The sequence below is a fragment of the Streptomyces coerulescens genome (assembly GCF_042657965.1).
Lineage (GTDB): Bacteria > Actinomycetota > Actinomycetes > Streptomycetales > Streptomycetaceae > Streptomyces > Streptomyces coerulescens.
In genome coordinates this window covers 571,932-629,602 of sequence record NZ_JBHSKM010000019.1, presented here as the reverse complement: position 1 = coordinate 629,602, position 57,671 = coordinate 571,932, and the positions used below count along the sequence as shown (strand labels likewise).

43 protein-coding genes and 1 pseudogene (1 of these 44 only partly in view) are annotated in these 57,671 nt (G+C 70.2%); 21 read left to right on the top strand and 23 right to left on the bottom strand.

The genetic code is table 11. The features are described from left to right. Positions 1-19: 19 nt before the first annotated feature. The 10 genes from ACFPQ9_RS25805 to ACFPQ9_RS25760 form a co-directional block, all read right to left on the bottom strand. Positions 20-1,789, bottom strand: coding sequence for an IucA/IucC family protein (locus ACFPQ9_RS25805; RefSeq protein ID WP_380857752.1), 1,770 nt, complete (start codon positions 1,787-1,789; stop codon positions 20-22). Next, positions 1,786-2,325: a GNAT family N-acetyltransferase gene (locus ACFPQ9_RS25800; protein WP_380857749.1), complete on the bottom strand. Its 540-nt coding sequence runs from the start codon at positions 2,323-2,325 to the stop codon at positions 1,786-1,788. The genes ACFPQ9_RS25805 and ACFPQ9_RS25800 overlap by 4 nt, the downstream gene beginning before the upstream one ends. Then, on the bottom strand, positions 2,322-3,599 hold the full coding sequence (locus ACFPQ9_RS25795) for a lysine N(6)-hydroxylase/L-ornithine N(5)-oxygenase family protein (RefSeq protein WP_380857746.1): 1,278 nt from the start codon (positions 3,597-3,599) through the stop codon (positions 2,322-2,324). The genes ACFPQ9_RS25800 and ACFPQ9_RS25795 overlap by 4 nt, the downstream gene beginning before the upstream one ends. Further along, positions 3,583-5,025 carry a lysine decarboxylase DesA gene (gene desA, locus ACFPQ9_RS25790; RefSeq protein WP_380857743.1) on the bottom strand — a complete coding sequence of 481 codons (1,443 nt, stop codon included), beginning with the start codon at positions 5,023-5,025 and terminating at the stop codon, positions 3,583-3,585. Before desA ends, ACFPQ9_RS25795 begins: the two co-directional genes overlap by 17 nt. 130 nt (positions 5,026-5,155) lie before the next feature. Then, the gene (locus tag ACFPQ9_RS25785) at positions 5,156-5,968 is read right to left on the bottom strand and encodes a siderophore-interacting protein (protein ID WP_380857740.1); all 813 of its coding nucleotides are present in this window, start codon (positions 5,966-5,968) and stop codon (positions 5,156-5,158) included. A gap of 124 nt (positions 5,969-6,092) precedes the next feature. Then, positions 6,093-7,139, bottom strand: coding sequence for an ABC transporter substrate-binding protein (locus ACFPQ9_RS25780; protein WP_380857737.1), 1,047 nt, complete (start codon positions 7,137-7,139; stop codon positions 6,093-6,095). Between the two features lie 200 nt (positions 7,140-7,339). Then, positions 7,340-8,500 carry an acyl-CoA dehydrogenase family protein gene (locus ACFPQ9_RS25775; RefSeq protein WP_380857734.1) on the bottom strand — a complete coding sequence of 387 codons (1,161 nt, stop codon included), beginning with the start codon at positions 8,498-8,500 and terminating at the stop codon, positions 7,340-7,342. A gap of 6 nt (positions 8,501-8,506) precedes the next feature. Then, positions 8,507-9,442, bottom strand: coding sequence for a hydroxymethylglutaryl-CoA lyase (locus ACFPQ9_RS25770; RefSeq protein ID WP_380857731.1), 936 nt, complete (start codon positions 9,440-9,442; stop codon positions 8,507-8,509). Next, on the bottom strand, positions 9,442-11,352 hold the full coding sequence (locus ACFPQ9_RS25765; RefSeq protein WP_380857728.1) for an ATP-binding protein: 1,911 nt from the start codon (positions 11,350-11,352) through the stop codon (positions 9,442-9,444). Before ACFPQ9_RS25765 ends, ACFPQ9_RS25770 begins: the two co-directional genes overlap by 1 nt. An 8-nt stretch (positions 11,353-11,360) precedes the next feature. Next, positions 11,361-12,977: a carboxyl transferase domain-containing protein gene (locus ACFPQ9_RS25760; protein WP_380857725.1), complete on the bottom strand. Its 1,617-nt coding sequence runs from the start codon at positions 12,975-12,977 to the stop codon at positions 11,361-11,363. Positions 12,978-13,085: 108 nt separating this feature from the next. Between ACFPQ9_RS25760 and ACFPQ9_RS25755 the strand changes: the two genes are divergently transcribed. The 3 genes from ACFPQ9_RS25755 to ACFPQ9_RS25745 all read left to right on the top strand — a co-directional run bounded on the left by ACFPQ9_RS25755 (position 13,086) and on the right by ACFPQ9_RS25745 (position 15,918). Further along, positions 13,086-13,673 (top strand): SACE_7040 family transcriptional regulator, encoded by a 588-nt coding sequence (locus ACFPQ9_RS25755; RefSeq protein WP_380857722.1) that lies wholly within the window; start codon positions 13,086-13,088, stop codon positions 13,671-13,673. 185 nt (positions 13,674-13,858) lie between these two features. Then, positions 13,859-15,016, top strand: coding sequence for an acyl-CoA dehydrogenase family protein (locus ACFPQ9_RS25750; RefSeq protein ID WP_380857719.1), 1,158 nt, complete (start codon positions 13,859-13,861; stop codon positions 15,014-15,016). Between the two features lie 35 nt (positions 15,017-15,051). Continuing rightward, a complete protein-coding gene (locus tag ACFPQ9_RS25745; protein ID WP_380857716.1) occupies positions 15,052-15,918 on the top strand; it encodes an acyl-CoA thioesterase in 867 nt (288 codons plus the stop codon). An 11-nt stretch (positions 15,919-15,929) separates the two neighbouring features. Here the strand turns inward: ACFPQ9_RS25745 and ACFPQ9_RS25740 are convergent, their stop codons facing one another. From ACFPQ9_RS25740 to ACFPQ9_RS25730, 3 genes are all read right to left on the bottom strand, one after another. Further along, complete coding sequence (locus ACFPQ9_RS25740; protein ID WP_380857713.1) at positions 15,930-17,051, bottom strand: acyltransferase family protein; 1,122 nt, start codon at positions 17,049-17,051, stop codon at positions 15,930-15,932. A 211-nt stretch (positions 17,052-17,262) separates the two neighbouring features. Further along, on the bottom strand, positions 17,263-18,054 hold the full coding sequence (locus ACFPQ9_RS25735) for a phosphatase (RefSeq protein ID WP_380857710.1): 792 nt from the start codon (positions 18,052-18,054) through the stop codon (positions 17,263-17,265). 194 nt (positions 18,055-18,248) lie between these two features. Further along, entirely contained in the window at positions 18,249-20,099 is a 1,851-nt protein-coding gene (locus ACFPQ9_RS25730; protein ID WP_380857707.1) for a PucR family transcriptional regulator ligand-binding domain-containing protein, read from the bottom strand. Positions 20,100-20,289: 190 nt separating this feature from the next. Here ACFPQ9_RS25730 and ACFPQ9_RS25725 point away from each other — a divergent pair, with 190 nt between their 5' ends. The 3 genes from ACFPQ9_RS25725 to ACFPQ9_RS25715 all read left to right on the top strand — a co-directional run bounded on the left by ACFPQ9_RS25725 (position 20,290) and on the right by ACFPQ9_RS25715 (position 24,469). After that, on the top strand, positions 20,290-21,750 hold the full coding sequence (locus ACFPQ9_RS25725) for a sodium:solute symporter family protein (RefSeq protein WP_380857704.1): 1,461 nt from the start codon (positions 20,290-20,292) through the stop codon (positions 21,748-21,750). A 65-nt stretch (positions 21,751-21,815) separates the two neighbouring features. Continuing rightward, positions 21,816-22,784, top strand: a complete 969-nt coding sequence (speB, locus tag ACFPQ9_RS25720) for an agmatinase (protein WP_380857701.1) — start codon at positions 21,816-21,818, stop codon at positions 22,782-22,784. After that, a complete protein-coding gene (locus ACFPQ9_RS25715; protein ID WP_380857698.1) occupies positions 22,781-24,469 on the top strand; it encodes a thiamine pyrophosphate-binding protein in 1,689 nt (562 codons plus the stop codon). The genes speB and ACFPQ9_RS25715 overlap by 4 nt, the downstream gene beginning before the upstream one ends. Here ACFPQ9_RS25715 and ACFPQ9_RS25710 read toward each other — a convergent pair. Then, on the bottom strand, positions 24,454-24,714 hold the full coding sequence (locus tag ACFPQ9_RS25710; RefSeq protein ID WP_380857695.1) for a hypothetical protein: 261 nt from the start codon (positions 24,712-24,714) through the stop codon (positions 24,454-24,456). The genes ACFPQ9_RS25715 and ACFPQ9_RS25710 overlap by 16 nt on opposite strands. Before the next feature lie 61 nt (positions 24,715-24,775). Next, positions 24,776-25,585, bottom strand: coding sequence for an endonuclease I family protein (locus ACFPQ9_RS25705; RefSeq protein ID WP_380857692.1), 810 nt, complete (start codon positions 25,583-25,585; stop codon positions 24,776-24,778). A 440-nt stretch (positions 25,586-26,025) separates the two neighbouring features. Here ACFPQ9_RS25705 and ACFPQ9_RS25700 point away from each other — a divergent pair, with 440 nt between their 5' ends. Then, a complete protein-coding gene (locus ACFPQ9_RS25700; RefSeq protein ID WP_380857689.1) occupies positions 26,026-30,678 on the top strand; it encodes a DUF6531 domain-containing protein in 4,653 nt (1,550 codons plus the stop codon). A gap of 36 nt (positions 30,679-30,714) precedes the next feature. Beyond that, positions 30,715-31,230 (top strand): S1 RNA-binding domain-containing protein, encoded by a 516-nt coding sequence (locus tag ACFPQ9_RS25695; protein ID WP_380857687.1) that lies wholly within the window; start codon positions 30,715-30,717, stop codon positions 31,228-31,230. A gap of 126 nt (positions 31,231-31,356) precedes the next feature. Here the strand turns inward: ACFPQ9_RS25695 and ACFPQ9_RS25690 are convergent, their stop codons facing one another. After that, complete coding sequence (locus ACFPQ9_RS25690) at positions 31,357-31,650, bottom strand: helix-turn-helix domain-containing protein (protein WP_380857685.1); 294 nt, start codon at positions 31,648-31,650, stop codon at positions 31,357-31,359. Between the two features lie 119 nt (positions 31,651-31,769). On the opposite strand from ACFPQ9_RS25690, the gene ACFPQ9_RS25685 reads away from it, so the two are divergent. The 5 genes from ACFPQ9_RS25685 (at position 31,770) to ACFPQ9_RS25665 (ending at position 39,864) form a co-directional block, all read left to right on the top strand. After that, the gene (locus tag ACFPQ9_RS25685; protein WP_380857683.1) at positions 31,770-32,645 is read left to right on the top strand and encodes a serine hydrolase; all 876 of its coding nucleotides are present in this window, start codon (positions 31,770-31,772) and stop codon (positions 32,643-32,645) included. A gap of 76 nt (positions 32,646-32,721) precedes the next feature. Then, positions 32,722-33,783: an esterase-like activity of phytase family protein gene (locus tag ACFPQ9_RS25680; RefSeq protein ID WP_380857680.1), complete on the top strand. Its 1,062-nt coding sequence runs from the start codon at positions 32,722-32,724 to the stop codon at positions 33,781-33,783. Between the two features lie 122 nt (positions 33,784-33,905). Beyond that, entirely contained in the window at positions 33,906-37,619 is a 3,714-nt protein-coding gene (locus tag ACFPQ9_RS25675; RefSeq protein WP_380857677.1) for an ABC transporter ATP-binding protein, read from the top strand. 330 nt (positions 37,620-37,949) lie between these two features. Next, on the top strand, positions 37,950-38,339 hold the full coding sequence (locus tag ACFPQ9_RS25670; RefSeq protein ID WP_380858680.1) for a hypothetical protein: 390 nt from the start codon (positions 37,950-37,952) through the stop codon (positions 38,337-38,339). 118 nt (positions 38,340-38,457) lie between these two features. Then, a complete protein-coding gene (locus tag ACFPQ9_RS25665) occupies positions 38,458-39,864 on the top strand; it encodes an aminopeptidase (RefSeq protein WP_380858677.1) in 1,407 nt (468 codons plus the stop codon). 4 nt (positions 39,865-39,868) lie between these two features. Here ACFPQ9_RS25665 and ACFPQ9_RS25660 read toward each other — a convergent pair whose 3' ends face one another. Both ACFPQ9_RS25660 and ACFPQ9_RS25655 read right to left on the bottom strand, forming a co-directional pair. Continuing rightward, a complete protein-coding gene (locus ACFPQ9_RS25660) occupies positions 39,869-40,525 on the bottom strand; it encodes a hypothetical protein (RefSeq protein ID WP_380857674.1) in 657 nt (218 codons plus the stop codon). 141 nt (positions 40,526-40,666) lie between these two features. After that, positions 40,667-42,526: a glycoside hydrolase family 3 protein gene (locus ACFPQ9_RS25655; protein ID WP_380857671.1), complete on the bottom strand. Its 1,860-nt coding sequence runs from the start codon at positions 42,524-42,526 to the stop codon at positions 40,667-40,669. A gap of 448 nt (positions 42,527-42,974) precedes the next feature. Here ACFPQ9_RS25655 and aroA point away from each other — a divergent pair, with 448 nt between their 5' ends. After that, a complete protein-coding gene (gene aroA / locus ACFPQ9_RS25650; protein WP_380857668.1) occupies positions 42,975-44,219 on the top strand; it encodes a 3-phosphoshikimate 1-carboxyvinyltransferase in 1,245 nt (414 codons plus the stop codon). Here aroA and ACFPQ9_RS25645 read toward each other — a convergent pair. Further along, the gene (locus ACFPQ9_RS25645) at positions 44,216-44,878 is read right to left on the bottom strand and encodes an anti-sigma factor family protein (protein WP_380858674.1); all 663 of its coding nucleotides are present in this window, start codon (positions 44,876-44,878) and stop codon (positions 44,216-44,218) included. The two genes, aroA and ACFPQ9_RS25645, sit on opposite strands and share 4 nt — an antisense overlap. Before the next feature lie 5 nt (positions 44,879-44,883). Beyond that, on the bottom strand, positions 44,884-45,450 hold the full coding sequence (locus ACFPQ9_RS25640) for an RNA polymerase sigma factor (RefSeq protein ID WP_380857665.1): 567 nt from the start codon (positions 45,448-45,450) through the stop codon (positions 44,884-44,886). A 133-nt stretch (positions 45,451-45,583) separates the two neighbouring features. On the opposite strand from ACFPQ9_RS25640, the gene ACFPQ9_RS25635 reads away from it, so the two are divergent. Next, complete coding sequence (locus ACFPQ9_RS25635) at positions 45,584-46,048, top strand: copper-binding protein (protein ID WP_380857662.1); 465 nt, start codon at positions 45,584-45,586, stop codon at positions 46,046-46,048. 476 nt (positions 46,049-46,524) lie between these two features. On the opposite strand, the gene ACFPQ9_RS25630 is transcribed toward ACFPQ9_RS25635, so the two are convergent. Continuing rightward, positions 46,525-47,325 carry a sugar phosphate isomerase/epimerase family protein gene (locus ACFPQ9_RS25630; protein ID WP_380857659.1) on the bottom strand — a complete coding sequence of 267 codons (801 nt, stop codon included), beginning with the start codon at positions 47,323-47,325 and terminating at the stop codon, positions 46,525-46,527. A gap of 55 nt (positions 47,326-47,380) precedes the next feature. Next, entirely contained in the window at positions 47,381-48,313 is a 933-nt protein-coding gene (locus ACFPQ9_RS25625) for a bifunctional helix-turn-helix transcriptional regulator/GNAT family N-acetyltransferase (protein ID WP_380857656.1), read from the bottom strand. Positions 48,314-48,540: 227 nt separating this feature from the next. Here ACFPQ9_RS25625 and ACFPQ9_RS25620 point away from each other — a divergent pair, with 227 nt between their 5' ends. Next, positions 48,541-49,347: a DUF4389 domain-containing protein gene (locus ACFPQ9_RS25620; protein ID WP_380857653.1), complete on the top strand. Its 807-nt coding sequence runs from the start codon at positions 48,541-48,543 to the stop codon at positions 49,345-49,347. An 80-nt stretch (positions 49,348-49,427) separates the two neighbouring features. Here the strand turns inward: ACFPQ9_RS25620 and ACFPQ9_RS25615 are convergent, their stop codons facing one another. Next, complete coding sequence (locus ACFPQ9_RS25615; protein ID WP_380857650.1) at positions 49,428-50,474, bottom strand: LacI family DNA-binding transcriptional regulator; 1,047 nt, start codon at positions 50,472-50,474, stop codon at positions 49,428-49,430. A gap of 285 nt (positions 50,475-50,759) precedes the next feature. Here ACFPQ9_RS25615 and ACFPQ9_RS25610 point away from each other — a divergent pair, with 285 nt between their 5' ends. From ACFPQ9_RS25610 to ACFPQ9_RS25590, 5 genes and pseudogenes are all read left to right on the top strand, one after another. Beyond that, a complete protein-coding gene (locus ACFPQ9_RS25610; protein WP_380857647.1) occupies positions 50,760-51,911 on the top strand; it encodes a Gfo/Idh/MocA family protein in 1,152 nt (383 codons plus the stop codon). Beyond that, a complete protein-coding gene (locus ACFPQ9_RS25605; protein WP_380857644.1) occupies positions 51,908-53,059 on the top strand; it encodes a dihydrodipicolinate synthase family protein in 1,152 nt (383 codons plus the stop codon). The genes ACFPQ9_RS25610 and ACFPQ9_RS25605 overlap by 4 nt, the downstream gene beginning before the upstream one ends. A gap of 35 nt (positions 53,060-53,094) precedes the next feature. Beyond that, a complete protein-coding gene (locus ACFPQ9_RS25600; RefSeq protein WP_380858671.1) occupies positions 53,095-53,892 on the top strand; it encodes a sugar phosphate isomerase/epimerase family protein in 798 nt (265 codons plus the stop codon). A 190-nt stretch (positions 53,893-54,082) separates the two neighbouring features. Next, positions 54,083-55,861: pseudogene (locus ACFPQ9_RS25595) on the top strand (DNRLRE domain-containing protein); the annotation flags it as partial. A 27-nt stretch (positions 55,862-55,888) separates the two neighbouring features. After that, positions 55,889-57,671, top strand: partial view of an amidase domain-containing protein gene (locus tag ACFPQ9_RS25590; RefSeq protein WP_380858668.1) — the 5' portion only. It continues 365 nt past the right edge of the window; the window shows 1,783 of its 2,148 coding nt (coding positions 1-1,783); its start codon is at positions 55,889-55,891; the stop codon falls past the right edge of the window.

The window sequence follows — 57,671 nt, the reverse complement described above, 5'->3', positions numbered from 1 at the left end:
TGTCCGTGTGGGGCCGTGATTACAGGCCCGCTATCGGGTTCTTCAGGTTGCCCACCAGCTGGAGGGCCCCCGCCGGGTCCGTCAGGTCCACCATCTGCTTGTTGTCGCGCAGCTGGAGGCGGTTGAGGCAGGACAGGGCGAACTCGGGGGCGAACATGTCGTACTGCTTGAACTTGTCGGCGAGTTCGGGCACCGAGTGCTGGTAGTCCCGGGTGACCTCGGCGACCGTGCGCCAGAAGTCGTCCTCCTCCAGGATTCCCTCGGTCGCGAGGTTCGCGGCGAGGAAGCGGAAGAAGCAGTCGAAGACGTCCGTGAAGACGGACAGGAGCTTCTTGTCCTCCGGCACGTCCACGCGCAGCCGCTCGACCGTCGGCGGCAGTACCGCGTCCGGGTCCATGACGGCGATCTCCTCGGCGATGTCCTTGTAGATCGCGCGCTGCACGACGCCGTCCCTCAGGACGAGGATGACGTTCTCGCCGTGCGGCATGTACACCAGGTCGTAGGCGTAGAAGCTGTGCAGGAGCGGGGTGAAGTACGCCTTCAGGTAGCGGCGCAGCCACTCCGTCGGGGTGAGGCCCGACTGGGCGATCAGGGCGCCCGCGAAGGACGCGCCCTCGTGGTCGACGTGGACGAGGGAGGCCATGGTGGCCAGTGACTCGCCGTCCTTCAGCTGGGTCACCGGGCTCTCGCGCCACAGCGCCGCCAGCATCTTGCGGTACGGCGAGTAGCGGTCCGTCGCCGCCTCGTACTCCAGGTGCCGGTAGCCGACGGCGGCACGCTCGCGGATGATCGACAGGCCCGTGGCCTGCAACACCGGGTCGTTGTCGATGAGCCCGGCCAGCCAGTCGTTGATGGCCGGCGTCGCCTCCATGTAGGCGGCCGACAGACCGCGCATGAAGCCCATGTTGATGACGGACAGGGCCGTCTTCACGTAGTACTTCTCGGGGCTGGTGGTGTTGAAGAAGGTCCGGATGGATTGCTGGGCCAGGTACTCGTCGTCGCCCTCGCCCAGGCAGACCAGGTGCCGGCGGGCGACCTCGGCGGCGAAGGTGACCGTGAGCTTGTTCCACCACTGCCAGGGGTGGACGGGGATGAGGAGGTAGTCGGCGGGGTCCAGTTCCTGCTCGCGCAGGACGGCGTGGAAGCGCTCGACGGTCTCCGTGCCCAGCTCGTCGCGGACGAAGGTCTCGTACTCGATGCCGACCCCGGCTGTGAAGGCGGCGCGGGAGCGGTGGGCCGCCAGCCAGACCAGGCGGACCGGGCTCGCGGTCTCGGGGGCGTACGAGAGGTACTCGTGGATGCCGAAGCCGAGCCGTCCGTTGTTGGCGACGAAGCAGGGGTGGCCCTCGGTCATGCCGGTCTCGATGGCCTGGAAGCCGGACCCGACGAGCTCGGCGACCGGGACCTGCGGCTTGGTCAGCTTGTAGCAGGTGCCGGAGAGGGTGGAGGAGATCTCCTCCAGGTAGACCGGCAGGACCTCGTCGCTCAGGCCCAGGGACTTCTGCAGCTCGATGAAGAAGTCCAGTGCGGTGAGCGGGAGTTCGGCCCCGTCGCGGTGCCGGGTGATCGAGTCGGCGTCGACCTGCCAGTGGTCGAGCGCGCGGAGCACCGCGGTGAAGGTGTAGCGGGTCAGGCCGTCGTCGCTGCGGACGACGTACTGATCGCCCTCCTGCTCAGGGGTGATCAGCCGCTCGTGTGCGAACTCGGCGAGTGCCTTGCGGATCAGGAGGCGGTTGGCCCGCGCCCAGCGGTGGGGGGACAGATGCGCCACGGCGTCGGACAGGGTCATACGGCTGCTCCTCGGGCCGCCAGGTACTGATCGCGCGTGCAGAAGCTCAGCAGCGCGCGCTTCTCCGGCTTGTCGATCTCACGGACGGGCACGAAGCCGACGGCCTCGTTCAGCGCGTGCACGGCCTTGTTGCCGACGTCGGGCTCGACCACGACCCGGCGGGTGCGCGGGTCGGCGAACAGCTCGTCCATCACGGCGGTGATGACCGCCTTGGTGAAGCCGTGGATCGGCCGGTCGGTCGGCGCGACCAGGAAGTGCATGCCGACGTCGCCGGGCTCGGGCTCGTACAGGCCGACCAGCTCGACGTAGCGGGGGTCGTAGCTCTCCATCAGGAAGGCCGGTTCGCCGTCGTGCAGGCCCAGGTAGGCGTGGTGGTACTGATGGGCCGCGATGCGCATGTACTCGCGCTCGACGTCCTGGAGTTTCGCGTCCTGCATCATCCAGAAGGCCGCCTTGGGGTCGGTGACCCAGCGGTGCAGCAGCTCGGCGTCCTTCAGCGGGTCGAGCGCGTGGATGGTGAACGTACCGATGCTCATACGGAGAACTCCTGGAACGCGATCGTCTTCTCGACCGGGTAGTACTCGGTGCCGAGCAGCTCGCGGATGATGTACGCGTTCCGGTACGGGCCCATGCCCAGGTCGGGGCTGGTGATGCTGTGCGTGTGGACGCCGGAGTTCTGGAGGAAGACACCGCGGCCGGTGACGTCGATCGCGTAGTTGCGGGCGACGTCGAAGTTGCCGTGCGAGTCGTGGACCAGGCGGTCGCGCACGGGCTTGAGGAACTCGGGCTCGGCGTACTTGTAGCCGGTGGCCAGGACCAGGCCCTGGGAGTCGAGCTCGAAGTCCTTCCCCTGCTCCTCCTGGCGGAAGGACAGCGTGTACGTGCCGTTCTCGTACCGCGCGCTGTCGAGGGAGGAGTTGGTGAGCAGTCGCGTCGGGACCGGGCCGCCGAGGTTCTTCTGGTAGAGCAGGTCGAAGATCTCGTTGATCAGGTCGCCGTCGATGCCCTTGAACAGGCCCTTCTGCTCGGCGGTGAGCCGGTAGCGGGTGGCCTCCGGCAGCTCGCGGAAGTAGTCGATGTACTCCGGGGAGGTCATCTCCAGCGTGAGCTTGGTGTACTCCAGCGGGAAGAAGCGCGGGGAGCGGGTGACCCAGTTCAGCCGGTAGCCGTGGACGTCGATCTCACTGAGCAGGTCGTAGTAGATCTCGGCCGCGGACTGCCCGGAGCCGACGAGCGTGATCGACTCCTTCTTCTGGAGCTCCGACTTGTTCTGGAGATAGCGGGAGTTGTGCAGGAAGTCGCCGCCCAGGCCCTGGCAGGCCTCGGGTATGTAGGGCGGGGTGCCCGTGCCGAGGACGAGGTGGCGGGCGCGGTAGAGGTCACCGGTGGCGGTGCGTACGACGTAGACATCGTCCTCGTACGTCACCTCCGTCACCGTCGTGTCGAACCGGATGCTGCTCAGTTTGTCCGCGGCCCAGCGGCAGTAGTCGTCGTACTCGACCCGCAGCGGGTAGAAGTTCTCGCGGATGTAGAACGAGTACAGCCGGCCCTTCTCCTTCAGATAGTTCAGGAAGGAGTACGGCGAGGTCGGGTCGGCCAGGGTGACCAGGTCCGACATGAACGGGGTCTGCAGGTGGGCGCCGTCCAGGAACATGCCCGCGTGCCACTCGAAGTCGGGCTTCGACTCCAGGAAGACACCGTCGAGCTCGTCGATCGGCTCGGTCAGACAGGCGAGGCCGAGGTTGAACGGGCCGAGCCCGATCCCCACGAAGTCATGGGTTGTGGTCGGGTTTTCAGGACGCGCGGTCAAGGGACTCTCCCAGGTACTGCTCGGCGTGGCCGGCGATCAGGTCGAGGACGGCGGCGATGTCCTCGGCCGTCGTCTCGGGGTTGAGCAGGGTGAACTTCAGGTAGTGGCGGCCCTGGACCTTCGTGCCCGCCACGACCGCGTCGCCGGAGGCGAACAGGGCCTTGCGGGCGTACAGGTTGGCGCGGTCTATCTCGGCCGGGTCGGTGACGGCGGCGGGGATGTAGCGGAAGACGAGGGTGGAGAGGGTCGGCTCCACGACGACGTCGAAGCGCGGGTCGGCGGCGAGGAGCTGCCAGCCCTCCACGGCCAGGTCGCAGACCTCGTCGAAGAGCTGCCCGATGCCGTCGGCGCCCATCGTGCGCAGGGTCATCCACAGCTTGAGCGCGTCGAACCGGCGGGTGGTCTGGAGGGACTTGTCGACCTGGTTGGGGATGCGCTCCTGCACCATGCGGCGCGGGTTGAGGTACTCCGCGTGGTAGGTGGCGTGGCGCAGGGTCGAGGCGTCCCGGACCAGCACGGCCGACGAACTCACCGGCTGGAAGAAGGACTTGTGGTAGTCGACGGTGACCGAGTCGGCGCGCTCGATGCCGTCGATGCGGCCCCGGTACTTCACGGAGGCGAGCAGACCGCAGCCGTAGGCGGCGTCGACGTGCATCCAGGTGCCGAACTGCTCGCACAGCTCGGCGATCTCGGGCAGTGGGTCGATGGAGCCGAAGTCGGTGGTCCCGGCGGTGGCGACGACGGCCATGGGCACGAGGCCGTCCTTCCGGCAGCGCTCCAGCTCATGGGCGAGCGCGACGGTCTGCATCCGCTTGTCGTGGTCGACGGGGACGGAGACGACCGAATCGGCGCTCAGGCCGAGGAGCTTGGCCGACTTCTTCACACTGAAGTGGCTGACCTCGGAGGCGAAGATCCGCAGTTCGGCGAGGTTGTCGCTCTTGGCCTCCTCGCGGGCCAGCAGCAGCGCCTGCAGGTTGGACTGTGTGCCGCCGGAGGTGAAGACACCGTCGGCGTTCGCACCGAGCCCGATCCGCGCGGTCGTCCAGTCGATCAGTTTGCGCTCGATGAGGGTGCCGCCGGCCGACTGGTCCCAGGTGTCCAGGGAGGAGTTGACGGCGGAGAGGATCGCCTCGCCGAGCACGGCCGGGATGACGACCGGGCAGTTGAGGTGGGCGAGATAGCGGGGGTGGTGGAAGTAGATCGCGTCGCGGAGGTACACGTCCTCCAGCTCGTCGAGCACCGCGGCGGTGTCGAGCAGCGGCTGGTCGAGGTCGATCGCGTCGATGGCGGGGGCGAGGGCGTCGACGGTGACACCGGTGAACGGACGGTCGGTGGCGGCGAGTTTGGCTGCCACCCGCTCTATACCTTCGGTCACGGAGCTGCGGTACCGCTCCGCGGTCGTGTCATTGAGCAGGTGCGAGCGCATGGGGAGGTCCTTCGGTGGGACGGGCCGTGAGTGCGGAGGTGGGGGGTTCAACTTAGGTTAGCCTAACCTAAGTAGCGAAGCGTGAGGGCAGGCTCGACCGTGACTGTGATCACGTCGATTCCGGAAGTGCCTACTCGGCGGCGCGCAGCTGGTCCTCGGTCATCCCCTGGCGCCAGTAGCCGACGAACGTCACCCGGCGCCGGTCGATCCCGCGCTCACCGACGAAGTGCCGGCGCAGCGCCTTCACCCGGCCGGACTCACCCGCGATCCAGACGTACGGCCGCTCCGCGGGCGGGAGTTGCTCGGCGCGGACGGCGTCGAGCCCGTCCTCCCGCACCAGCCAGGTGATCCCGGCGTCGGCCTCCGTCGCCAGATCCTGGATGTCCGCGGCGTCGCGCACCTCCAGCCACACGCGCGCAACTGTGCCGGCCGGCAGGGTTTCGAGGATGGCGGAGACGGCGGGTACGGCGGTCTCGTCACCCCAGATGACGACGAGATCGGTGTCCTCCGGCGGCCGGAACCGGATCGCCCGGTTGTCGGCGAGGGCGGGCCCGAGCAACAGCACCCGGTCACCGGCGCCGGCCCGGGAGGCCCACTCGGACGCGGGCCCGGCCGGGCTGTGCAGCACGAAGTCGATGTCGATCTCGTCCGGCTGGCGGCGCAGGGCACGCAGCGTGTACGACCGCATCACGGCCCGCACGTCGTCCGGCAGGTCCCGCCACCCCTGCCACCACCCGTCCCCGAGTTCCAGCGGAACCTGCGGCTCGCTCTGCCCGGGATGCGGCAGGAACAACGACAGCGACTGGTCACGCCCGTCGGAGAAGAAGTGCGCCAGCTCCTCCCCACCGAAGGTGACCCGGACCATGGACGGCCCGAGCCGCCGCGTCCGCACGACCTGAAGAGAGAAGAACCGGAAGGGGGTGGTGGCAATGGCGGTGGTCATGTCTGCTCCAGAGGTGACGCGCCCCAAAGGGGCGCGGGGAACTGCGCGACCAGCCACGGCGGACTCGCAGTTCACCACGGTGCGTTGGGCTTACGGCGCTGAACCGGTTCTCCCAGCGGAGCGCCTAGGCGACCTTCTTGGCCTTCTCGATCGCCTCGGCCAGACTCGTCAGCAGCGGCGTGCACTTCGCATACGACAGAATCGGCTCGGGCGAACGCGCGATGACCTGTCCCGCCTTCACCGCGGGCAGCTTCTTCCAGGTCGCCTCGGTGATGTCCTTCGGCTGAATCGTCGAAGACCGGTCGTCCATCATGATGATGTCGGCCGGGTACTTGTCGACGTTCTCCCAGCTCAGCGACTCGAACCAGCCGCCACCCTCCGTCTTCGCGTTCTCCGGAGGCTCGACGAACTTCACGCCGAGGGCCTTGAAGTACTCGAGGTCGATGGAGAGGTTGGTGCCGGAGACGTAGAAGAGGTCCTGGCTGGCGGAACCGGCCATCACCTTGATCTCGGGACGAGCCTTCGCGGCCTTGCGCAGGCGCTCCGCCGCGGCCTCGAAGTCCTTCTTCGACTGGGCGACCTCGTCGGCCTTCAGGTCCGCGCCGAGGGATCCGGCCAGCTCCCACATCCGCTCCAGCGGCTGGGTGAGCTGACGGTCGTAGACGGAGATGGCGGCGCTCGGGGCGAGCTTGGCGATCTTGTCCTTGGAGGCCTCAGGGACGTACCAGAGGGTGCCGGCGTCGTCGAAGGTCGTGGAGATGAGGACCTCGGGGGCGAACGCCGCGTACTCCTCGACGTTGAACTGGTCCCAGACGTTGCCGAAGACCGTCAGCTTGCTGACGTCCATGTCGCCGGCCTGGACGTCGGCCTTGCCGTCCTGCGTCTTGGTCGGGCCGAAAACGCCCTTGACCTCGATGCCGTAGTCGTACAGGGCGGCCGCGACGCCGACGAAGGCGACGATCTTCGTCGGGACCTTGTCGAGCTTCACCGTGGTGCCGCGGTCGTCCTTGAACGTCCAGGAGCCGGACTTGGCAGCGGTCGTGGCCTCACCGGAACCGCCGCTTTTCCCGTCGTCGTTCCCGCAGGCGGCCAGCACGGCCCCGAGGCCGAGGGCGCTGCCGGCGGCGAGGACGCCGCGGCGGGTGAGGTGGGTGGCTCGGGCGTTGGGCATGGGTACGCTGCTTTCGAACAGGGCGGATCACCCGCCGGACAATTCGAAGGTAGGTTAGCCTAACCTGAGCTGATGTCCAGGGGTGGGGGCCCTTGTGATCGAAGCTGTTCACCTGCTGTGAGGGCGCCTTGAGCGACCGATAAGGCCCAACTCCCTTTCAATCAAGGGATGTTGGGCCTTATTCGGAGAGTCGGACGGGCTCAGCCCACCAGCCCCAGTTCCCGAGCGATCAGCATCCGCTGCACCTCGCTCGTCCCCTCCCCGATCTCCAGGATCTTGGAGTCCCGCCACATACGGGCGACCGGGTACTCGTTCATGAAGCCGTAGCCGCCGTGGATCTGGGTGGCGTCGCGGGCGTTGTCCACGGCGATCGTGGACGAGTACAGCTTCGCCAGGGCCGCTTCCTTCTTGAAGGGTTCGCCGGAGACGAGGCGGCTGGCCGCGTCGCGCCACGCCAGGCGGGCCGTGTGGGCCTTCATCTCCATGTCGGCGATCTTGAACTGGATGGCTTGGTTCGCGCCGATCGGACGGCCGAAGGCGTGACGTTCCTTCGCGTACTTCACCGACTCGTCGACGCAGCCCTGCGCCAGGCCCGTCGCCAGGGCCGCGATGGCGATCCGGCCCTCGTCCAGGATGCGCAGGAACTGGGCGTACCCACGGCCCTGCTCGCCCAGCAGGTTGGCCGCCGGGACCCGGACGTCCGCGAAGGACAGTTCACGGGTGTCCGACGCGTTCCAGCCGACCTTCGAATACGGCGCCGCCACCGTGAAGCCCGGCGTACCGGACGGGACGATGATCGACGAGATCAGCGGCTTGCCGTCGGGCTTGCGGCCGGTCACCGCGGTGACCGTGACCAGGCCCGTGATGTCCGTACCGGAGTTGGTGATGAAGCACTTGCTGCCGTTGATCACCCATTCGTTCGTCGACTCGTCGAGGCGGGCCGTGGTGCGTGTCGCGCCCGCGTCCGAGCCGCCGTCGGGCTCGGTCAGGCCGAAGGCGCCCAGCATCTCGCCGGAGCACAGCCGCGGCAGCCACTCGCGCTTCTGCTCCTCCGTACCGAAGAGGTGGATCGGCATCGCGCCCAGCGAGACGCCCGCCTCCAGCGTGATGGCGACCGAGGAGTCCACCCGGGCCAGTTCCTCCAGCGCGATGCCCAGCGCCAGATAGTCGCCGCCCATACCGCCGTGCTCCTCGGGGAACGGCAGTCCGAACAGGCCCATGCGGCCCATCTCCCGGACGATCTCGTACGGGAACTCATGACGCTCGTAGAAGTCGCCGATCTTCGGCGCCACGACGTCGTGGGCGAACTCCTCCACCGTACGGCGGAGTTCCTCCAGTTCGGGGGAGAGACGGTGGTTCATGGCTGTTCACTGCTCCTTGTGGGAGAGGGCTCGTACGGTGCGGGACGGGCTGGGTCGGCCCAGTTGTTCGGCCATCCACGCGCTCGTGGCGACGAGGCGGTCGAGGTCGACTCCGGTGTCGATGCCGAGGCCCCGCAGCATCCACACGAGGTCTTCCGTGGCGAGGTTTCCGGTGGCGGACTTGGCGTACGGGCAGCCGCCCAGGCCGCCGGCCGAGGCGTCGACGGTCGTGACGCCGTGTTCCAGGGCGGCGTAGGTGTTGGCGAGGGCCTGGCCGTAGGTGTCGTGGAAGTGCACGCCGATGACGTTCGTCGGTACGCCCTCCTCGTTGAGGAGGGAGAGGAGCTCGAGCACATGGCCCGGCGTCGCCACGCCGATGGTGTCGCCGAGGCTCAGCTCGTCGCAGCCCATCGCGACGAGCGCCTTGCAGACCCGGGCCACCTGGTGGAGGGGAACCTCGCCCTCCCAGGGGTCGCCGAAGCACATCGAGACGTACCCGCGGACATGCAGGCCCTCGTCCTTGGCGCGGCGCACCACCGGGTCGAAGACGCCCAGCGACTCGTCAAGCGTCCGGTTGAGGTTGGCCTTGGCGAAGGACTCCGTGGCGCTCGCGAAGACGGCGATCCGGCGGGCGCCCAGGGTCAGGGCGCGGTCCAGGCCGCGGGCGTTGGGCACCAGGACGGGCAGGTGCACGCCCTCCAGGCCGGACACGAGCGGGAACAGCTGCTCGGCGTCGGCGAGTTGGGGCACCCACTTGGGATGGACGAAGCTCGTCGCCTCGATCGTCGTCAGCCCGGCGTCGGCGAGCCGGCGCACGAACTCCGCCTTCACCTCCGTCGGCACGGTCGACTTCTCGTTCTGCAGGCCGTCGCGCGCCCCGACCTCGTGGATGCGGACCCGGGCCGGCAGGTCCGAGGCGGGTACGACCATGGGCAGCGTCATCAGTCCTCCTCCAGCGGTGTGATGACCGCCAGGACCTGGTCCATGGCGACCGTCGAGCCGGGTGTGACGTCGAGTTCGGCGACGGTGCCGGCGTGCGGGGCGGAGATGACGTGCTCCATCTTCATCGCCTCCACCACCAGCAGGCTCTGACCGGCGCTCACCTCGTCACCGACGGCGACCTTCACCACCGTCACCGTCCCCGGCATGGGCGCGGTGAGCGAGTCGGCGCCCGCGTGGGCGGCCCCGGTGAGGGAGGCCGCCACCGGGTCGTGGTCACGTACGTGCCAGGAGTCGCCGTCCCGGCCCAGCCAGTCGGCGGCGCGCCGGAAGGTGTGGCGTACGCCGTCGAGGGTCACGGACACCTCGTCGTCGGTGACGGTGGCGGAGCCCCGCGGGGCGTACTCCACCGGGTCCTGCACCCGCAGAGGGAAGCTCACGGGGTGTGCGGTGCCGCCGAGCCGCCAGCCGCTGGGCACCGAGAACGGGTCCGTCCAGCCGTCGCCCGCCGGCCTCAGCGCCTGATGCCGTACGGCCGCCGCCGCCTCGTACACCTCCTCGGGTACGTCCGTGGCGACGAGGTCGTCCACGACGCGCTCGACCAGACCGGTGTCCAACTCGCCCGCCACGACCGCCGGATGTGCGAGCAGCCGCCGCAGGAACCCGGCGTTCGTCTGCACGCCCAGCGTGACCGTCTCCGCGAGCGCCGCCCGGAGCTTCCTGAGCGCGGTCGCGCGGTCCGGGCCGTACGCGATCACCTTGGACAGCATCGGGTCGTACAGGCTGCCGACCTCCGTGCCCTCGCTGAGCCCGGAGTCGGTGCGGACGCCGTCGCCCTGCGGCTCGCGCAGCCTGAGGACCGTGCCGCCGGAGGGCAGGAACCCGCGTGCGGGGTCCTCGGCGCAGATACGGGCCTCGACCGCGTGACCGGTGAGCCGGACGTCCTCCTGCCCGAAGGCCAGCCGCTCACCCGCCGCGACCCGAAGCTGCCACTCCACCAGGTCCAGGCCGGTGATGAGCTCGGTGACCGGGTGCTCCACCTGGAGGCGGGTGTTCATCTCCATGAAGTAATAGGAGGAAGGGTCGCCGCCGGGCACGATGAACTCCACCGTGCCCGCGCCCCGGTACCCGCACGAGCGGGCCGCCTGCACCGCCGCCTCGCCCATCCCCGCGCGCGTGGCCTCGTCGAGGAGCACGCTGGGCGCCTCCTCGATGATCTTCTGGTGCCGGCGCTGCAACGAGCACTCGCGCTCGCCGAGATGCACGACATTTCCGTGGCCGTCGGCGAGCACCTGGATCTCGATGTGCCGGGGCCGGTCGACCCACCGCTCCACGAGGAGCGTGTCGTCGCCGAAGGAGGCGCGGGCCTCGCGGCGGGCGGCGGCGATCTCCTCCTCGAGGACGGACAGGTCCCGCACCAGACGCATGCCCTTGCCGCCACCGCCCGCCGAGGGCTTCAGCAGCACGGGCGCGCCCAACTCGCGGGCGGCATCCGCCAGTTCGGGATCCCGGCCGCCGGGCACGACCGGCACGCCGGCCGCCTTCACCGTCTCCTTGGCGCGGATCTTGTCGCCCATGAGCGAGATGGCGTCGGCGGGAGGTCCGATGAACACCAGCCCCGCGTCGGCGCACGCGCGCGCGAAGGCCGCGTTCTCCGCGAGGAAGCCGTATCCGGGGTGCACGGCCTGCGCGCCCGTACGCGCGGCCGCCTCCAGGATCCGCTCCACGGACAGATAGCTCTCCGACGCGGGCGCCGGACCGATCCGTACGGCGGTGTCGGCCTCCCGGACGTGCCGGGCGTCGGCGTCCGCGTCGGAGAAGACGGCCACCGAGCGCACGCCCAGCGAGCGCAGCGTGCGGATCACGCGGACGGCGATCTCGCCCCGGTTGGCGACGAGCACTGTGTCGAACATGGTCCCCCTCACATCCGGAAGACGCCGAACTGGGGGTCACCCAGGGGCGCGTTGCCGCAGGCGGTCAGTGCCAGGCCCAGCACCTGCCGGGTCTCCAGCGGGTCGATGACGCCGTCGTCCCAGAGGCGGGCGGTGGCGTAGTAGGCGTTGCCCTGGCGTTCGTACTGCTCGCGCACGGGCGCCTTGAAGGACTCCTCGGCCTCCGCCGGCCAGTCCTCGCCGCGCGCCTCGATCTGGTCGCGCTTGACGGTCGCGAGGACCGAGGCGGCCTGCTCGCCGCCCATGACGGAGATCTTGGCGTTGGGCCACATCCACAGGAAGCGGGGCGAGTACGCCCGCCCGCACATGGAGTAGTTGCCTGCGCCGTACGAGCCGCCGACGACGACCGTCAGCTTCGGCACGCGCGTGCAGGCCACCGCCGTCACCATCTTGGCGCCGTGCTTGGCGATGCCGCCGGCCTCGTAGTCCTTGCCGACCATGAACCCGGAGATGTTCTGCAGGAAGACCAGCGGGATGCCGCGCTGGTCGCACAGCTCGATGAAGTGGGCGCCCTTCTGGGCGGACTCGGAGAACAGGATGCCGTTGTTGGCGACGATGCCGACCGGGTGGCCGTGGATCCGGGCGAAGCCGGTGACCAGGGTCTGCCCGAACTCGGCCTTGAACTCCGAGAAACGGGAGCCGTCGACCACGCGCGCGATGATCTCGCGTACGTCGTAGGGGGTGCGGGAGTCGACGGGGACGGCGCCGTAGAGGCCGTACGGGTCGACCTTCGGTTCGGTGGCGGGGACGACCTCCCACGGGAGGTTCCCGCGCGCGGGGAGGGTGGCGACGATGTTGCGCACGATCCGCAGCGCGTGCGGGTCGTCCTCCGCGAGGTGGTCGGTCACGCCGGACACCCGCGAGTGGACCTCGCCGCCGCCCAGCTCCTCGGCCGTCACGACCTCACCCGTGGCGGCCTTCACCAGTGGGGGACCGCCGAGGAAGATCGTGCCCTGGTTGCGGACGATCACGGCCTCGTCGCTCATGGCCGGGACGTAGGCGCCGCCCGCCGTGCACGAGCCGAGCACGGCCGCGATCTGCGGGATGCCCGCGCCCGACATCCGGGCCTGGTTGTAGAAGATCCGCCCGAAGTGCTCCCGGTCCGGGAAGACCTCGTCCTGCATCGGCAGGAAGGCGCCGCCGGAGTCGACCAGGTACAGACACGGCAGCCGGTTCTCCAGGGCCACCTCCTGCGCGCGCAGGTGCTTCTTCACCGTCATCGGGTAGTACGTGCCGCCCTTGACCGTGGCGTCATTGGCGACGATCACGCACTCGCGCCCGCTGACCCGCCCGATCCCGGCGATGACACCGGCGGCCGGGGCCGCCCCGTCGTACATCCCGTCGGCGGCCAGGGGAGCGAGCTCCAGGAAGGGCGATCCGGGATCGAGGAGGGTGTCCACCCGGTCCCTGGGCAGCAGCTTGCCGCGTGCGGTGTGCCGGGCGCGGGCCTTCTCACCGCCGCCGAGCCGGGCCGCGGCGAGCTTGCCGCGCAGCTCCTCGCCGAGCGCCCGGTGGGCCTCCTCGTTGGACCGAAAGGCCTCCGACGCGGGATCTGCCGCGCTGTGGAGCTCCGGTGCCTCATGCATCCTGCGGTCCCCTCACCCAGTGATCGACTGTTCATGAGCGCTGTTAATGAGCGTTAACCATTTCCTTCAGGTTAACGACCGCTAACCTCCCTGTCTAGAATTGGCTTCATGGCCACCAGAACCGACGCCCCCACCCGCCGCGAACAGATCCTCAAGGAGGCCGCGCGGCTCTTCGCCGAGCGTGGTTTCCACGGCGTCGGAGTCGACGAGATAGGCGCCGCCGTGGGTATCAGCGGCCCCGGTCTCTACCGGCACTTCGCCGGCAAGGACGCGATGCTCGCCGAGCTCCTCGTCGGCATCAGCGGTCAGCTGCTGACGGGTGCGAAGCGGCGCCTCGCGGAGGCCGACGGGGTGCCGGCCGAGGAGGTCCTCGACTCCCTCATCGAGGGCCACATCGACTTCGCCCTCGACGACCGCCCTCTGATCACCCTGCACGACCGCGAGCTGGACCGCCTGCGCGACAGCGACCGCAAGCTGGTGCGCCAGCTCCAGCGGCAGTACGTCGAGCTGTGGGTGGAGGTGGTCCGCGAGGTGTATCCGGACCTGACCGAGCCGACCGCCCGCTCGGCGGTGCACTCGGTCTTCGGCCTGCTGAACTCGACGCCGCATCTGGGGCGCCCGGGGTCGCTGCCGGGGCGCGGCGTCACGGCGGTGCTGCTGCACCGGATGGCACGGGGGGCGTTCGGGGCGGCGTGACCCCGGCTGCAAGCGTGACGAGCGTTACGGACCTTGACCTCTGGACGCCTGTGGATACTCGCCGGTACGGTTGAGTGAGCAAGCGCTTAGCCATGGGACCGCAACCATCAGTTGAGCAACCCCTACGGCGAGCAACCAGGTACGCGAGAGCGGCGCCGGTTTAGGCGCAAAGAAGGGTGGGCGGCGTGCGCCGTACGGTGTTCAACGAGGATCACGAGGCGTTCCGGGAGACCATCCGGGCCTTCATCGAGGCCGAGGTCGTACCGGTCTACGACGAGTGGTTCGCGGCGGGCCAGGCGCCCCGCGACTTCTACTACAAGCTCGCCGAGCTCGGCGTCTTCGGTATCCGCGTCGACGAGGAGTACGGCGGCGCCGGCATCGACTCGTACAAGTTCGAGGCGGTGATGTACGAGGAGACCGCCCGCGCGGGTGTGCAGTTCGGCGGCTCCGGTGTGCACGTGCTGCTCGGCCTGCCGTACATCAAGATGCTCGCCTCCGACGAGCAGAAGAAGCGCTTCCTGCCGAAGTTCGTCTCCGGTGAGGAGATGTGGGCGCTGGCGATGACCGAGCCGGGCACCGGCTCCGACCTCGCCGGCATGAAGACCACCGCCAAGCTCTCCGAGGACGGCACGCACTACGTCCTCAACGGCTCCAAGACCTTCATCACCGGTGGCGTGCACGCCGACCGCGTGATCGTCTGCGCCCGCACCGACGCGCCCAGCGCCGAGGACCGCCGCCACGGCATCTCCCTGTTCGCCGTCGACACCAAGGCCGAGGGCTACTCCATCGGCCGCAAGCTCGACAAGCTGGGCCTGCGCACCTCCGACACCGCCGAGCTCGCCTTCGTCGACGTCAAGGTCCCGGTCGAGGACCTCCTCGGCGAGGAGAACAAGGGCTTCTACTACCTCGGCCACAACCTCGCCTCCGAGCGCTGGGGCATCGCCTTCGGCGCCTACGCCCAGGCCAAGGCCGCCGTGCGGTTCGCCCAGCAGTACGTCACCGAGCGCACCGTCTTCGGCAAGCCCGTCGCCGCCTTCCAGAACACCAAGTTCGAGCTGGCCGCCTGCCAGGCCGAGGTGGACGCGGCCGAGGCCGTTGCCGACCGCGCCCTGGAGGCCCTGGACGCCGGTGAGCTGACCCCCGCCGAGGCCGCCTCCGCGAAGCTCTTCTGCACCGAGGTCGCCCACCGCGTCATCGACCGGTGCCTCCAGCTGCACGGCGGCTACGGCTTCATGAACGAGTACCCGATCGCTCGCCTGTACGCGGACAACCGCGTCAACCGCATCTACGGCGGCACCAGCGAGATCATGAAGTCGATCATCGCGAAGGACATGGGCCTGTAAGGCTCCTGACATCCCCTGCCAGTAGAAAAGGTGCCATGAACGAGGCACTGCGTGATCTCCTCGATCTGCTCGACCTGGAGCAGATCGAGGAGAACATCTTCCGCGGCCAGTCCCGCTCCGCCGTCGTCCCGCGCGTCTTCGGCGGTCAGGTCGCGGCCCAGGCGCTCGTCGCCGCCGGCCGCACGGTGCCCGCGGACCGGCCCGCCCACTCCCTGCACGCGTACTTCCTGCGCATGGGGGACCCGGGCGCGCCCATCGTCTACAACGTCGACCGGATGCGCGACGGCCGCTCCTTCACCACCCGCCGGGTGGTCGCCGTCCAGCACGGCAAGCCGATCTTCGCGCTGTCGGCGTCCTTCCAGACGTACGAGGACGGCCTGGACCACCAGGCCCCGATGGCCGCCGCGCCCGACCCGGAGACGCTCCCGACCTCCGAGGAGCGGCTGCGCGGCTACGACCACCTCGACCCGGCGGTCGTCGAACGCTTCCTGGAGGCACGCCAGGCCGTCGACCTGCGCTATGTCGAAGAGCCGCCGTACGGACAGTTCGGGGAGCCGCGCGAACCGCACTCCCAGGTCTGGTTCCGCACCAACGGCAAGCTCGCCGACGACCCGCTGCTGCACGTCGTGCTCGCCACATACGTCTCCGACATGACCCTCCTCGACTCCGTCCTGCTCGCGCACGGCCGGGGCGGCTGGGCGGTCGGGGACGTGGTCGGCGCGTCCCTCGACCACGCGATGTGGTTCCACCGGCCCTTCCGGGCCGACGAGTGGCTGCTGTACGACCAGGAGTCACCGTCGGCGTACGGCGGGCGAGGGCTCGGACAGGCGCGGATCTACACGCAGGACGGGCGGCTCGCGGTGTCCGTGATCCAGGAGGGCGTGGTCCGTGTTCCGCGCTGACGACGGCCCGGTCATGCGCGGGTGGCGTTGCGCAGCCGCGCGAACGACGTGTCCAGGCCCCGCTTCATCAGCCGGGCCGCCGGACGCTCCACGCACCGGTGCACCAGCCAGCTCAGCACCAGGAACACGGCGATCACCACGGCGACCAGCAGCCGCGGATCCATGGTGTCCCGCAGCCGGTTGATCAGCACCGTGCCCGCGAGGTAGTGCGTCAGATACAGCGGATAGGTCAGCGCTCCCGCGGTGACCAGCCACTTCCAGCGGATGCGGTCCGTGAAGCCTAGGGCGACGGCGACCATGAACAGCAGGAACACCGTGTAGATCAGCGCGCTGCCGCGCCAGCCCGAGACATGCTCGACGGACTCGATACGGCGCCCGATCTCCACCTGCGCCATCAGCCACGACAGGGTCAGCATGCCCCACAGCAGCAGGTCCTGACCGAACCGGTACATCAGGTAGAGCACCAGGCCGCCGATGAAGAACCAGGCCGCGACCGGGTTGACGATGAGGATCATCAGGCGCAGCTCGGAGATCGGCGCGAGCATCGCGGCGGTGCCCCAGACGCAGCAGAAGACGACGACTCTGCGGTAGGTGAGTCCCATGGCGACGACCACCAGGAAGAGCAGATAGAACCGCAGTTCCGTCCACAGGGTCCAGTAGACGCCGTCGACGTGCGGCGAGGCCGAACCGGACTGGAGCATCGTGAGGTTGAGCAGGATGTCCCGCATCCGCAGCCGCTCCCACACCCCCGGCAGGGCCACGATGACGGCCGTGGTGAAGGCGATGGCGAACCAGTACGCCGGATAGAGCCGGGTGACCCGTGAGACGAAGAACTGCCGGGGTGTGCGGCCCCAGCACGACATACAGATCACGAACCCGCTGATGACGAAGAAGATCTCGACGCCGATCCAGCCGTAGGTGGAGAAGCGGAACACCGTGGGCATGATCTCGGACACCGGACGGTCCCAGACGGGGTTGCCGGGCTGGTCGAGCCGTTCGGTGCCCGCGTAGTGGTGCACGGCCACCAGCAGTGCGGCGAGCAGCCGGACGCCGTCCATGACATACAGCCGGCGTCCCTCCCTGGCGGGCACCGTCTCCGCGAGGGGCGGAAGCGGCTGCGAGGGCACACGCATCGCGCCCGACGCCCGAAGCGGGGCTGTATTTCCTGTATGTCTGGTATCAAATCCGCGCATCAGCAACATCCGTTCCCCTGAGAAACTTCGTCACTTCTGTTTCCGGTTGAACAGACAGCGACGTGTCTCAGGGGGATGTGTGCAGGGGCGCGACCTCCATGAAGAAATCCCGCAGCGTTCGCCGAGATTTCAACGTGGTCGAGTACAACCCCTACTCGACCAGGCCCGCCTCGCGCAGCAGATACGCCGTCATCGGGTCGTAGTGGCGCGGGCTGATCACATGGTCGTCCAGCGGCACCACGACCTGGACCGTGCCCTCCGACTCCGCGAGGAACAGCGCCGGGTCGTTGCAGTCGGCGTAGCCGACGGAGTCGACGCCGTGCTGGCCGGCGCATCCCGCCCAGCCGTGGTCGGCCACGACGAGGTCCGGCAGCGGACGTCCTTCGCGCTCGAGTCCCGTGAGGATGGCCTTCATCGGCGCGCCGGAGTGGGTGTGCCAGAGGGTGGCGCCGTGTTCGAGGACCGCGACGTCCGCGAACTGCATGACGTAACCCTCGTCGGTCTGCAGGCCGTCGGGGATGACGACGATCTCGCAGCCCGCTGTGCGCAGCGCCGCCGCCGTCGCGCGGTGGACGTCCAGCAGACCGCCCGGGTGGCCGGTCGCGAACAGGACCCGCTGGCCGCCGTCCGCGGCCTTGCGCAGCCGGGCCGCCATCCGCTCCAGCGCGGCCACCGTCAGCTCCGGGTCGATGGTGTCCTGGCCGTGGCGGTGCTCGGCGTCGTCGTTCACCCCGACGCGCTCCGCCATCACCGCGAGCACGTCCTGCTCGTCGGTCCAGCGCTCGCCGAGCTCCAGGCCGAGCCAGTAGTGGCGGTCGCCGTTCGCCAGCTTGCGGTAGTGGGAGAGGTTGTTCTCGCGGGGAGTGGCTACGTCGCCCGCGATACGGGTTCTGACGAGGTGGTCGACGAGCTCGGCGCGGCTGGGTGTCCCGGGTATCGGCATGGTTCCCATTGTGAGGCAGACAACTACGGGAACGGCCGCGTCCGGGGTGCGTGCGACGCGGGTCACTGTGTCGATCACCGCTCGCCGTGCCGCAGGGCGAACCCACAGCTCCATTCGGGCGGCCGGGTTGCCGGGTCCGGGTCGGGCAGGGCCGGGGCCGCGCGGTGGTGGTGTGCTGGTGGGTGGTGTGTGGATCACCGCTCGCCGTGCCGCAGGGCGAACCACAGCTCCATCCGTACGTCCGGGTCGTCCAGGTCCGTGCCGAGCAGGGCCGCGCAGCGGGCGATGCGCTGGCGGACGGTGTTGCGGTGCACGGCGAGCGCCACGGCCGTACGGTCCCAGCTGCCGTGCAGGGACAGCCAGGTGCGCAGCGTCTCGGTGAGGGGCGGGGCGAGGGGTGCGAGGAGCGCGCGGGCGTGGGTCTCGGCCGCGTCGGGGGAGAGCAGGTCGGTGAGGGCGGGGCGGTGGGTGCCGTGCCGGTGCAGGGCGGTGCGGGTGGCCCGGGCACGGGACAGGGCGCGGGCCGCCTGGGCGTCGGCCGCCGGCCAGTCCCGCGCGGTCGCGGGGGCGCTGACGCCCAGGGTCCAGCCGGGCTGCGGGGCCGGTTCGCGGTCCGCCGGGACGAGGACCCGTACGACGTCCCGCGCCAGGTCGACCAGCGGGGAGCCGAGCGCCGCCCCGAGCGCGGAGGCCGCCACGGGGTCGCAGGGCGGTGCCGCGGGGCTGCCGTGCACCACGAGCCAGCGGCCGGTCCCCAGCAGCGGCGCCACCGCCTCCGGCTCGGCCCCCAGCAGCAGCCGGACGAGCGCCGACGAGCGCGCCGCCCCCGAGCCGCTCTGCTGCTCACCGGTCAGGAGGGACAGCAGCACGGCGGCGACGGAGGCGATGGTGTGGTCGCCGGCGTCCCGGTGCGGGGCGGCGACACCGAGGACGAAGCCCTGACCGGCGCCGAGGGCGTACGCGGCGAGATGGGTGCCGTCGGCGGTGTCGGTGGCGGAGGTCGGCGTTCCGGGGCCCGAGGGGCGTACGACCGCTGCGAGCTCGGCCAGGGCCCCGCGCACCATGTCCCCGGGCTCCCGTCCGGCAGCCGCGACTTCCGCCGCCCGCCCGGCGGATGCGGCTTCTGGACCCCGCCCGGCGGATGCGGCTTCTGGACCCCGCCCGGCGGATGCGGCTTCTGGACCCCGCCCGGCGGATGCGACTTCCGCCGCCCGCCCGGCGGATGCGGCTTCTGGACCCCGCCCGGCGGATGCGGCTTCTGGACCCCGCCCGGCGGATGCGGCTTCTGGACCCCGCCCGGCGGATGCGGCTTCTGGACCCCGTCCGGCGGATGCGGCTTCTGGACCCCGTCCGGCGGATGCGGCTTCTGGACCCCGTCCGGCGGATGCGGCTCCCGGACCCCGCGTCCGCCCGGTGGACGCGGCTTCCGGACCCCGCACTGCGGGCCCGGCCTCCGTTCCCCGTCCCGCTGATGTGCTCTCCGCCCCCTCCGGCCCGTACAGCACCGCCCAGCCAGCCACCCGCTGGGCGAGCTGGCGCAGTACCGCTCGTACCGGGTCCGGGCGGGAGGCCGCCGCCGACAGGCTCTGCTGAGCCTCGGTCACCCGGCGCAGTTCGGCGTGGCGGGCCTGGGCCATGAGCCGCCAGACCGCGCGGGCCACACCGGAGAAGGTGGTCTGCGGCGGGACCTCCAGGAGCGGGAGGTCGTGGGTGTCGCAGGCCTCGACCAGGGCGGGCGGCACCGTGTCGTGCACCGGGGCCAGGCCGAAGCCGAGGGCGGCTCCGCCCGCCGCGACGATCCGTGACACGTAGTCGTCGAAGTAGGTTCCCGCACCCGCCGCCTGCGGAATGTGCACACCGGCCGACAGCAGCAGCTCGCCGCCCAGCAGATAGGGGTACGGATCGGCCATCTCCGAGGTGTGCGCCCAGTGGATCGCGACGTCCCGGTCCCGCGGGCCGGCGATCTGGCGCAGGCCCAGGTCCTCACGGGCCAGGAGCGCCGACAGCAATACCGGTGGTGTGGGCGGAACAGCGGGATCCGGCATGGGATGTTTCCTACACTCGCGCAGTCTCGGATGGATGAAACGTACACTTCGCAGTCACTTTCCGGCCACCTACTGTCGTTCCAGACCGGCAGCCGCGGGTACGGGCGGATGTCCCCGCGAGCCGCTGCCGACGTCCCCACCCCCCATATGCACGACACGCCACCGGAATGTTCGTGAAGGAGGCCCCACCATGGCCGTCGATTACACCGTCATCGTCGTCTATCTGGCCGGCATGCTGGCCATGGGCTGGTGGGGCATGCGCCGCGCCAAGTCCAAGAGCGAGTTCCTGGTCGCCGGCCGCCGGCTCGGCCCCACGATGTACTCCGGCACCATGGCGGCGATCGTCCTCGGCGGCGCGTCCACCATCGGCGGTGTGGGCCTCGGCTACCAGTACGGCCTCTCCGGTGCCTGGATGGTGTTCACCATCGGCCTCGGCCTGCTCGCGCTGAGCGTCTTCTTCTCCGCCCGCATCGCCCGGCTGAAGGTCTACACCGTCTCCGAGATGCTCGACCTGCGCTACGGCGGCCGGGCCGGCGTGATCTCCGGCCTCGTCATGTGGGCGTACACCCTCATGCTCGCCGTCACGTCGACCATCGCGTACGCCACGATCTTCGACGTCCTCTTCGACATGAACCGCACCGTCGCGATCATCCTCGGCGGCTCGATCGTCGTCGCCTACTCGACGCTCGGCGGCATGTGGTCGATCACGCTCACCGACATGGTGCAGTTCGTGGTGAAGACCGTCGGTGTGCTTCTGCTGCTCCTGCCCATCGCCGTCGTCAAGGCCGGCGGATTCAGCGAGATGAAGGCCCAGCTGCCCACCGAGTACTTCGACCCGCTGGGCATCGGCGGCGAGACGATCTTCACCTACGTCCTGATCTACACCTTCGGCATGCTGATCGGGCAGGACATCTGGCAGCGCGTGTTCACCGCCCGCAGCGACAAGACCGCCAAGTGGGGCGGCACCGTCGCCGGCACCTACTGCCTCGCCTACGCCCTCGCCGGCGCCGTCATCGGCACCGCGGCCAAGGTGCTCTACCCCAAGCTCGGCAGCCCGGACGACGCCTTCGCGACCATCGTCAAGGACGAACTGCCCATGGGTGTGCGGGGCCTGGTGCTCGCCGCCGCCCTCGCCGCGGTGATGTCCACCTCCTCCGGCGCCCTCATCGCCTGCGCGACCGTCGCCAACAACGACATCTGGTCCCGGCTGCGCGGCGTGGTCCGCCCGGACGGGGACGCGCACGACGAGGTCAAGGGCAACCGGGCGTTCATCCTCATCATGGGCCTCGCCGTGATCGGTACGGCCATCGCGCTGAACAACGTCGTCGAAGCCCTGACCGTGGCCTACAACCTGCTGGTCGGCGGACTGCTCGTGCCGATCCTCGGCGGGCTGCTGTGGCGGCGCGGCACCGCGCAGGGCGCGCTCGCCTCGGTGGTGGTCGGCGGCGTCGCGGTGATCACCCTGATGGCGACCCACGGCATCCTGGCCAACGAGCCCGTGTACTACGGCCTGCTGTCCTCCCTCGCCGCGTACATCGTCGTCTCCTTGATGACGAAGCCGACCGACGCGGCCGTACTCGCCGTCTGGCGCGAGCGTCTGGCCGGGCGGTCCCCCGAACTCGCGTCCGAACCAGTCCCGGCTCGCCAGTAGAGTCATCTACAGATACCCCCATACGCAATGAAGCGTGTGAAACGTAGGAAAGAAGGCATTTCCACATGAGCAGCAACGAGACGCCCCGCGGCCCCGTCGACTCCTCCCGCATCCCGCGGTACGCCGGACCCGCGACCTTCGCCCGGCTCCCGCGCCTCGACGAGGTCGGCCGCGCCGACGTCGCCGTGGTCGGCGTGCCGTTCGACTCGGGCGTCTCGTACCGGCCGGGCGCCCGCTTCGGCGGCAACGCGATCCGCGAGGCGTCCCGGCTGCTGCGCCCGTACAACCCGGCGCAGGACGCGTCCCCCTTCGCGCTGGCGCAGGTCGCGGACGGCGGCGACATCGCGGTGAACCCGTTCAACATCAACGAGGCCGTCGAGACCGTCGAGGCCGCCGCCGACGAGCTCCTCGGCACCGGCGCCCGCCTGATGACGCTCGGCGGCGACCACACCATCGCGCTGCCGCTGCTGCGCTCGGTCGCCAAGAAGCACGGCCCCGTGGCGCTGCTCCACTTCGACGCCCACCTCGACACCTGGGACACGTACTTCGGCGCCGAATACACCCACGGCACCCCGTTCCGGCGCGCGGTGGAGGAGGGCATCCTCGACACCGAGGCGCTCTCCCACGTCGGCACCCGCGGCCCGCTGTACGGCAAGCAGGACCTCACAGACGACGAGAAGATGGGCTTCGGCATCGTCACCTCCGCGGACATCTACCGCCGCGGCGCCGACGAGGTCGCCGACCAGCTGCGCCAGCGCATCGGCGACCGCCCGCTGTACATCTCCATCGACATCGACTGCCTCGACCCGGCCCACGCACCCGGCACCGGCACCCCCGAGGCCGGCGGCATGACCTCCCGCGAACTGCTGGAGATCCTGCGCGGCCTGGCGTCCTGCAACCTGGTCTCGGCCGACGTCGTCGAGGTGGCGCCCGCGTACGATCACGCCGAGATCACGTCGGTGGCCGCGTCCCACACGGCATACGAACTGACCACCATCATGTCCCGCCAGATTGCAGAGGCCCGCGCGAAGTGACTCACGACCACGACCTGGTACTCCGCCCCACCGCAGCCCAGACGGAGGCAGCGCTGAACCCTCCCCCCGGCCGCAACGGCGGGGACCTGGTCGTGGAGACACTGGCCGCGCTCGGCACGACGACGGTCTTCGGCCTCCCGGGTCAGCACGCGCTGGGCATGTTCGACGCGCTACGGCGCTCCGACCTGCGCTACATCGGTCTGCGGGTGGAGAACAACGCCGGTTTCGCGGCGGACGCGTACGGCCGGATGACGGGCGAGGCGGCCCCGCTGCTGCTGTCGACCGGGCCGGGCGCGCTCACCTCGCTGGCCGCGCTCCAGGAGGCGGCCGCGGCCTCCGCCCCCGTGCTGGCGATCAGCAGCCAGGTCCCCACGGCGGGCCTGGGCGGCGGCCGCCACGGCTACCTGCATGAACTCCCGGACCAGGCGGCCTCGTTCCGGGGCGTGGTGAAGTCGGTCCACACCGTGCGCACCCAGTCCCAGATCCCGTCCGCGATCGAGGCGGCCTGGAAGTCGGCGCTGACGGCCCCGCACGGCCCGGTGTGGGTGGAGATCCCGCAGGACGTGCTGCTGGCCGAGACCTCGATCCCGGTGGTGACGGGAGGCGACGCGTTCCCGGACGAACTGCCGCCGCGCCCCGAACTGACAGCGGTGGCGGCCGACTTGCTCTCGCGAGCGGCTCGTCCGGCGATCATCGCGGGCGGGGGAGTGGTACGGGCGGACGCGAGCGGCAAGCTGCGGCAGCTCGCGGAGCTGATCCAGGCGCCGGTGGTCACCACCCCCGGCGGCAAGGGGGCGTTCCCCTGGAACCATCCGCTGTCGCTCCAGTCGTGGATCGAGGACCGGCACACCACGGACTTCCTGGAGGACGCGGACGTCCTGCTGGTGGTCGGCTCGGGCCTCGGTGAACTCTCCTCGAACTACCACACGTTCAAGCCGCGCGGCCGGGTCGTCCAGATCGAGGCGGACCTCGGCAAGCTGGAGTCCAACCACCCGGCCCTCGGCATCCACGCGGATGCCCGGCTCGCGCTGCAGGCGCTGCTGGAGACGGTGTCCGAGCGCACGGATCCCACCGCGCCCGAGCGGGTGGCGACGGTCCTGGCCAAGGTCGCCGAGCGCATCGCCGCCCAGGAACTCACCCTGGAACAGCAGGTGCTGGCGTCCGTACGGCGCGCCCTGCCCGACGACTCCCCGTCCTTCTGGGACATGACGATCCTGGCGTACTGGGCCTGGTCGGCCTTCGACGCCAAGGGCCCCAACCGGCTGCACTCCGCCCAGGGCGCCGGCGGCCTCGGCTACGGCTTCCCGGCGGCGCTCGGCGGTGCGGCCGCCGATCCGACCCGCCCGGTCCTCGCGGTGTCCGGCGACGGCGGCGCCCTGTACTCCATCGCCGAGCTCGCCACCGCCCGCCAGTACGACCTGAACGTCACCTGGCTCATCGTCGACGACGGCGGCTACGGCATCCTGCGCGAGTACATGACGGACGCCTTCGGCGAGGCGACGGCCACCGAGCTGACCCGGCCGGACTATGTGGCCCTGGCCGAGTCCTTCGGTGTCCCCGGGGTCCGTACGACCCCGGAGACCCTGGAGGCCGACCTGACGAAGGCCCTGTCCGAGCCCGGCCCATCGGTGGTCGTACTCCCGGCGGTGCTAAGGATGTTCGCGCCGACTCACCTGACGATGTAGAAGGCCGGCAAGGCGCCCTGGTCGCGGGTGTCGTCGACGTGGTCGCGGTTGTGGCAGGCGTCGTCCACGGCGGGGCCGGTCACCGGCAGGGCCCATGGGACGAGCGAGAGTGCCCCCCTGCACAGGTTGGTGCTGGAGTGGCCGGCGATGTTGATGCGGCCCCGGTCGCCGTCGTCGGCGTGGGCCGGGGCGGCGAGTACGAGGGCTGCCATGGTGAGCGCGGCGAGCGCGCTGATCTTCTTCATGGCCGGTCAACGCACCGGATCGTCGCAGGTCACTCCGCTGCACAGGTGGTCTGCCGATCGCCTACCAGATCGCCTCGACCCACTCCGGGTGGTCGATGAACGGGTTGCGGTTGTGCTGGTAGGTGTCGTAGATGGCCTGGTTGCGCCTCTCCTCGAAGGCGCTCGGCGGGTCCTGCTCGTTCCACGCCTTGAGGACGGAGAGCTTGCCCATGTAGGGGGCGCTGCCGTTGCCCACCTTCTCGTTGGGCTCCAGGTCGGCCCAGCCGTCGTCACCCTCGTAGCGCACGGCCATGTAGAGGATCATGCGGGCCACGTCGCCCTTGTCGGCGGCACGCGGTTCGAAGGAGTCGGAGTCGACCCGGCTGCCGCCGCCGTTGGTCACGGTGCTGCCGCCGTTGTCGAAGTCCAGGTTGCCGCGGATGCTGTTGACCTGGACGTCGGCCGGGCGCAGGTGGTGCAGGTCGGTGCCGGGGCCGATCGCCTCGCCGAAGTCGCCGTGCGACTTGGCCCAGGTGTGCTCGCGGTTCCAGTCGCCGACGTCGCCGCCGCTCAGGGACTTGCTGCGGGAGACACCGCTGTACAGCAGGATCACGTTGTTGCTGTTGTTCGGGTCCTGGTCCGTGACCTTCAGCGCGTTCCAGACCGCGGAGTACGAGATCTTGGTCTGGCTGCTGATGATCGTGTGCAGGGACGACTTCAGGCTTGCGCCCGTCTTGCCGATCGCGTTCTTGTAGTACGTCGAGTCGTAGGCGGTCGTCGTGGCGGCGGCCGGAGTCGCGGTCAGGGCGGGGGCGGTGAGTCCGACCAGGACGGCGGCCGTGGTCAGCGCCACCGACTTCCAGCGGCGGTGGGGTATGTGTGTCGCCGGCATGTGGGGTTCCCATCTACGCAGGGATCTACGCGGGTTGAACGAAGGCGGCAGACGGGAGCGTGGCATGGACATGCGGCCCTGTCGAGGGCTTGCACGTGTCCATTGGATGACGGGGAACGGCAAACCGGGGCAGCGCTACGCGAGTTGACACAGGGAAACGGCCCCTGGCGGTGAGCTGGGGGTCGTTTGGGGGGTGGGTGCCGGGTGTCGCTGGGCGATGTCCGACGGGTCGAGGCGGCAGACGGTGGGCTGGTTGCTCTCGACAGCACCACCGCGAGGGTGTGGGGTGCGTCGTTGCGAGCGAATTCACGTCATTCCCGGAGGACCCCGTGGAGTCCCTGAGTCGATGTCAGTGCGATCAGTTACGGTCGGATTCGCACACGTGATGATCAAACATGGTGACGTCGCGAGCGTCGGTGTCAGGGGGAGGTTGACGGGGGTTGGGTTACGTTCTGCCCGGCTGGCTGGACGAGATCCTGGACTTCATCGGGATCAACTGGCCGAACGTCGATGAGGACGACTACCGCGAGATGGCGGACGCGATGCGCGAGCTCGCGGAGGCTTTCGACGAGCACGCGGGCGAAGCCGTCGGTGCGGTGAACCGGCTGCTGTCCTCCAGCGAGGGCTGGGCGGTCGACGCCCTGCAGGAGCACTGGGGCAAGGTGAAGACCTCGCACCTGGAGGAACTGCCCGAAGTGGCCCGCCTTTTCGCGGACGCGATGGATGTCGTCGCGGACGTGATCTACGGCATGAAGATCAAGGCCGAGATCGAACTCGGGGCGATGGCGGCCTCCGTCGGCATCTCCATCGGCCTGGCGTTCGTCACCGGTGGCCTCTCGGCGCTGATCGGCGCTGCGGAGATCGCGGCGATGAGGGAGGCGGTGCGCCGGATCATCAAGGAGGCCGCTGACCAGATCGTCGACCAGATCATGGCGATGGTGACCGAACCGGTCGCCGCCAAGCTGGAGAAGATGATCGAGGACGTGGTGCTGGACCTGGCCGCCGACGCCATCTCTCCGGCCGATGGCGCAGAGGGCGGCGGGGCCAAGGGCGTCACGGCAATGCAGCTGAACTCAGCCGGCGGTTCGGCAGGCGGTGGTTCCGCCGGAGCGGGTGGCGGTGGTGGCGCGGGCCGGATGCGGATCGACCACGCCGAGTACGACCGGGCCGCGGGCGACCTCGGCCGGATGAGCGAGAGCTCGATGACCCGCTTGTCGGGCTCCCTGGACCGGGCCGCGGGCGCCAACAACCGCACCCGGGGCAAGGACCCCTTCACCCAGGGAATCGACAGCGTGGTCGACGGCGCCACCAAGGGTATGAAGAAGGCCGTCGAGCGGATCGTCAAGCACACCGGCGAGACCATCCCGAAGAACCTCCGCGACACGTCGGAGAACCACAAGCGCAACGAGAAGGCCAACGAGGACGCCCTGAAGAAGATCATGGGCGGCCAGGACGGCAAGGGAGGGCCTGGGTCCCCGTCGAACGCCTCCGGCGGCAACGGCGGCCCGTCCGGAGGCAAACCGGATCTGCTGAACAAGGCGCTGAACGATCCTCGGCACCACAGCACCGAGCCCAAAGACCGTACCTGCAAGGAAGATCCCATCGATGTCGCCAGCGGTCAGATGCTGCTGGAACAGACGGACCTAACCCTGCCAGGTGTGCTGCCTCTGGTCCTCAAACGCACCCACCTGTCGGACTACACTTTCGGCACTTGGTTCGGCCGCTCCTGGACCTCGACCCTGGACGAGCGCATCGAGGTCGACATCCGTAACAAGGCCGTCTGGGCGCGCGAGGACGGCACCCTGCTCGTCTACGACGGCCTGCCCACCCCGCGACAGCCGGAGGTGCTGCCGCTGGAGGGCCCTCGGATACCGCTGCGCCGCACCAGCGAACTGGGTGCTCAGCACATGGAGTTCGTCACCACTGACCCGCGCACCGGCTGGACCAAATACTTCACCCGCCCGCGCGGCGAGGGCTGGCAACTATGGCTGACAACGATCGCGGACCCACACGGCAATCAGATCGACATCCACCGCGACGGCACCGGCCTGCCCCTGTCGATCACCCACAGCGGGGGCTACGACGTCCACCTCACCGTCGACCGTGACCTGGGCAGGATCACCCAGCTTTCCCTGCGCACTGGCCCTGCCGCCGACGACACCGTGCAGGTCATGGCCTACGGCTACGATGCCTCCGGCGATCTCACCGAGGTTGTCAATTCCTCAGGAAAGCCACTGCGGTTCGACTACGACCAGGACCGGATCACCGCCTGGACCGACCGCAATAACTCCACGTACCGCTACGTCCACGATGCCGCGGGCCGAGTCGTCCGGACCGTAGGCCCGGACGGTTACTTGTCCGGCACGTTCGTCTACGACACCGCCAAACGCACCACGCTCTGGACCGACGCGCTCGGCCACAGCACGCTCTACCAACTCAACGACCGTAGCCAGATCATCGCCGAGACCGACCCGCTCGGTCACATCACGAGGCAGACCTTCGATGCCCGTGACCAACTCCTGACTCGCACCGACCCGGTCGGCCGCTCTACTGCCTACACTTGGGATGCCGACGGCAACCTCCTTGTCCGACAGCAGGCCGACGGCTCGCGGACGACCTTCATTTACAACGAGCTCGGCCTGCCCGTCTCGATCCAACGGCCGGACGGAACCGTCATGGTTCAGGAGTTCGACGAGTGCGGTAATCGCACCTCGGTCACCAACCCCATGGGTGCCACGACCCGATTCACTTATGACGACCAGGGTCACCTCACCTCGGTCGTTGACGCTCTTGGCGCAGTCAGTCGTGTGCGATGCGACGCCGCCGGCCTGCCGATCGAAACCACCGACCCGCTGGGCGCTGTAACTCGGTGCGAGCGGGATGCCTTCGGTCGCCAGACGTCGATCATCGATCCGCTGGGCGCGACCACCCGTCTGGAATGGACGGTTGAGGGCAAGCTGGCACGACGTACTCACTCGGACGGCACGGTCGAGGCCTGGATTTATGACGGTGAGGGAAATTGCCTGAGCCATACCGATACCACGGGCGCGGTCTCGCGCTTTGAGTACACCCACTTCGACTTGCTATCAGCTCGGATCGGGCCTGACAACGCACGCTATGAGTTCGAGCACGACGCAGAGCTTCGCCTCCGTAAGGTGATCAACCCGCATGGTATGGCGTGGAATTACGAGTACGACTCGGCGGGGCGACTGACGTCGGAGTCGGACTTCGATGATCGTGTCGTGACCTACAGTCACGATGCCGCAGGCGGACTCACCTGCCGGACGACACCTGCCGGTGCCGTGATCCGCTTCGAGCGGGATGCTCTGGGACGAGCAGTGGCGCGAAATGCGGAAGGTGTGGTCACCTCATATGCCTACGACCCGATGGGGCGTCTGGTCGGGGCGTACAGCCCGGATGCGGCTCTGTCCCTGGAGCGCGACGCGACGGGTCTGATCGTGGCGGAGACGGTCAATGGCCGCACGCAGCGGTATACCTACGACGCACTCGGACGGCGCGCTTCGCGAGCCACTCCGGCTGGTGCCATCAGCACCTGGACCTACGACGCCGTCGGCCGCCGCACTGAGTTGAACAGTTCCGGCCGCTCTGTGAAATTCGAACGCGATCGGGCGGGTCAGGAGTTGGCCCGCCGGTTCGGCGACAGCCTTACTCTGGTCAACACCTTTGACACTCTCGGTCGCTTGACCAGCCAGGAACTGCTCGGCCCTGCCTTGCAGAGAGTTCAGCATCGCGCCTACACCTATCGGGCCGACAGCCACCCGATCGCCGTTGACGATCACCTCGCGGGCTCCCGCAGCTTCGACCTCGATAACGCAGGCAGGGTAACTGCGGTACATGCAGACTCCTGGACGGAGACTTACGCCTACGACGCCGTCGGTAATCTCACCCAGGCGTCCTGGCCCAGTTCCATGCCCGGCCACGAAGCAACCGGGCAGCGCACCTACAGCGGTACTCGTATTCGAAGCGCCGGCGGTGTGCGCTACGAATACGATAATGCAGGACGTATCGTGCTGCGCCAGAAGGTGCGCCTGTCGGCCAAACCGGAAACTTGGCGCTACGAATGGGACGTCGAGGATCGCCTGGTTTCCGTTACTGGGCCGGATGGCACAAGGTGGCGCTACCAGTACGACCCTCTGGGGCGACGTATCGCCAAGCAGTGCCTGGCCTCGGATGGAGTCTCTGTCGCTGAGCAGGTTGACTTCACCTGGGACGGCACCACCCTGTGTGAACAGACGACGCACACTCCGGGTACACCGCAGGCAGTAACCCTTACCTGGGACCACCAAGGGCTGCGTCCGTTGGCCCAGACGGAACGGAAGTTCGTCGGCGGCAGCGCTGACCAGGCCGAAGTGGATTCGCGCTTCTACGCGATCGTCACCGACCTCGTCGGTAGGCCCACTGAACTCGTCGATGAGGGGGGCGCCATCGCCTGGCGCACCCGCGCCACTCTTTGGGGCGCCACGGCCTGGAACCGAACTGCCACGGCGTACACGCCTCTCAGGTTTCCCGGCCAGTACTTCGACGCTGAATCGGGCCTGCATTACAACTACTTCCGGACCTATGACCCCGAGACTGCCCGTTACCTCACCCCTGATCCCCTGGGGCTCGCCGCCGGACCCAATCCGCGAACGTATGTGCGAAATCCACTCGCCCAGACCGATCACTTGGGTTTGGCCCCTGACGACTGCCCGAAACGTCTCTACCGGTCGCCGAGGCTTGGTAGACGAGACGCCGCCAGGCAGGGACTCGACCCGGCGGAGCACCCAGCCACCCGCACCCCCGACGGCAAGGTTCACCAAGGAACGGCCTATCTCGGCGACGATGAAGCCGTAGCTGCGCAGTATGCGGGAGAAGGAGGGTTCGAGCCGGGTTTCTGGGAGTACACCATGAAACCAGAGTTCCGCGATGAATTCCCAGCCGATGAGTATCGTCAGCCTCACGAGAATTCGCGAGGAAGAGATGAGTACGAATGGCTCATACCTACGGACAAGATTCCTCGGTTCAACGAACTGATCGACGGGGAACCGGTTTGGTGGGATTCCATGCATGGATACTCGTCCAGGAGTCAATGAACCATGAGTGCTGAGAGAGCGCAGAGAGACGGAGAAATGACCAGCCACATCACGCCCGACCATGTTCACCCTGGCGATATCCTCAAGGGGGTCGTATCCGGGATCGTGGATTTCGGAGCATATGTAGATCTTGGAGGTGTCGAGGGTCTGATCGACCGCTTGGAGGTCTCGTGGAACCGCCAGGAGGTCTCGGCCATCCTTCACGTTGGCCAGGAGGTCACCGTGCAGGTGCTGGATGCCGACGTGCGGCACGGTGCGATTCGACTGTCTCTCCGGGCCCTCTTCCCTGACCCCATACTGGAGTTCGCCCGGGAGAAGCTTGGCGCAATCGTCCCCGCCCGTATTTCCTATACAGGCCCCATCGGCGTGCTGGCCGAGGTCGCCGACGGCCTTACAGGCCTCATTCAACCTCGGCTCCAGGAAACAAGTCCCGGTGACCCACAGCGGAAGCTCAGGCTGGGCGATCACGTTTTCGTGGAAGTGATCAGCGTGAACAGTCAAGAGCGCCGGATCGGTCTCCGGCTGTCGGCGTCGCCGTCTGCTACTCCCTGATGCATGAGACAGGGCCGACCAGTTGGCGGTCGGCAAGGAAATGCAGGGCCGTGCGAGTCACCGGAGCTTCGAGGACCCTCGCTCGCCCAAGGCGTGTGACGACTCGCCTGTCACACTTCTCCTCGCTCAGTACGTCAGGCCGAACGCGCGGATCATCACCGCCCGTTCAGGGCCTTGCCAACCGCCGCGCGTCCTCCTCGACGGCGCCCCTTGCTTCGACTCGATATGAACGATGCGCGAACGCGTCATGATCGCCCGGTCCGCCAATGACTGCTGCGTCAGCCCCGTCGTCTCACGCTGGTGCCTGAGCCTGTCGCAGTCGACGGTATGGGTCACCGACATCCGCAGCCCCGGTTCCTGTTGGCCCGGATGTGCGAGTCGCTGACCGATGTCCGTCGCATCGCCGAGGGCCGGGCGCACGTTTTCCCGGCGTACTGCCCATGGCCTGCGCCTTTCGGGGCAAGTAGTCGGCGGAACGATAGGCCGTCAGCGGGCAACTTGCGTACAACCTTTCACACGCTCTCGTTAGTCATGAGGACATGACTCATGCGAACGAGAAGTCGAGCGGCGTCGGCAGACGTGCGAGAACGGTCCTCGCGGCGGGTGTGGGCGTCGGCGTCGTCATAGCGTCCATCGCAGCCGGCACCCCGGCCGTCGCGGCGGCCGCGCCCACCGTCAGCTGTACGTCGGCCAAGGCGGGCCTCGCCGCCAAGCTGAAGAAGGACATCACCGCCGCCCTCGCCAACCGCAAGGGCACGGTCGCCGTCGGGCTGTACGACCGTTCGACGAACACCAACTGCAGCCTGCGGGCCTCGAGCGCCTACGACTCCGCCAGTGTCGTCAAGGTCACCGTGCTGGCCACGCTGCTGTGGGACGCGAAGAAGCACAACCGCTATCTCACCGACCGCGAGGCCTCGCTCAGCAAGGCCATGATCACCAAGTCGGACAACGCCGCGACCAGCACGCTCTGGAAGCAGCTCGGCATGACGAAGGTCAAGGGCTTCCTCGCGGCGGCCGGCATGACCCAGACCAAGCCCGGCGCGAACGGCTACTGGGGTCTGACGCAGATCACCGTCACCGACGAGCAGAAGCTGCTGAAGCTCATCACCGCCAAGAACACCGTGCTCAGCGACAACTCCCGCGCCTACATCCTGAAGCTGATGGGCCAGGTCGTCTCCTCGCAGCGCTGGGGCACCCCGTACGGCGTGCCGTCCGGCGTCTCCGTCGCCGTGAAGAACGGCTGGCTGTCCCGCTCCACCCACGGCTGGCGGGTGCACAGCGTCGGCGCGTTCAAGGGCGGCGGCCACGACTACATGATCACCGTGCTGACCCACGACAACAGCACCATGAACTACGGCATCGCGACGATCCAGGGCGTCGCCAAGGCCATCCACAAGGACCTCGCCGCGAGCTGAGGCGCCGAGGCCCGCGAGTACGACGCTTCATGAGCCGGTCTCCCCGGCGTCACCGACCCGCCCTACGGTGACCCCCATGCGCCTGAGAACCGTACTCGCGACCGCCACCGCGGGCCTGGCGGCGGCCACCTGTCTGACCGCCGCCGGCCCGGCGAACGCCCGCCCCGACTCGTCGGCCGGCCACGCCTGTTCGCCCACCGTCTCCATCGACCGCTTCTCCGACGCGCTCGACAAGACGACCTACGAGGGCACCTTCGTCGGCAACTTCTCCGCGCTCGCCGTGGACCGCAACGGCTCGCTCGCGGCCGTGTCCGACCGCTCCGCCCTGTTCCGCCTCGACGGCGGGACCCTCGCGCCGAAGGGCGTCGTCCCGCTCGCCGACGAGAGCGGGGCCGCCCTCGACTCCGAGGGGCTCGTCATCGACCGCGACGGCACCCGGCTGATCTCCAGTGAGACCGAGCCGTCCGTCCGCCGCTACTCCCGCGACGGCAGGATCCTCGACCGCCTCCCGGTCCCGGACGCGCTGCGCGTCGCCCCGGCCGGCCGCGCCGTCTCCAACGGCACCTTCGAGGGCCTGACCCTCCTCCCGGGCGGCCGCACCCTGCTCGCCTCGATGGAGTACGCGCTCTCCGGCGACAGCGCGGGCATCGTCCGCTTCCAGACCTGGAACCGAACCAAGGGCGACCGCTTCGAGCTCGGCCGGCAGTACGCCTACCGCACCGACACCGGACTCGGCGTCCCCGAGGTCCAGGCCACCCCCGACGGCCGCCTCCTCGTCCTGGAGCGCGGCTTCACCGCCGGCGTCGGCAACACGGTCCGCCTCTACCTGGCCGACCCGCGCCGCGCCACGGACACCAGCGGTGTCGAGAACCTCACGGGCCAGGACGGCATACGCCTGATCAAGAAGACCCTGCTCGCCGACATCGTGAACTGCCCGTCACTGGGAGCGACCGCCAAGCAGCCCCAGCCCAACCCGCTCCTCGACAACATCGAGGGCATGGCGATCACGGGGTACTCGAAGGGCCGCCTGAAGGTACTGCTGGTCAGCGACGACAACCAGAACGCAGCTCAGACGACCCGGTTCTACTCAATGCGGGTACGAACAACCCGCCAGGGGCGCGGGAAACTGCGCGACTAGCCACGACGAACCCGCACACAGAACACGACCGCACCCGGCAATCCATTTGTTGCAGCGGGATGAAATCCCCGCCCTGCGGCGTTGGTGCCTTCCGGCAGATCAGGACGGACGGAGGGCACCGCGTGGCAGCGCAACGGGGATGGGCACGACGGCTGTGGGGTTACGCCTGGCGCTACCCCAGGGACGTGGTCCTCGCACTCGGCTCCTCCCTCGCAGGTATGGCGGTCATGGCGATCGTCCCGCTGATCACCAAGGTGATCATCGACGACGTGATCGGCGGCGGCCGCAGCATGGCCGTCTGGGCGGGGCTGCTGGTGGGCGCCGCGCTGGTCGTCTACGTCCTCACCTACATCCGCCGCTACTACGGCGGCCGGCTCGCCCTCGACGTCCAGCACGACCTGCGCACCGAGATGTTCGGGACGATCACCCGGCTCGACGGCCGGCGCCAGGACGAGCTGTCCACCGGGCAGGTCGTCGGCCGGGCCACCAGTGACCTCCAGCTGATCCAGGGCCTGCTCTTCATGCTCCCGATGACCATCGGGAACTTCGCCCTGTTCGTGATCTCCCTGGTCGTCATGGCCTGGCTTTCGCTGCCCCTGACGCTGGTGGCCCTCGCGGTCGCCCCCGCCCTGTGGTGGATCGCGCGGCGCAGCCGGGCCAAGCTGCACCCCTCCACCTGGTACGCCCAGGCCCAGGCCGCCGCCGTCGCGGGCGTGGTCGACGGGGCCGTCAGCGGCGTCCGCGTGGTGAAGGGGTTCGGGCAGGAGGATCAGGAGACCGGGAAGCTGAGGGAGGTCAGCCGCCGGCTCTTCGCGGGGCGGCTGCGCACCATCCGGTTCAATTCCAGGTACACCCCGGCGCTCCAGGCCGTTCCGGCCCTCGGCCAGGTCGCGATGCTCGCGCTCGGCGGCTGGCTGGCGGTGCGCGGGCACATCACCCTGGGCACGTTCGTCGCCTTCTCCACCTACCTCGCCCAGCTGGTCGGCCCGGTCCGGATGCTCGCCATGGTGCTCACGGTCGCCCAGCAGGCCCGCGCGGGCACCGAGCGGGTGCTTGAGCTCATCGACACCGAGCCGTCGATCAAGGACGGCACCAAGACCCTGCCCGCCGACGCGCCCGCGACCGTCGAGTTCGACGACGTGTCCTTCGGCTACGCGGGCGCCACCGGCACGACCAGCCCCGTTCTCGACGGGCTGAGCTTCGAGATCCGCCCCGGCGAGACCCTCGCCGTCGTCGGCTCCTCCGGCTCCGGAAAGTCCACCGTCTCCCTGCTCCTGCCGCGCTTCTACGACGTCACGGGCGGCGCCGTCCTGGTCGGCGGCCACGACGTGCGCGAGCTGACCACGGACTCGCTGCGGGCCGCGATCGGACTGGTGCCGGAGGACTCCTTCCTCTTCTCGGACACCGTCCGCAACAACATCGCCTACGGCCGCCCCGACGCCACCGACGAGGAGATCGACGCCGCCGCGCGCGCCGCCCAGGCGGACCGTTTCATCGCCGAGCTGCCCGAGGGCTACGACACCAAGGTCGGCGAGCACGGCCTCACCCTCTCCGGCGGCCAGCGCCAGCGCGTCGCGCTCGCCCGCGCGATCCTCACCGACCCCCGGCTGCTCGTCCTCGACGACGCGACCTCGGCGGTGGACGCCCGCGTCGAGCACGAGATCCACGAGGCGCTCAAACAGGTGATGGAGGGCCGGACCACCCTGCTGATCGCCCACCGGCGCTCCACCCTGGGCCTCGCCGACCGCATCGCCGTCCTCGACGCCGGCCGCCTCGCCGACATCGGCACCCACGACGAGCTGCAGGAGCGATCCGCCCTCTACCGGCGTCTGCTCACCGACCCCGACGAACTCGGCGGTGTCTCGCCCGGCCACGCCCAGCCGGCCTGCCCGCAGGAGGACACCTCCGTACGCGACGAACTGGACGCCGAGTTCGACGCCGAACGCGGGGTGACACCGCGGCTGTGGACCGGGGACCGGGAGCCCAAGGACCTGGCGCTCGCCGAGTCGCCGGCCACGCCCGAGCTGCTCGCCCAGGTCGAGGCGCTGCCCCCGGCCACCGACATCCCCGACATCGACGAGGGGCGCGCGGTGCGCCCGGAGGCGTCGTACGGACTCAAGCGGCTGCTGCGCGGCTTCGGGCGCCCCCTGCTGATCAGCCTCGGCCTGGTCGCCATGGACGCCGGCATGGGGCTGCTGCTGCCCGTGCTGATCCGGCACGGCATCGACGACGGTGTGACCGCGGCGGCGCTCGCGGCGGTCTGGGCGGCGTCCCTGCTCGGTCTGCTCGCGGTGATCGTCCAGTGGGCGGCGCAGGTCGCCGAGACCCGGATGACCGGGCGTACCGGCGAACGCGTGCTGTACTCGCTGCGGCTGAAGATCTTCGCCCAGCTCCAGCGGCTCGGTCTCGACTACTACGAGCGCGAGCTGACCGGCCGGATCATGACCCGGATGACGACGGACGTCGACGCGCTGTCGACGTTCCTGCAGACGGGCCTGGTCACCGCGTTCGTCTCGGTCGTCACCTTCTTCGGCATCATGGTCGCCCTGCTGGTCATCGACATCCAGCTCGCGCTCGTCGTCTTCGCCACGCTGCCGCCGCTGATCGTCGCCACGTACTACTTCCGGCGGGCGAGCGTGAAGGCGTACGAACTCGCCCGTGAGCGGGTGTCGGTGGTCAACGCCGACCTTCAGGAGTCGGTGTCCGGGCTGCGGATCGTGCAGGCCTTCCGGCGCGAGCGGGACGGCGGCGCGCGGTTCGCCGAGCTCAGCGACAGCTACCGCCAGGCCCGTATCCGCGGTCAGTGGCTGATCTCGATCTACTTCCCCTTCGTGCAGTTCCTGTCGTCGGCGGCCGCGGCCTCGGTGCTGATCGTGGGCGGCACACGGATCGACGCCGCGACGCTGACGACCGGCGCGCTGGTGGCGTACCTGCTCTACATCGATCTGTTCTTCGCCCCGGTCCAGCAGCTCTCTCAGGTCTTCGACGGCTACCAGCAGGCCACGGTCTCGCTCGGCCGCATCCAGGAACTGCTCCGCGAGCCGACGTCGACGAAGGCCGCCGCCGAGCCGCTGGAGGTGCGCTCGCTGCGCGGCGAGGTCGCCTTCGAGGACGTGCGCTTCAGCTACGGCGACGAGGAGGAGGCGCTCGGCGGGATCGACATCCGCATCCCCGCCGGGCAGACCGTCGCCTTCGTCGGTGAGACCGGCGCGGGCAAGTCGACGCTGGTCAAGCTGGTGGCACGGTTCTACGACCCGACCGGCGGCCGGGTCACGGTCGACGGCACGGATCTGCGCTCCCTGGACATCACGTCGTACCGGCACCGTCTCGGCGTCGTACCCCAGGAGGCGTACCTGTTCCAGGGCACGGTCCGCGACGCCATCGCCTACGGCCGACCCGACGCCACGGACGCCGAGGTCGAGGCCGCGGCCCGCGCGGTGGGCGCCCACGAGATGATCGCGACCCTGGAGGGCGGCTACCTCCACGAGGTCGCCGAGCGCGGCCGCAACCTCTCCGCCGGCCAGCGCCAGCTGATCGCACTGGCCCGCGCCGAGCTGGTCGACCCGGACGTCCTGCTCCTCGACGAGGCGACCGCCGCGCTGGACCTGGCCACCGAGGCCCAGGTCAACCAGGCCACGGACCGACTGGCGGGCCGCCGCACCACCCTCGTGGTCGCCCACCGCCTGACCACGGCCGCCCGGGCGGACCGCGTGATCCTCATGGACCACGGACGCGTCGCCGAGGACGGCACGCATGAGGAGCTGCTGGCGTTGGGCGGGATGTACGCCGAGCTGTGGCGGACGTTTCTGGGGGAGGCGGAGCCGGCTGCGGTGTGACCCCGGGGCATTGGTGTGCCGGACGGAGTCCGGCCAGTCGTGCGAAGCCTGGGAGGCCCGCCAGGGCCGAACAGTGCGAGGGCGACCGAGGGAGGTTCTGCCCACGGACGCGTCGCCGAGGACGGCACGCATGAGGAGTTGCTGGCGTTGGGTGGGCGGTATGCAGAGTTGTGGCGGACGTTTCTCGGGGAGGCCGAGTCGGAGGAGTCGGTCGGGGTGGGGCGGTGAGGGGGCGTCCCGTGGCGTCGTGACGGTCGTGCAACCATCCGGCATACGCCGTGCGTCCGTACATCAGTACGCTCATTGCCGGTGTACGGGGAGGACAAGACGGTGGACAAAGGTGGGATACGCCGACGACTGGCGGTCGGCCTGGCGTTGTTGACGGCGTCCGGCGCGCTCGCGGTCGCGATACCGGCGCAGGCCCATGCCGCGCCCACGCGCTGCGAGGGCCGCAAGGTGAAGACGTACCCGTTCTCGACCGGCACCCTCTACGTCTACAAGCGCGGCGGACACGTCTGTGTCATCACCCTGCCCAAGGACCCCGGCCGCCGGCAGTGGATGAAGGCCAGCGTCCAGGCGTACCGGGCGAACGCGGTCGCCGACGAGGGCCGGCGCACCCACCGGGCCGGGCCCGTCACGGTCCACGCCGGCCAGCGCTGTGTGTGGGTGAAGGGCCGGGTCGGGCGCGGCTCGGTCAGCAAGGGCTGGATCCTCTGCTGAGCGCCTCCCCGGGGCGTCGTTCGGCCATCTCTGCCGCGAATTCCTCATCTCCCCTGGTGCGGCCGGGAGTTGCTCGCTAGCTTGCGCTGCACATTTGCTTCCCAGGGGAGGGTGCATGCTGCGCAAGACCCTCAGATGGCTGCTGACGCTCGCGCTGCTGACCGGCGCGCTCGGCACGGCCACGGTGAAGGCGGCGACCGCCGCCGAGCCGGACATCGAGGAACGGCTGCTGTCCATACCGGGCATGAGCCTCATAGAGGAGAAGCCGTACCCCGGCTACCGCTTCTTCGTCCTGTCGTACACCCAGCCGGTCGACCACCGGAACCCGTCCGCGGGGACCTTCCAGCAGCGTCTGACCGTGCTGCACAGGGATGTCTCCCGCCCGACCGTCTTCTACACCAGCGGCTACGAGGTCTCCACGACACCGAGCCGCCGCGAGCCGACGCGGATCGTCGACGGCAACCAGATCTCCATGGAGTACCGCTTCTTCACACCGTCCCGGCCCCAGCCGGCCGACTGGACCAAGCTCGACATCTGGCAGGCGGCCTCCGACCAGCACCGCATCTTCAAGGCGCTGGAGCCGGTATACGACCGCAAGTGGCTCTCCACCGGCGTCTCCAAGGGCGGCATGACCGCCACCTATTACGAGCGCTTCTACCCCCGTGACATGGACGGCGTCGTCGCCTACGTGGCCCCCAACGACGTCGTCGACGCCGAGGACTCCGCCTACGACCGCTTCTTCGCCCGCGTCGGCACCAAGGAGTGCCGGGACCGCGTGAACGCGGTGCAGCGGGAGGCACTGGTGCGCCGGGAGCCGATGAAGGAACGGTTCGCGGCGCACGCGGCCGAACACGGCTACACCTTCCGCACGATCGGCAGCCTGGACAAGGCGTACGAGGCGGTCGTCCTGGACTATGTGTGGGGCTTTTGGCAGTACAGCCTGCTCAAGGACTGCGACACGGTCCCGGCGGACGCGCCGCACGCCACCGACCAGGCGATCTGGGACGCCATCGACGCGAGCGGAGGCTTCGACTTCTACACGGACCAGGGCCTGGAGCCGTACACGCCGTACTACTACCAGGCGGCGACGCAGCTGGGGGCACCCATGATCGGGTTCCCCCACATCGAGCGCGGGCTGATCCGCTACGGCTACCTCCCGCCACGCGACTTCGTCCCCCGTGAGATCCCGACGAAGTTCCAGCCGTGGGCCATGCGCGACGTGGACAACTGGGTACGCCACAACGCCCGGCACATGATCTTCGTGTACGGCCAGAACGACCCGTGGGGCGCGGAACGCTTCCGCGTCGGCAAGGGCGCACGTGACGCCTACGTCTTCGCCGCGCCGGGAGCCAACCACGGCGCCCTCGTGGCGGGACTGGTGGACCGGGAGCGCACCCTGGCCACGGCCCGCATCCTGGACTGGGCGGGCGTCGCCGCCACCACGGCCGAGCCGGCGCCGCTGGCGAAGTTCGACGCGAAGCTCGACGCGCGGGGTCCGGAGCGGGAGCACAGACTGCGGCCGTGACGCCTCACACCGGGCGGGCGCAGCCCACCGGTCTCTCTCCGCCCAACTGGACGTAGAGGGCCGTCGACAGCGGACACTCGCTCCGCCGCTCGGCGGCCTTCGTCACCTTGTACTCCGGGTTCTGCTCGGCCTTGCCGTCGCAGGACGTCTCACGGACCTGGCCGTCGCCGGAGTCGTAGACGCAGTCGCCGACGATCGTGCGGGGGCCGCCTCCGCCGCCGGGGTCGCCGGGGTGGGGCGCGGCGAGATTGCGCATACAGGCGTAGCCCTGGGGGATCGCGCCGTCGCCGTCCTCGTCGGAGGTGCGGCTCTGCTCGCTGATGTGCAGCACGAAGTCCGTGGTCGCCGGGCACAGCGGCCCGTCGCCCACCGTGCCGTCGTGCCGCGCCACCACCCGCGCCGCCGCCCGCTCGCCGTCACAGGGCACCTCGGTGAAGCTCGTCGTGCCGAAGGAGCTGCACTCGTCGACGCCGAGGAACACCGTGCCGTACCCGGCGGGCCGTGTCGGCGTCACCTGCCGCCCGGTCGCGGTCGCGCCCGCGCTCTCCGCGAGCCGCCCGTCCTCCTCGGCCGCCCGCGACGGACTCTGACAGCCCGTCAGCAACGCGATGAGCAGCACCAACAACGCACAGGCCACTCCGGCACCACGTCTCCCACCCATCGCACTCCCCCCGGGTTCCCCCGTCCAGCGTGGCCCGTCGCGGCGGGCGCACGCCAGGCGTGTGGGGGCCTTTGCGTCGGTTGGGGGTGAGAGTGCCCGTTGTGCGGCGTACGGGCTCTACGTCCAAAGTGCTACGGGTCGTCAGCGGCGCTCGTACGAGAGTCCGTGGCCGACCGGATACAGCACCTCGGCCGGGTCGTCCGCCCGCTGCACCGGCACGGGGAGCCGGCCGCGCGGTGCCACCCGCCCGGCGATCACCCGTGCCGCCGCCCGCAGTTCGACGTCGGTCCAGGAGTAGGAGGCGAGGACCGCGCGGACGCCGGGCAGCTGCGCCACGTCGTACGGGTTGCGGATCGCCACCGCCACCACCGGCCGCCCCGTCGCGAGAAGCTGCTCGACCAGCACTTTCTGCGAGTTGGCCGCGGTGACGTTGTACGTCCCGACCACCACCGCGTCCGCCTCGCCCGCCGCCGTGACGGCCCGGGCGATGGTCGCGGCCGAGGGCGCCGTACCCGTCGACAGGGCGGTCGCCGTGAAGCCCAGCTCGGTGAGGGCGGTGGCGAGCACACCGGTCGGCGGGCCGGTCGTACCGGACGGCGAGGCCGGGTCGGCGCCCACCACCAGCACCTTGGGGTGCGTCCGGCGCGACAGCGGCAGCAGCGCGCCCTCGTTGACCAGCAGGGTCGTCGTGCGCTCGGCGATACGGTCGGCGGCCTTGAGATGCGACGGAATGCCGACGTTCCGGTCGACGCCGGCCTGACTGACGTACGGCGCGTCGAACAGCCGCAGCTTCGCCTTCAGCCGCAGCACCCGCAGGACCGACTCGTCCAGCCGCGCCTCGGTCAGCTCGCCGTCCCGCACGGCCTTCAGGACCGCGTTCCAGGCGATGTCCAGGGACGGCGGGTTGAGGAGCTGGTCCACGCCCGCCTTGAGCGCGAGGACGGGGACGCGGTCGTCGCCGTACTTCGTCCGTACGCCCTCCATGCCCAGCGAGTCCGTCACCACCAGCCCGTCGTAGCCCAGTTCCTCGCGCAGGATGCCGGTGAGGATCGGGCGGGACAGGGTGGCCGGGTCGCCGGAGTCGTCGAGGGCCGGGACCATGATGTGCGCGGTCATGATCGAGTCGATGCCGGCGCGGACGGCGGCCCGGAAGGGCGGCGCGTCCAGGGTCTCCCACTGCTCACGGGTGTGGGTGATGACGGGGAAGCCGTAGTGGCTGTCGACGGCGGTGTCGCCGTGCCCCGGGAAGTGCTTGGCGGTCGAGGCGACCTGTCGGCCGTGCTGGTATCCGGCCACCTCGGCGGCGACCAGGCCGGCCACGGCCGCCGGGTCGGCGCCGAAGGAGCGCACGCCGATCACCGGGTTCGCCGGGTTGACGTTCACGTCGGCGACGGGGGAGTAGTTCTGCCGGATGCCGAGCGCCCTGAGCTCCTGGCCGGCGATCCGGCCGAGGGTGCGGGCGTCGGAGCGCGAGCCGCCGGCGCCGATGGCCATGGCGCCGGGGAACAGGGTGGCGGGCTCGCCGACGCGGCAGACGATGCCGTGCTCCTGGTCGGTGGAGATGAGCACGGGCAGCCCGCGGGGCCGGCTGAGGGACGCCCGCTGGATGCCGTTGGACAGGTCGGCCATCTGATGGGGGTCGCGGGTGTTGTGCGCCCAGGTGAAGTAGATGATGCCGCCCACGCGGTACTTGGCGACCAGCTCGGCGGCCGTGCGGACGCCGATCTCCTTCAGGTTGGCGTCGATGTCGGCCTGGTCGGGGGCGGTCGCGGAGTGGCCGTAGACCCGCATGACGAAGAGCTGGCCGACCTTCTCCGGCAGGGTCATCCGGGCGATGAGGGCGCGCAGTTTCCGGTCGTCGGGGGCACCGGCGTGAGCGGTGCCGCCCAGGGCGAGGGCGGTGGTGACGCCCGCGCCGGCCGTGAGGACCGTACGTCTCGAGGGCGGGCGTGCGGTGTTTCCCGTGCTTCTTCCCGTGCTTCCCGTGCTGGTGTCGGGCACGTGCGCTCCTTCCGGAGGTGGTGCGCTGAAGGAAACTTCCGAGGAGTCACCAATAACCGGGAAGTTTCTGCCAGTCAAGGGAATCCGCCGTAACCGGAAGGAGGACGGCGACCGGAAAGGGGCCGCCATCGGCGCAGTTGGAGGGGGGCGCGCCGATGACGGCGTGCTGCCGGCCGCGGCACGGCGGAGAGGGTTGGTCAGCGATCGCAGCCAGCAGCGAGGGCCGACACCGCACCACGGTGACTCTCCGGCAGCTTGCGGGTTGGACGAGCGGGGCTGGGGCTGGGTTCCCCGCGACGAGCGGAATCGACGAAGTCGGTGAGCCCGGGGCGGGCGTGACGGATGGGCAGACGGATGGGTGGACGGGAGGGCGACGGCGGGCGACCGGCACCGGTCCATCCCGTGGACGCCCGGGCACGGCCGGCGGCCCCCGGGCGATCATGAGCGCATGCCCGTAGTCGCCCTTCCCGGCTCCAAGTCCATCACCGCCCGCGCCCTCTTCCTGGCGGCCGCGGCCGACGGTGTCACCACCCTGCTGCGGCCACTGCGCTCGGACGACACCGAGGGCTTCGCCGAGGGACTGACCCGGCTCGGCTACCGGGTCGGCCGGACCCCGGACAGCTGGCAGGTCGACGGCCGCCCGCAGGGCCCCGCGGCCACGGAGGCGGACGTCTACTGCCGCGACGGCGCGACCACGGCCCGGTTCCTGCCCACGCTGGCCGCCGCAGGGCAGGGCACCTACCGCTTCGACGCCTCGCCCCAGATGCGCCGCCGCCCGCTGCTCCCGCTGACCCGCGCCCTGCGCGACCTCGGCGTGGACCTGCGGCACGAGGAGCGGGAGGGCCACCACCCGCTGACCGTGCGGGCGGCCGGCGTCGGGGGCGGGCAGGTGACGCTGGACGCGGGGCAGTCGTCGCAGTACCTGACCGCACTGCTGCTGCTCGGGCCGCTGACCCGCGCGGGCCTGCGGATCACCGTCACCGACCTGGTCTCGGTGCCGTACGTCGAGATCACGATCGCGATGATGCGGGCCTTCGGCGTGGAGGTGCGCCGCGAGGGCGACACCTTCGTGGTCCCGCCCGGCGGCTACCGGGCCACGACGTACGCGGTGGAACCGGACGCCTCGACCGCGAGCTACTTCTTCGCGGCGGCGGCCGTCACCGGCGGCGAGGTGACGGTGCCGGGCCTGGGCGAGGGCGCGCTCCAGGGCGACCTGGGCTTCGTCGAGGTGCTGCGGCGGATGGGCGCCCGGGTGACGGTCGGCCCGGACGCCACGACCGTCCGCGGCACCGGCGAACTGCGCGGCGTCACGGTCAACATGCGCGACATCTCCGACACCATGCCGACCCTCGCGGCCATCGCGCCGTTCGCGTCCGGCCCGGTGCGCATCGAGGACGTGGCGAACACCCGGGTCAAGGAGTGCGACCGCCTGGAGGCCTGCGCGGAGAACCTGCGCCGGCTGGGCGCGGAGGTGGCCACCGGCCCGGACTGGATCGAGATCCGGCCGGGCGCGCCGGTCACGGACGGCGCCGAGATCACGTCGTACGGGGATCACCGCATCGTGATGTCCTTCGCGGTCACCGGCCTGCGGGTCCCGGGCATCTCCTTCGACGACCCGGGGTGCGTACGCAAGACGTTCCCGGGCTTCCACGAGGAGTTCGGGGAGCTGCGCGCTCGCCTGGGAACCGCCTAGCCGGCCGGGAAGGTCGCCGTGGCCAGGACCGTTCCGTCCGGCGCCAGCAGGCGGGCGCCCGTCACGGGCGCCGGGGCGGTGCCGGTCGGTGCCGCCCAGTAGCCGTAGCCGTCCTTGAGCGGGAACGAACCCACCGGGACCGTCGATCCGTCGGCGTGCACGAGCAGACAGCGCACCGGGCCCCGGCCGCCCCCGTCGAGGTCGACGGACATGTACACCCAGCCCTTGTCACCGGAGTGCGCGTAGATACGGCCCACCTCGTGGCCGTCGGAGACGAAGGACGCCTCCCGCAGACCGCCGTGCGTCTGCTGCGCGGGCGACGGGGGCGCGGCTTCGATCGCCGTACCGACCGCCCAGCCGCCGAAACCGCAGGCCAGAGCCGCCGCCACAGCGGCCGCCGCCAGCCGCAGCCGGTGCCTGCGGGGCCTGGGCGCGGGCGTCGTGCCCAGTGCCCGCAGGACCCGGCTCTCGAAACCGACCGGTGGCTCGGCGCCCGGCAGCAGTGCAAGCAGGCCGTCGCCGACCGCCGTCAAGTGCTCGATGTGCTCCCGGCAGTCCGGGCACCGGTCCAGATGGGCGACCGCCTCGGCCCGCTCGCGCGCGGGCAGCACCCCGAGCGCCAGCTCGGCGTCCAGCTCCCGCAGCCGCTCGCACTCCATGCCGCTCACCGCTTCTCCGCCGCTTCCAGCAGGGCCCGTACCTTGAGCGTCCCGGTCCGGATCCGGGTCTTCGCCGTGCCCAGCGGAACGCCCTCGGTCTCGGCGACCTCCCGCGCCGTCATCGCGTAGATCCCGGCCATCACCAGGGCCCGCGCCTGCTCGCGTGGCAGCTGTGCCACCGCCAGCCGGACCCGCTCCGCGCTGTCGTCGGCGAGCGCGCGCCGCTCCGGCGTCTCGGTCACGATGCCGAGCAGCGCGTCCAGGTCCTCCGGGGCGAGCGGGCTCGCCCGCCGGGCCCGTACCGCGTCGATCGCCAGGTTGTGCGCGATGGCCGTCAGCCACGCCCGTACCGAACCGCGCCGGGGGTCGTACACCTGCGCGTGCCGCCAGGCCCGTTCGAAGGTCTGCTGGGCGACGTCCTCGGCGAGCTGCGGGTCGCCCAGGACGGCGACGGCCACGCCGAACACCGTGCGCTGGAAACGGCGCACGAAGGCGACGGCCAGCTCCGGATCGCCCGTCGTCAGGCCGCTGAGCAGTGCCTCGTCGGGGACCCGCCCGAGGGAAAGGCCCATGCGCCACACACCAGGGATACGTTCCGCCGCCCGGAAGGGATTGCCGAACGTCCACGTCCATTCTCCGCCCCCGCAATCCCTCGGCCCGGCAGTGCCGTACCCCTTGCGGGGGGACGTTCCGGAGGACCGACTCATGACCATCCCGCACACCCGCGACCGCGTGCTCCTCGGCATCGCCGCCGGCGGACTGACCGCCGTGCTGGCCGCCTGCGGAGGCGGCGGCAACGGCAGCAGCGACAGCAACGGCAACAGCGGTGCCGACACCGGCGCCGGCACCCAGGTCACGGCGGAGCTGACCGATTTCCACATCAAGCTCTCGACGCAGAAGTACCAGCCCGGCGAGTACACCTTCACCGCGAAGAACACGGGCCACCACGACCACGCTCTGGAGATCGAGGGCCCCGGCGGCGAGAACCGCAGCAAGACAGTGGAGCCGGGGCGGTCCACGACTCTGACCGTGACGCTGGAGTCCGGCTCGTACGAGGTCTACTGCCCGGTCGACGGGCACAAGGACCTCGGCATGAAGACGAACATCACCGTCGGCGAGGCCCCGGCGCCGTCCGGCAACGACAACACCGCTCCGGGCAATGGCTACTGAGGGCGCGGTGGCGCGCCCGGTCCTGCGGGTGGCCGGTGCCGGGCTGACGGCGACGATGGCCGCGATCCATCTGCGCCTGTGGGCCGAGGGCTACAAGGACCTCGCCACCATCGGGCCGCTGTTCCTGCTCAACGGAATCGTCGGCATCCTGCTCGCCCTGGCGCTGATCACACCCGTGCGCCGCCTCGGCCCGCTCGCCGCCGGCACCGCGCTGTTCACTGCCGGAACCCTGGGCGCACTGTTCCTGAGCCTCACCGCGGGCCTGTTCGGCTTCACCGAGTACATCGACGCGGAACTGGTCCGCCCGACCTTGTACGTCGAGGCAGCGGGCGTGGCGGTCCTGACGGCCTTGGCGGTGGTGGCTCACAGACATGGGCGTCGGCGCTGGCGAGCTGCGCTTCGGCGGCGCCCTGAAGGGGCGCGGGGAACTGCGCGACCAGCCACGACGGCGCCGCGGACGAAACACAGCCCGTCGTTCACGCCGATTCGTTCAGCAGGCGCGACAGATGCTCCCGCCCCCCGTCCAGCAACTCGGGCAGCGGCGCGGCATCCGCGTACCACCGCTTCTCGTACTCCCAGCACAGCCACCCGTCCCACCCGTGCCGGGACAGCACCTCCACACAGTCGGAGAGCGGCAGTACCCCCGCCCCCAGCGCCAGCGGCGTCGTGTCGTCGGCGGAGGCGATGTCCTTGACCTGGACGTACCCGAGATACGGCGACAGGCCGGCGTAGCTCTCCGTGGGTTGCTCGCCGGCCAGCCAGGTGTGCATGACGTCCCAGAGCGAGCCGACGTGACGGTGGCCGACCAGGCCGAGGACACGGATCGCGTCGGCGGCGGCGCGATGCGAGTCGTGGGTCTCCAGCAGGATCCGTACGCCCATGTCGGCGGCGTACTCCGCGGCCGTGCCCAGCCGCCGCGCGGCGATCGCGTCCGCCGACTGGCGGCTCTGCTCGTGATCGGCGCCCGGGAAGACGCGGACGAAGGGCGCGCCGAGGTCGTGGGCGAGGTCGACGAGCCTGCGGACCTCCTCGATCACCGGTCCGTCGTCGCCCGGCGCGGCGACCCGGGCGTACCCGGCGAGCCCCACCGGCTCGATGCCGGCCGCCTTGAACTCGGCCGCCACATCGGCCCGTTCACCGGGCCCGAGCCCCAGGTGCACCGGCTCCTCGGGATGCGTACGCAACTCGACCCCGTGATATCCGTGCGCACTCGCGAGCCGCAGCACATCGGGGAGGGGGAGACCGGGGACGCCGAGGGTGGAGAACGCCAGTTTCATGCCTCCACCTTGCCAGGGAAACGTGAGCACGCCCATCCGACCGGCAGCCCGGAGGTCACTCCGCCGTGCCGTGCAGGTCCAGACGCCAGTCCTGGCCGGTCAGGTCCTTGCCGAAGGAGCGGTGGGGCTTCTCGGCGGCCAGAACGAAGCCATGGCGCTGATAGATGCGGCGGGCGGCGGACAGGACGTCGTTGGTCCACAGGACGAGGTCGCGGTAGCCGACACCGCGGGCGAAGTCGATCACGGCCGTGACGAGGCGGTCGCCGATGCCGAGGCCGCGGGCGTCGGGCTCGACCAGCAGCAGACGCAGCCGGGCCGTGGCGGGAGCCTCGTCCCGTACGCACATCACGCACCCCACCGGCCGCCCGTCCAGCTCGGCGATCCACACCCGCTCCAGATGCGGATCATGATCCTCCGCGAAGTCGGCGACGATCCTCGCGACCAGCCCCTCGTAGTCGGTGTTCCAGCCGTACTCGGCGGCGTACAGGGCGGCGTTGCGCTGCACGATCCAGCCGAGGTCGCCGGGGGCGGGCTCGCGCAGCAGGACGTCCTCGCGGCGGGGAGGGCGACGGTCGGAGAGGATCGTACGGACGGCGGTCATCGCCTCGGCGAGACGTGGCCGCTCGGCGACCGGCACCGTCGACAGCAGCGCACCGACCGATTCATTCGCCCGCTCCTCCAGCAGCTTGCCGGTCTCCCGGCCGCGCGCGGTGAGCGTGACGCGGCGGCGCCTCGGGTCCTGCCGCGAGGCGGTGCGCTCGATGAGCCCGTCCTGCTCGAACTTGTTCAGGATCCGGCTCAGATATCCCGCGTCCAGGGAGAGCTCGGTGCGCAGATCGGCCGCGTCGGTACGCGGGGAGTGCGCGAGCTCGTACAGGACACGGGACTCGGTGAGGGTGTACGGGGCGTAGAGGTGGCGGCTGTAGTCGAGGGCGCCGATGACGTTCGTGTAGAAGCGGTTGAAGGCGCGGATGTCGTGGACGGTCATGATCGTCGACCCCGTTGGACTCTGTGGCGGCTCGGCCAGTCGATCTCTGACTCAGTCAGAGGTTCCGTCGGTTCGAGCCTAGGACGTCCGCACCCCGACGGCTACCCCTGTGCGCACTGCCTCCGCTTCCGTTCGGACCTCTCCAGAGCGCGGGGCCCCTGCCGACGCCACAGCATGGTGAGGGCAGGCGGAACGGGCGCGAAGAACCGGGACCACTGGGAGTACGCATGGCGGCGGGCTGGGATCCACGGGCCGGTACGGGCCCCGAGGGCGCAGAGTGGCTGCCGGTTCTGGACATCCCCGCGGCCGCGCGGCAGCGGCGCTGGACCGTCCTGCTCCGCTGGCTGCTGCTCCTGCCGCAGTTCGTGGTGGTCTGGCTGCTCTCCATCGCCGCGTTCTTCGTGACCGTCGCCGGATGGTTCGCCGCCCTGTTCCTGGGGCGGCTGCCCGACGGGATCTTCTCCTTCCTCGGCTCGGTCCTCGTCTACCGGACCCGGGTCAACGCGAGTGCGATGCTCCTCGTCGACCGTTATCCGCCGTTCTCGTTCTCGGCCCCCGACCACCCCGTGCAGATCGAGCTGCGGGCCACCCCGCTGAACCGGCTCGCGGTGCTGTTCCGGCTGTTCCTGATGATCCCGGCGGCGATCGTGAACAACCTCGCGCAGGCGGGCTGGTTCGCGGTGAGCTGGGTGTTCTGGCTCATCGGCATCGCGCTGGGACGGCTGCCCGAGCCGGTCTTCGCGGCCACGGCCGCGGTCACCCGCTACGGGATGCGGTTCACCGCGTACGTCACGATGCTGACCCCGGCCTACCCCAAGCGGTTGTTCGGTGACGAGCCGGTCGCGCAGGACGCGGTCCGCTCGGGCACACGGCCGCTGCTCCTGACCACCGGGGCCAAGGTCCTGGTCGTGCTCTTCCTGCTGCTCGGCCTGGCCGGCCATGTCGTCAGCGGCACCATGGACTACGACGATTCCGACGACGAGTACGGCAGCGTGGGCCCGACCGCGGTACCGACGTACGGAACGGGCGACTGAGGGCGTCAACAGGACAGTACCGGCGCCCGAGCCGGAGTTGGCCTCCGCCTTCGCGGCGTACGCCGAGCCGCGAGCGCCCCTTACTTCCGCGGCCCCCCGGAAGACCCCCGGACCATCAGCTCCCCGCGAATCGTCGCGATCCCCCCGGGCGGCGGCTCCTCCCGGCCCATGGCGATCCGGCCCGCCCGCGCGCCCGCCTCCGACAGCGGCAGCCGCACCGTCGTGAGAGAGGGCACCGCGTCGACGCTGAACGGCAGATCGTCGAAGCCGGCCACGGACACGTCCCCCGGAATCGCCAGCCCGGAGTCCCGCAGGGCCGCGCACGCGCCCAGGGCGACCGAGTCGTTGGCGGCGACGACGGCCGTCAGGGACGGGTCCCTGCGCAGCAGTTCGAGCGTCGCCTCGTAGCCGGACTGACGGTCGTAGCGGCCGTGGACGGTCCAGCCGGCGTCCTCCTCCATGCCGTGCGCCTCCAGGGCGGCCCGGTGGCCCTCCAGACGGTGCCGGGTCGTCGTGCGCTCCTCCGGGCCCGCGATATAGCCGAGGCGCCGGTGGCCCAGGCCGATCAGGTGCTCGGTCAGTTCGCGCCCGCCGCCGCGGTTGTCGAAGGTCAGCGCGATCGCGCCGGTGTCCGGCGCCGGTGGCCGCCCGCACAGCACCACCCTTGTCCCGGCGTCCGTCAGCTTGCGCAGCTTCGCCGCGACCGCCGCCGCGTGCGGGGCGTTCTCCATGGCACCGCCGGTCAGCACCACCGCCGCGGCCCGCTGGCGCTGGAGCAGGGTCAGATAGGTCAGTTCGCGTTCCGGCGAGCCCCCGGTGTTGCAGACCACCGCCAGCCGCTCGCCGCCCGCGCGCCCGCCCGGACCCCCGATCTCCGACTGGATCGCGCTCGCCATGATCCCGAAGAAGGGGTCGGCGATGTCGTTGACCAGGATGCCGACCAGGTCGGAGGTGGCGGCGGCGAGCGCGCTCGCGGGACCGTTCAGCACGTAGTCCAGCTCGTCCACCGCGCGCAGCACCCGCTCGCGGGTGGAGGCCGCCACGGGGTAGTTCCCGTTCAGTACGCGCGACACCGTCGCGGGCGAGACCTGGGCGCGGGCCGCCACGTCCGCAAGTGTCACCGTCATCTCGTCGTCCTCCGGTCGCGCATCTCTTCTTGCCCCCTGTACGTGCTCGTAGACAGGCCGCCGCGGCCCGCGGTTCCATCCGGGCCGGTCTCGTGTATGTCGAGCGAACCTTACGGCCAGAAACCCCCGATGTTCGTCCCCTCGAACAACTCAGGCTGGTCACGGTCTTGTCCGGAGCACTGCCCAGAGGCTAGCTTCTACACTCGTAGAAAGCGCTTGCTGAGACGCTCACCAGTGCAAGACCGGGCGGTACGCGGCGCAGACCCCGCGTACGAAGGGAACGACGTGACTCGCAAGACGGTGCGTATCGCCATGAACGGTGTGACCGGGCGCATGGGTTACCGCCAGCACCTGGTCCGCTCCATCCTTGCCATCCGCGAACAAGGCGGTCTCGACCTCGGCGACGGCACCCTGCTGTGGCCGGAGCCGGTCCTGGTCGGCCGCCGCGAGTACGCCCTGAGGGCGCTCGCCGACCAGCACGGCCTGGAGCACGTTTCCACGGATGTCGACGACGTCCTCGCCGACCCGGCCGTCGAGATCTACTTCGACGCCCAGGTCACCTCCGCCCGTGAGGAGGCCCTCAAGAAGGCGATCGCCGCCGGCAAGCACATCTACACCGAGAAGCCCACGGCCACCGGTCTGGCAGGCGCACTGGAACTGGCCCGTCTCGCTCGTGAGAAGGGCATCAAGCACGGCGTCGTCCAGGACAAGCTCTTCCTCCCCGGCCTGCTCAAGCTCAAGCGCCTCATCGACGGCGGCTTCTTCGGCCGGATCCTGTCCGTGCGCGGCGAGTTCGGCTACTGGGTCTTCGAGGGCGACTGGCAGAGTGCGCAGCGCCCGTCCTGGAACTACCGCGCCGAGGACGGTGGCGGCATCGTCGTCGACATGTTCCCGCACTGGGAGTACGTCCTGCACGAGCTCTTCGGCCGGGTGAAGTCCGTCCAGGCCATCGCCACGACCCACATCCCGCAGCGCTGGGACGAGAACGGCAAGCCCTACGACGCGACGGCGGACGACGCCGCCTACGGCATCTTCGAGCTCGACGGTGGCGCCATCGCGCAGATCAACTCGTCCTGGGCCGTACGCGTCAACCGCGACGAGCTCGTCGAGTTCCAGGTCGACGGCACCGAGGGCTCGGCCGTCGCGGGCCTGCGCAACTGCCGCGTCCAGCACCGCACCATGACTCCCAAGCCGGTCTGGAACCCCGACATCCCGGCCACCTACTCCTTCCGCGACCAGTGGCAGGAGATCCCGGACAACGACGACTTCGACAACGGCTTCAAGGCCCAGTGGGAGCTGTTCCTGCGCCACGTCCATGCCGATGCCCCCTACCACTGGGACCTCCTCGCCGGCGCCCGCGGTGTCCAGCTCGCCGAGCTGGGCCTGAAGTCCTCGGCCGAGGGCCGCCGCATCGACGTACCGGAGATCCAGCCGTGACCATCCGACTGCCCGACTTCAAGGGCGGGTCGAGGGTGTACGACCCCCGCCCCGAGCCCCTCGCGCTCACCCCGGGCGCTCCCTTCTCCTCCCGTACGGTCTTCTCGGCGGCGCACGTCGTCGCCGACCCGTACGCCGACACAAGCCCCGGCGCGCCCGCCGCCGTCGACTGGGATGCCACCCTCGCCTTCCGCCGCCATCTGTGGTCCCACGGACTCGGCGTCGCCGAGGCCATGGACACCGCCCAGCGCGGGATGGGCCTGGACTGGGCGGGCGCGGCCGAGCTGATCCGGCGGAGCGCGGCGGAGGCCCGTGCCGTGGGCGGGCGCATCGCCTGCGGTGTGGGCACCGACCAGATCACCGCCGGGTCTCTCGTGGAGGTCCGGGCGGCCTACGAGGAGCAGCTCGCGGTCGTCGAGGAGTCGGGCGCCCAGGCGATCCTGATGGCCTCCCGCGCCCTGTGCGCCGCCGCCTCAGGACCCGAGGACTACCTGGAGGTCTACGGCCATCTGCTGCGCCAGTCCGCCGAGCCGGTGATCCTGCACTGGCTCGGCCCGATGTTCGACCCGGCGCTGGACGGCTACTGGGGATCGTCCGACCTGGACGCCGCCACGGACACCTTCCTGCAGGTCATCGCCGAGCACCCCGACAAGGTGGACGGCATCAAGGTGTCCCTGCTCGACGCCCGGCGCGAGATCGACATCCGCCGCCGGCTCCCGCAGGGCGTGCGCTGCTACACCGGTGACGACTTCCATTACCCCGAGCTGATCGCGGGCGACGAGAAGGGTTTCAGCCACGCCCTGCTCGGCATCTTCGACCCGCTCGGCCCGCTGGCGGCGGAGGCGGTGCGCGTCCTGGACACGGGGGACACGGCCGGATTCCGTTCCCTGCTCGACCCGACGGTCGAACTCTCCCGTCACCTCTTCCAGGCCCCGACCCGCTTCTACAAGACCGGCGTGGTCTTCCTGGCCTGGCTGGCCGGCCACCAGTCGCACTTCACCATGGTCGGCGGCCTCCAGTCCGCCCGTTCCCTCCCGCACTTCGCGCGCGCCTACGAACTCGCCGACGGACTGGGCCTGTTCCCGGATCCGAAGCTCGCCGAGGAACGGATGAAGAACCTGCTCTCCCTGTACGGAGTGGCCCAGTGAGCGCCGGCGATCTCTCCCGCTTCTCCATCAACCAGATGACCGTCAAGCAGCTGTCGATGCCCGAACTGGTCGCGTCCTGCGGCGTGCTGGGCATCGGCAACGTCGGCCTGTGGCGCGAGCCCGTCCAGACATACGGCCTGGAGGCGACGGCCAAGATCGTCCGTGACGCGGGTCTGACGGTCACGACCCTCTGCCGCGGGGGCTTCTTCACGGCGATCGATCCGCGAGAGCGTTCCCAGGCGCTGGACGACAATCGCCGGGCGATCGACGAGGCGGCGACGCTGGGCACGGACACCCTGGTCCTGGTCTCCGGCGGTCTCCCGGCCGGCTCGAAGGACCTGCACGGCGCGCGGGAACGGATCGCCGACGCGCTCGGCGAGTTGGCCCCGTACGCGGAACGGCGCGGCGTACGGCTGGCCATCGAGCCGCTGCACCCGATGTACGCCTCCGACCGCTGCGTGGTCTCGACGCTCAAGCAGGCGCTCGACCTCGCGGAACGCTTCCCCGCACACCAGGTCGGCGTCACGGTCGACACGTACCACATCTGGTGGGACGACGACGCGCCCGCGCAGATCGCCCGCGCGGGTGCGGGCGGCCGTATCCACACCTTCCAACTCGCCGACTGGACCACCCCGTTGCCCGAGGGTGTCCTCAACGGCCGCGGGCAGATCGGCGACGGCGCGATCGACATGCGCGAGTGGCAGGGCCATGTCGAGGCGGCCGGGTACACCGGCGCCATCGAGGTGGAGCTGTTCAACGACGGGCTGTGGGCGCGGGACGGACGCGAGGTGCTGGCGGAGACGGCGGCGCGGTTCGTGGAGCACACGGCGTGAAAGGGCCGGTTCCGGAAGGTCGACGGGATTTCCGCCGCCGGCGTTCCGGAATCACCGATGATCATTATCACTCGCGCGATATATGGATTGTTCAGGGCAATGCGGTCATCGGTCGGTATGTGCCACTCACAGCTGACTCCTAGTCTTTGCGCTCGTATTACCGCCAATTGACCAAAGGCCACAACCAGACATGCGCATACCTAAGGCCGGCACCGCCGGCCTGGTTCTCCTGTCCGTCCTGCTGCCGGCCGTCCCGGTGCACGCCGCGGCGCCCGCAGTGCAGGACACCGCAGTTCCCCAGGTGAGTACGGCTCCTGACGTACCGTCGGCCCTCGCGGCGGCCCGACGCACCGGCTCCCGCGTGGAGGCACTGTCCGAGCGCACCGAGACCTCGACCACCTGGGTGCACGGGGACGGCTCCCTGACGACCGAGCTGACCGCGGGCCCGATCCGCTTCGAGCGGGACGGCCACTGGGTCCCCGTCGACACCGATCTCACCGCCCGCCCGGACGGGTCCGTGGCGCCCAAGGCCCACCCGGCCGGCCTCACGCTCGCCGGCAAGGGCGGCGACATCGCCGACTCGCTCGCCGAGACCCGCAGCGCCGAGCCCCGCGACCTGGCCACCCTCGGCGAGGGCGACCGGCAGGTCACCCTGCAGTGGAAGGGCGGTCTGCCCCGGCCCCGCCTTGACGGCAACCGGGCCGAGTACCCCGAGGCCGTACCCGGCGCCGATGTGATCGTGGAGGCGACCCGCACCGGGTTCGAGCAGTACGTCGAGATCAAGAAGCGGCCGGAGCCCGGTGGCTACCGCTACACGCTCCCGCTGAAGGCCGAAGGACTGCGCGCCCGGCAGCAGGCCGACGGCAGCGTGCTGTTCACCGACGCCCGCACCGGCCAGGAGCGTGCCGTGATGCCGGCGCCCGTGATGTGGGACGCCACCGTCGACGAGCGGTCCGGCGAGCACACCCGGCGGGTTCCGGTCGACATGGACGTCGTCGCGAAGGGCGAGGACTCCTTCGACCTCGTCGTGACGCCGGACGCCGGTTTCCTGGCCGACCCGAAGACCCGCTACCCGGTGACGGTCGACCCGTCCACCTCCGCGCTCAGCAACGTCTTCGACACCTACGTCCAGCAGGGCGAGACCCGCGACTGGTCCACCGACACCGAGCTGGACCTCGGCAACCCGGGCACCAAGAACGCCAACGGCACCCCGCGCACCGCGCAGTCGTACCTCACCTGGGGGACCGCCCCCATCGCTGACGCCCTGGTCAGCAACGCCAAGTTGAGCCTGTGGAACTTCCACTCGGCCAACACCGACTGCAAGCCACAGCCCTGGGAGGTGTGGTCGGCGGACCCGGCCACCACCGCCAGCCGCTGGACCAACCGCCCCAAGACGCATACCAGGTACGCCACTTCCACCGAGACCAAGGGCAACCCTGCCTGCGGTGCCGACGGCTGGATCAACGCCGACGTCACCTCGCTCGCACAGAGCTGGGCCTCGGCCAAGGCGCCGCAGTCCACCATGGCCCTGCGCGCCGCCGACGAGTCGGCCGTCGCCCAGTGGAAGCGGGTCAACTCGGCCAACGCGACCGCCAATCCGCCCAAGCTGACGGTGACGTACAACTTCCGTCCGCGCTCCGGCAACAACCGGCAGGCCGGACCGCCGTACGTCAAGGACGCCTCCGGCACCTGGCAGGTCAACACCACCACGCCGACCCTGCGGGACACCTTCACCGACAAGGACGGCGACCGGATCAACGGCACCTTCGAGGTGGTCGAGGCGGCCACCGGCAAGCGCGTCGGCGACTATCTGGTCTCCCCGTACGTCGAGTCGGGCCGCGCCGCGGCCGTCACCCTCCCCGACGGCCTGCTGAAGGACGGAACGACCTACCGCTTCCGCACCAGCCCCTACGACGGCACCCACTTCAACCTCGCCTGGTCGCAGTGGAGCACCTTCACGGTCACCACCGGCCGCCGCCCCGGCGGGCTGCCCGACATGCCGCAGGCCCTGGAACAGGGCGCCACCAACACCCTGACCCCGCTGCTCTCCGGCGTCGTCACCAGCCCCGAACAGGGCCGCGTGCGGGCCGAGTTCGTACTCCGCGACGAGAACGGCAAGGACCTCACCGGCGTACGCGTCCCCGACGCGTGGGTCGACAGCGGCCTGCGCGCCGCCGCCCAGGTACCCGCGGGCGCGCTGCGCTCCGATACGACGTACCTGTGGGCGATGCGCGCCTGCACCGACGCCGGGTGCTCGGCATGGTCGTACGAGCAGGAGCTGACGGCGACCGACGGCCCGGGTGACAAGGCGCCGGAGACCAGGACCCTGACTCTCGACGGCGATGCGCTCGCCGACGCCACCGCGCCGGTCCGCCAGGCCACCCCCGCCGTACGGGATGCCCGGCTCACCCTCGACGCCGACCACGCCGTCTGGCTCAAGCCCGACCTCACCAAGGTGCCCGCCGGGGCGCGGATCGTGAAGGCCCGGCTGGAGCTCACGCCCGCGCAGGGCGCCGAACGGCCGGTCGAGATCTACGAGTTGCTGGACCCCTGGTCCGCCCCGCAGAACGGCTCCGACCTCCCGGGCCTGCTCGACGAGGCCCCGTTCGCCGACGCCGCCCGCCCGGCCGACCAGGACCTCGCCCCGGTCGTGCAGTCCTGGCTGGAGCAGGAGACCGGCGAGGGCCTGGCACTGCGGCTGCCGGAGGGAGTGCGGGAGCCGGTGGCGTACCACTCGGCGCGCGCCAAGGAGGCCGCCCAGCGGCCACGTCTCGTGCTCGACTACGTGCCCGCGGCCGCCCCGGGCCGTCCGCAGGATCTCCGCGCCACCTCCGGTGACGGCGGGCTGCTGGCCACCTGGAATCCGCCGCAGGACGACGGGACGGCGGGCGACGGCCTGGAGTACACCGTCGCGGTGCAGAAGGAGAACGGCGGTGAGGTGGCCCGTACGACCACCACGGTCCCGCGCGCCGTCGTCCCCGGCCTCGCCGACAAGACCGCCTACCGCGTCTCCGTCCAGGCCAGGACCGCCCACGGCACCAGCCCGGCCGCCGTCTCCGAGCCGGTGACCACCGCGGGCGTCCCGGGCGGGGCCGGCGCGTACCGGGAGATCGTGCAGCAGTACCTGGACGCACGGGCGGGTCTGCTGACCGGCCGCCACACCACGGCCGCCGCGGCACTCGCGGCGAGCACACGCGGGACGTCCTTCGCGGACCTGCTGACCGCGCAGGCACCGGCCCTGGTGGAATCCCGCGAACTGCTCGCGCAGCACGGCCGTACGTACACCGACGCGACCGCGAAGCTCTCCGACGTCCTGGTCGGCGTCGACGCCGGCGGAACCGTCTTCCTGCGGGCGTCGGTCGCGGAATCCGCCCTGCTGACCCAGGACGGCACGAGCGAGCCGGACGAGGGCCTGCAGGAGCAGCGCTTCACCTTCAGCAGCAACGGCGGAGCCCCGATCCTCCACCTGGAGACCGACGCCCCCGCCGCGGAGACCGTCCTGACCGAGGCACCCTCCGCGTGGACCGGCCTGGATGTCGCCCCGCCCGAGAGTCAGGACGCCGACGAGGTACCGGACGAGCCGATCGCCCTCGGCCCGGACGGCTTCCCGGTCGACGAGCCCGCCGGACCGACCCCGGTCGCCCTGCGCGCCGCGGCGGTCTCCGGCTCCGGCACCGCCAAGTGGGCGTCGAAGAACATCGGCACCAAGTGGGAGTACGGCCAGGACTGCACCAACTTCGTGTCCAAGGCCCTCTACTACGGCGGAAAGATGAAGACCC

Excerpts from the sequence above, each read along its gene's own strand:
- ACFPQ9_RS25615 (WP_380857650.1), bottom strand. The coding sequence starts at position 50,474 with ATGACGGTGACACTTGCGGACGTGGCGGCCCGCGCCCAGGTCTCGCCC.
- ACFPQ9_RS25725 (WP_380857704.1), top strand. The coding sequence starts at position 20,290 with ATGGCCGTCGATTACACCGTCATCGTCGTCTATCTGGCCGGCATGCTG.
- desA (WP_380857743.1), bottom strand. The coding sequence starts at position 5,025 with ATGCGCTCGCACCTGCTCAATGACACGACCGCGGAGCGGTACCGCAGC.
- ACFPQ9_RS25625 (WP_380857656.1), bottom strand. The coding sequence starts at position 48,313 with ATGACCGTCCACGACATCCGCGCCTTCAACCGCTTCTACACGAACGTC.
- ACFPQ9_RS25645 (WP_380858674.1), bottom strand. The coding sequence starts at position 44,878 with ATGGAGTGCGAGCGGCTGCGGGAGCTGGACGCCGAGCTGGCGCTCGGG.
- ACFPQ9_RS25760 (WP_380857725.1), bottom strand. The coding sequence starts at position 12,977 with ATGCATGAGGCACCGGAGCTCCACAGCGCGGCAGATCCCGCGTCGGAG.
- ACFPQ9_RS25755 (WP_380857722.1), top strand. The coding sequence starts at position 13,086 with ATGGCCACCAGAACCGACGCCCCCACCCGCCGCGAACAGATCCTCAAG.
- ACFPQ9_RS25735 (WP_380857710.1), bottom strand. The coding sequence starts at position 18,054 with ATGCCGATACCCGGGACACCCAGCCGCGCCGAGCTCGTCGACCACCTC.
- ACFPQ9_RS25660 (WP_380857674.1), bottom strand. The coding sequence starts at position 40,525 with ATGGGTGGGAGACGTGGTGCCGGAGTGGCCTGTGCGTTGTTGGTGCTG.
- ACFPQ9_RS25770 (WP_380857731.1), bottom strand. The coding sequence starts at position 9,442 with ATGACGCTGCCCATGGTCGTACCCGCCTCGGACCTGCCGGCCCGGGTC.
- ACFPQ9_RS25800 (WP_380857749.1), bottom strand. The coding sequence starts at position 2,325 with ATGAGCATCGGTACGTTCACCATCCACGCGCTCGACCCGCTGAAGGAC.
- ACFPQ9_RS25680 (WP_380857680.1), top strand. The coding sequence starts at position 32,722 with ATGCGCCTGAGAACCGTACTCGCGACCGCCACCGCGGGCCTGGCGGCG.
- ACFPQ9_RS25630 (WP_380857659.1), bottom strand. The coding sequence starts at position 47,325 with ATGAAACTGGCGTTCTCCACCCTCGGCGTCCCCGGTCTCCCCCTCCCC.
- ACFPQ9_RS25740 (WP_380857713.1), bottom strand. The coding sequence starts at position 17,051 with ATGCGTGTGCCCTCGCAGCCGCTTCCGCCCCTCGCGGAGACGGTGCCC.
- ACFPQ9_RS25730 (WP_380857707.1), bottom strand. The coding sequence starts at position 20,099 with ATGCCGGATCCCGCTGTTCCGCCCACACCACCGGTATTGCTGTCGGCG.
- ACFPQ9_RS25695 (WP_380857687.1), top strand. The coding sequence starts at position 30,715 with ATGACCAGCCACATCACGCCCGACCATGTTCACCCTGGCGATATCCTC.
- ACFPQ9_RS25765 (WP_380857728.1), bottom strand. The coding sequence starts at position 11,352 with ATGTTCGACACAGTGCTCGTCGCCAACCGGGGCGAGATCGCCGTCCGC.
- ACFPQ9_RS25635 (WP_380857662.1), top strand. The coding sequence starts at position 45,584 with ATGACCATCCCGCACACCCGCGACCGCGTGCTCCTCGGCATCGCCGCC.
- ACFPQ9_RS25780 (WP_380857737.1), bottom strand. The coding sequence starts at position 7,139 with ATGCCCAACGCCCGAGCCACCCACCTCACCCGCCGCGGCGTCCTCGCC.
- ACFPQ9_RS25710 (WP_380857695.1), bottom strand. The coding sequence starts at position 24,714 with ATGAAGAAGATCAGCGCGCTCGCCGCGCTCACCATGGCAGCCCTCGTA.
- ACFPQ9_RS25775 (WP_380857734.1), bottom strand. The coding sequence starts at position 8,500 with ATGAACCACCGTCTCTCCCCCGAACTGGAGGAACTCCGCCGTACGGTG.
- ACFPQ9_RS25705 (WP_380857692.1), bottom strand. The coding sequence starts at position 25,585 with ATGCCGGCGACACACATACCCCACCGCCGCTGGAAGTCGGTGGCGCTG.
- speB (WP_380857701.1), top strand. The coding sequence starts at position 21,816 with ATGAGCAGCAACGAGACGCCCCGCGGCCCCGTCGACTCCTCCCGCATC.
- ACFPQ9_RS25805 (WP_380857752.1), bottom strand. The coding sequence starts at position 1,789 with ATGACCCTGTCCGACGCCGTGGCGCATCTGTCCCCCCACCGCTGGGCG.
- ACFPQ9_RS25600 (WP_380858671.1), top strand. The coding sequence starts at position 53,095 with ATGACCGTCAAGCAGCTGTCGATGCCCGAACTGGTCGCGTCCTGCGGC.
- ACFPQ9_RS25745 (WP_380857716.1), top strand. The coding sequence starts at position 15,052 with ATGAACGAGGCACTGCGTGATCTCCTCGATCTGCTCGACCTGGAGCAG.
- ACFPQ9_RS25685 (WP_380857683.1), top strand. The coding sequence starts at position 31,770 with ATGACTCATGCGAACGAGAAGTCGAGCGGCGTCGGCAGACGTGCGAGA.
- ACFPQ9_RS25620 (WP_380857653.1), top strand. The coding sequence starts at position 48,541 with ATGGCGGCGGGCTGGGATCCACGGGCCGGTACGGGCCCCGAGGGCGCA.
- aroA (WP_380857668.1), top strand. The coding sequence starts at position 42,975 with ATGCCCGTAGTCGCCCTTCCCGGCTCCAAGTCCATCACCGCCCGCGCC.
- ACFPQ9_RS25785 (WP_380857740.1), bottom strand. The coding sequence starts at position 5,968 with ATGACCACCGCCATTGCCACCACCCCCTTCCGGTTCTTCTCTCTTCAG.
- ACFPQ9_RS25640 (WP_380857665.1), bottom strand. The coding sequence starts at position 45,450 with ATGGGCCTTTCCCTCGGGCGGGTCCCCGACGAGGCACTGCTCAGCGGC.